Genomic DNA, 57671 nt, shown 5'->3' on the forward strand with positions numbered 1-57671 from the left:
TCGTGGCGAGTCGATCCAGTGTCGTGGGAGTGAAACGCACCCGGCTGACCAGTGCTGCGGCATGCTGCTGGCCGCAGGCGAGCATGAAGCGCCGTGTTGGTGGCATCTTGCGGAAGAACAGGCTGAAGGTGGCCCGCTCGGTCATCTCCTCCTTCCAGTAGGCCTGCAGCATGGTCAACTGGTACAGGTCGGTCAGCAGCGCCAGTTCGCTGTCCTCGACGTGAACGGGGATCGGCTCGCTCATGGGTGGACCTCGACACCGGCTTCCTGCAGTTCGCGCTGGCATTGGCTGCGCGCTTCGGACGCGACGGGCTCGGTGAGAGCGTCGAGCAGAATTACCGTGAAGCCCTCGCGGCGGGCTTCCAGGGCGGTGGCCTTGACGCACACGTCCATGGCCAGGCCGCAGACCACGACGCGCTGGATGCGGCAATCGCGCAGATAGCCGGCCAGGCCGGTGCCATCGAAGGCGGAATAAGCATCGACATCGAAGGCGCTGGCCTTGCTCACGCGTACGGCATCGTCAGGCAGTGCCAACTGCGTATGGTAGGCGGCGCCAGGGGTGTCCTGCACGCAGTGCACCGGCCACTGGCCACCGCGGTGTTCGAAGCTCATGTGGTCGACGGGGTGCCAGTCGCGCGAGGCGACCACCATCGCCCCGCCGCGTCGTGCGGCCTCGATCTCGGCATTGATGCCAGCGACCAGGGCATTGCCACCTTTTACCGCGAGCGCACCGCCTTCGCAAAAATCGTTCTGCATGTCCACGACCAGCAGCGCGGCATCCGGTCCATATTCCAGCTGGGCCATGACGCACCTCCCAAGGTCGGTGAGTGTATCTCCCAGCGTATGTCTTGCGTGGCGCTTGTTGTAGTGCGCGAGGGTAGATTTCCCCAGCTACGGCAACCGGTGACGCGGGTCGGAAGCGCGTAGCGGGCAAAACCGCGATGCCGACCAGGCTGGACGAAAGCCGTATTGGCGAGCCTGGGCACGCCGCTTGCGTTTGCGCTATTGAACCAAGCCGTTCAGTAGCCTGCTTCGGGGTCCACGGTCTCGAGCTCTTCGCCGGCCTCGAAGGCGCGAATCGCCTCGGCTACCTGGTCGACGGCATCACACAGTGGTGTGGGGCCGGCCATGTGGGGTGTCACCCAGATGCGCGGGTGTGACCACAGTGGGCTGTCCTTGGGCAGCGGCTCGTCGGGGAAGGCATCGAGCAGCGCGCCGCGCAGCCGGCCTTCGTGCTCGCCCTCACCCAGCGCTTCGAGTAGCGCCGCTTCGTCGATCAGGCTGCCACGTCCAGGGTTGATCAGGCTGGCTCCCTCGGGAAGCTTGGCGAGTGCCTCGGCATCGATGATATGGCGGGTCGCGCTGGTGCCCGGCAGCAGCAGCACCAGGGTGCGTACCTGGCCGAGCAGTTCGGCGAAACCTTCATCGCCATGGTGGCAGGTGATGCCTTCGAGCGTCTTCGGCGAGCGGCTCCAGCCATGCACGGGGAAGCCATCAGCGGCGATCATGGACGCCACCTTGGCGCCGATAGCGCCGAGACCCAGTACGCCCACCGGCCAGTCGCGCTTGTCCGCTACGGTGTGCTCGCGCCAATCGTGGCGAGCCTGCTGGCGCCGATAGCGGTCGAAGTCGCGCTGGAAGTGCAGCACCCCGTAGCGTACGTAGTCGCCGATCAGCTCACTCATGCCGGCATCACGCAGCTTGACGATGGGTACTCCCTCGGGGCGACCGGGGTTGCTCAGAAGGGCGTCGACGCCGGCCCCCAGGTTGACGATGCCGCGAGCGCGGGTCTGCTCGCGCAGCAATGCTTCCGATGGCTTCCACACTGCCAGGTAGTCGGCGTCGCGGCGCCGTTCGGCGGGGTCGGCGGCGGTGACGATCTCCGCTTCCGGCAAGCGTTCGACCAGGGCGTCGCGCCAAGCCTCGATATCGTCGATGTGCAGCAATATACGCATAACGGTTCCTTTCTCTCAGTAGACGATCTGCATCATGGGCGGCGGTGCCTCGTCGAGCAGCACGCCCAGGCGCTTGAGCCCCTCCTCGAGGCGGGCGATGTCCTGTTCGGCCCCAAGGCTCACGCGGACTCGCCGCGGAGGCGGGGTCTGTTCCACCATGAACGGCACCGCGGTGGTGATGGCCAAGCCTTCCTGCTCGGCCTGCTGCTGCAGCTCCTCGGCGCGCCAGGCGTCGGGCAGCGATATCCATACGTGCAGGCTGGTGGGGCGCGACTCCAGGGCATGATGCCCCAGTAGCCGATGGGTAAGCTGCTGGCGTTCACCGAGCAAGGTGCGCTGCTCGGCGGCCATCGCCTCGACGGTGCCGTCTGCCAGCCAGCGGTCGGCGATCTCGAACACCAGCGAAGTGGCCATCCATGTCGTGGCGCGCATGCGCGGCAGCACATGGTGCAACTGGCCGCGTGGCACGGTGAGATAGCCGGCGCGCAGGCCCGGTACGGTCACCTTGGTCAGGCTGGTGACGTGGAAGCTCAGCTGCGGGATACGCGCCGCCACCGGCGTGAAGCCCGGCGCTTCCAGCAGGGCGTGCACGTCATCCTCGATCAGCCACACCCGATGGCGTGCCAGCACCTCGGCCACCGCGTCGCGACGTGCCTCGCTCATCGTCGCCCCGGTAGGGTTGAGCTGGGTTGGTGTCAGATAGAGTGCGCGCGGCTTGAAGCGATGGCAGGCCAGTTCCAGGGCCTCGGGCACGATGCCTTCGTGGTCGATGGCAATGCCGCGCAGCTGAAAGCCCAGCGTGCGCGACAGGGCGATCAGGCCGTGATCGGTCAGTGCCTCGGTCAACACCAGGTCGCCATGCTGCACCACGCTCGAGATCGCCAGCATCAGGCCATGCGCGGCGCCATTGCAGAGGATTCGGTCGTCCATCTCGCCGGGCACGTGTAGACGGGACTGCAGCCAGGCGCTGGCGCGCTCGCGCTGATGGGCGAGCCCGGCAATGGGCCGGCAGGCGGTGATCACCTCGGGGCTGGCGTGCTCGGCAAGCTCCGCCAAGGCCTGGCGAAAGCGCAGGTGATGGCCCGGCGGACACACCGGATGGGCGATCGACAGGTCGATGAGCGGATTTTCCTGGCGTGCCTCGTGGCCGCGCAGGTAGGCCGACTCACGGGCATCGTCCAGGGCGTTGATCCAGGTGCCGCTGCCGACTCGAGCCTGTACCAGCCCCATCTTCTCGGCCTGGGCATAGGCGCGCGACACGGTCTGCACGCTGACCCCCAGGCTCTCGGCAAGCTGCCGGTGAGGTGGCAGCCGCGTGCCGGGCGCAAGCTCGCCCTGGCGAACCGCTTCCGAGAGGGCGCGAGCAATGGCCAGGTACTTGGGACCCGTATCCGTCAGGTACGGGGTCAGATCAATTGTCATGATTCAATAAAGCCTTTGACCGCCTGCCAAGGGGGAGTGCTACTATCAGCTTAGCGGCATTGGCTTGGAATTGTCATGCTTTTGAGTTGCCATGATCATGACAATTTCTGTCAACGGTTCCCCTTCCTGACCGACGGCCGACTACCCTTTGGCCCGGCCCTCTCCCTGTGAAGGTGGCTGGCTCTTGGTGATGCAATGGCGAGTGCCCAATGACTCAGGTAACCCTGTCCTTCACTCGTGTGGAATACGCAAGCCGGCTATGGAAAGTGCGTGCCGAAATGGCCAGCCGTGGGATCGACGTGCTGGTGATCAGCGATCCCTCCAACATGGCCTGGCTGACCGGCTACGATGGCTGGTCCTTCTATGTGCACCAGTGCGTACTGGTGGGGCTGGAAGGGGAACCGGTCTGGTATGGGCGGCGCATGGATGCCAATGGAGCACTGCGCACCTGCTGGATCGATCCCGATAACATTACCTACTACCCCGACTACTACGTCCAGAACCCGGACATGCATCCCATGGACTACCTGGCCCAGTCGATCATGCCCGACCGCGGCTGGCACGAAGGGGTGGTGGGGTTGGAAATGGACAATTATTACTTCTCGGCCAAGGCTTACCAGAGCCTGCTGCGGGAGCTGCCCCATGCGCGCTTCATGGACGCCAACTCGCTGGTCAACTGGTGCCGTGCGATCAAGTCGCCCCAGGAGATCGCCTACATGCGCGTGGCCGGCAAGATCGTCGAGGGCATGCACTCGCGTATCCTCGAAGTGATCGAACCCGGTCTGCCCAAGAGCAAGCTGGTCTCGGAGATCTATCGGGTAGGCATCGAGGGCTGGGTCGACGAGCACGGCAAGGTCCATGGCGGCGACTATCCCGCCATCGTGCCCATGCTGCCCACCGGTAAGGATGCTGCCGCACCGCACCTGACCTGGGACGACACCCCGTTTCGCGAGGGCGAGGGCACCTTCTTCGAGATCGCCGGTGTCTACAAGCGCTACCATGCGCCCATGTCGCGCACGGTGTTCCTGGGCCGACCGCCGCAGGATTTCGTGCGCGCCGAATCGGCGCTGCTCGAAGGTATCGAGAACGGCCTGGCGGTGGCCAAGCCCGGCAACCGTACCGCCGATATCGCCATGGCGCTGGGCGCGGCGATGGACAAGTACGGCTTCGACCGCGGCGGTGCCCGCTGCGGCTACCCCATCGGCATCAGTTACCCGCCGGACTGGGGCGAGCGCACCATGAGCCTGCGCCCCTCCGACGAGACCATTCTCGAACCCGGGATGACCTTCCACTTCATGCCGGGCATGTGGCAGGACGAGTGGGGACTCGAGATCACCGAGAGCATCCTGATCACCGAAACCGGCTGCGAATCGCTGGCCAGCTTCCCGCGCCAACTGTTCGTGCGCTGAACTTGCATGCCGTCAACGAAGGGCGCTGGGGCAAGCCGAAGAGGAGGTCTTTTGCCATGGAAGGCAAAAGTAGCGTACAGGGAGGTATTCACAGCGCCTCCTCGCTGGCTTGCCGCCAGAATAGCCCGAGCAGTCGCCTGCTGCCACTGAACAAGGAGTTCCGAAAATGACCAAGCGACCCAGCCCGATCAGCGCCACCGTGGACTTCGACGCCGACGGCGTCCAGCACGGCTTCCTCAAGCTGCCGATCTCCACCGACGAATCGGCCTGGGGGGCGGTAATGATTCCGGTCACCGTGATCCGGAACGGCGAGGGGCCCACGGCGCTGCTGACCGGCGGCAACCACGGCGACGAGTACGAGGGCATCACCGCACTGCTGAAGCTTGCCAGTGAGCTGCGCACCGAGGACGTACGGGGACGGGTGATCATCGTGCCGATGATGAACATGCCGGCCGCCATGGCCGGCAAGCGTACCTCACCGATGGATGGCGGCAACCTCAACCGCAGCTTTCCCGGCGACCCCGACGGCACGGTGACCGAGAAGATCGCCGACTATTTCACCCGGGTGATGGTGCCGATGTGCGACGTGGTGCTCGACCTGCACTCCGGCGGGCGTACCCTGGACATCATCCCCTTCGGCGCCTCCCACGTACTCGACAACCCCGAGCAGCAGCGGCAGGCGCTCGAGGGTGCCAAGGCGTTCGGTGCGCCCTACGCCATGATGATGTTCGAACTCGATGCCGCGGCGCTGTTCGACACCGTGGTGGAAAGCCAGGGCAAGGTCTTCGTTGCCACCGAGCTTGGCGGCGGCGGCACCTCGACGCCCGAGAGCCTGGCCCTTACCGAACGCGGCGTGCGCAACTTCCTGGTCCATTTCGGTCTGATCGAGGGCGAGGTGGAGATGCCCGCCGAGCCGCAGGTCTACCTCGACATGCCCGATGCCAGCTGCTACGTGCAGAGCGAGCATACCGGCCTGCTCGAGCTGACCCTCGCTTTGGGCGCCAAGGTCGAGAAGGGGCAGGTCCTCGCCCGGGTCTACGACATCACCCGCAGCGGCACCGCACCGGTGGAGTACCGCGCGGGCCGCGACGGCATCCTGGCGGCGCGGCGGTTCCCGGCACTGGTCAACATGGGCGACACCATTGCGGTAATCGCCGAGGTGGTGGATTCGCTGGGCTGAAGGCGATCTTCCGGCTGCGCCCGACTGAAGAAAGAGAAAACGATGAAGCTTGATCGCTATGACCTGAAGATTCTCGAGATCCTGTCCCGCGACGGACGCATTACCAAGTCGAAGCTGGCCGAGGCGATCAACCTCTCGGTCAGCCCCTGCTGGGAGCGGGTGCGGCGGCTGGAGAAAGCCGGCATCATCGAAGGCTACAGTGCCCGTATCAATTCCCAGGCGCTGGTCAAGCGTACCCCGGTGTGGGTTCAGATCGAACTCAAGCAGCACAATGCCGAGAGCTTCGCCTGCTTCGAGGCGCTGGTCCGCGATACCCGCGAGGTCACCGAGTGCGTGGCCGTGGGGGGCGGAGTGGACTATCTGATGAAAGTCGAGGCCGACTCCGTGGACGCCTACCAGCGTTTGATCGACGAGTGGCTGACCTCCGATGTCGGCATCGAGCGTTACTTCACCTATATCGTGACCAAGACGGTCAAGCGCCCCGCCCCAGGCCTGGGGCAGAGTGATTTTTCTCAGTTGCTTTAAGTTGGGGCCGCTGGTAATGCGGCATCCAACGAGGACTCAACGTTGATACTCTGACAGCATCCATGGCATAAGCTAAAGGCGAGGGTGAACAGGAGTTCACCCGGCCGGGCGATCTTCCGGCATGACGCAGCGGTGCCGGATGAGATGGTTAGCGCCCTGAGACGAGATCGCCTGACGCAGAGAGATGCCCATGTCCTACTTCACCATTGCCGGGGTGCAGATGCAGGCCCTGCATCACGGTGACAATACCGAGGCCATGCGCCACCGGGTCGATGTGCTGATGAGCCGCTTCCCCCAGGTGCAGATGGTCCTGTTCAGCGAGCTGATGCCGTTGGGTGCCTCACCACAGCATGCCCACCCGCTGCCGAGCCATGTCGAGCAATTCTTCTGCCAGCTGGCCGAGCAGTACCGCATCTGGCTGATCCCCGGCTCGATGTTCGAGCAGACTGAGCACGGCATCTACAACACCCTGTCGGTGATCGACCCCCACGGCCAGGTAGTGGCGCGCTACCGCAAGATGTTTCCCTTCAGGCCCTACGAGGCGGGAGTGGAGAGCGGCAGCGAATTCGTGCTCTTCGATGTCCCCAATGTCGGCCGCTTCGGCGTGTCGATCTGCTATGACATGTGGTTTCCCGAGACCACCCGGACCCTTGCCGCCATGGGTGCCGAGGTGATCCTCCACCCGACCATGACCGATACCATCGACCGCGACATCGAACTCTCCATTGCGCGTACCAACGCCGCGGTCAACCAGTGCTACTTCTTCGACATCAACGGTGCGGGCGCCATCGGCAATGGCCGCTCCATCGTGGTGGGGCCCTCGGGTGACGTCATTCACCAGGCCGGATCCGGCGAAGAGATCATGCCCATCGAGGTGGATTTCAGCCGCGTGCGGCGTGAGCGCGAGACTGGCCTGCGCGGCCTGGGGCAACCGCTCAAGAGCTTCCGTGACCGTCAGGTGGATTTCTCCATCTACCGCTTCGAGCACGGCCCCTCGCCGTTCCTTGCAAGCCTGGGGCCGCTGGCCAAGCCACAGCGTACGGATATCGAGGAGTACTGACCACCAAGGAGGTCATCATGCGGGAGTTCCTGATTCGCCTGATGCAACGATTCTTCCGGCCCCGGGGCTCCCTCCCGGCAGCGGCCCGCCCAAGACGCGCCGCTGCCGCCCCTTCCGCCATCGATGGAGCGAAAAAAATGAACAAGATCACTAGCATTGCCGATGTGCGTCGTCATTTCCGCAACAACAAGGAGCCCGTCTACTTCATCTCCGCCACCAACTTCAACCTGCTCGGCATCGGCGACTGGGTGGGTAATTTTCGCCACATCAACTACATCGACTGCTTCGACGGTCAGCAGCGCAACGTCTTCGTCCCCAAGGAAAAGTTTCCTCGCGACTTCGAGAGCATCGAGGACATCAACAACTATCTGCTCGAACACAAGGAGGTGATTGACTTCCTCCAGTCCAGAGCCTCCGGCGACAGCGCCGGGGTAGCGGCGTTCCTGATGTTCGACGAGCACACCGAAGAGATTTGCCAGCAGCTCGGGCTGCGGGTCGCCTTCCCGCCAGCGGCACTGCGCAGCCGGATGGACAACAAGATCGAGACGGTACGTATCGGCAACAAGGCCGGGGTGCCCAGCGTGCCCAACGTGCTGGCCAAGGTCGGCAGCTATCAGGAACTGCTCGAGGTGAGCCGCGAGCTGGGCGACGATCTGGTGGTACAGACCGCCTTCGGCGACTCTGGCCATACCACCTTCTTCATCGCCAGCGAAGACGACTACTACAAGCATGCCGAGGAGATCGAGGCCGAACCCGAAGTCAAGATCATGAAGCGCATCAACTGCCGCGGCTCGGCGATCGAGGCCTGTGCCACCCGCTGTGGCACCGTGGTGGGTCCGCTGATGACCGAGCTGGTGGGCTTCAAGTCGCTGACGCCGTACAAGGGCGGCTGGTGCGGCAACGAAATGTTCGCTGGCGCCTTCAGCCAGGAGATTCGTGACAAGGCCCGCGAGTACACCTTCAAGTTCGGCGAGGCGTTGCGTGAGGAGGGCTATCGCGGCTACTTCGAACTCGACTTCCTGATCGACATGGACAACGGTGAGGTCTACCTGGGCGAACTCAATCCGCGCGTCACCGGCGCCAGCTCGCTGACCAACGTGGCGGCCTTCGCCCACTCCGACATTCCGCTGTTTCTCTTCCACCTGCTGGAGTTCTCCGACGTCGACTTCGAATTGGATATCGAGGAGATCAACGAGCGCTGGTCGCATCCGGACAGCGTCGACAGCTGGAGCCAACTGGTGATCAAGCACACCGACGAAAGCGTCGACCTGCTGACCCAGGCGCCGCGCACCGGGGTCTGGACCATGGCCGAGGGCGGCAAGGTCAGCTACGACCACTACAGCTACCACCCTCATGCCGCCGAGAGCGAGCGTGAGGCCTTCTTCCTGCGCATCAGCGGGGCGGGGGATTTCCGCTACGAGGGCGCGGATCTGGGTATTCTGATCACCCGCGGACGCCTGATGGACGATGACTTCCAGCTCACCGAACGGGCCCGCGCCTGGATCGAGGGCATTCGCGGCGAATATGCCGGCCAGCCGCTGCAGGATCCCGCAGTGGAGGAAGTTGCCGTGAGTCACGCCATCGGCGGCGGCAATTTCAAGATCCTGTGAAAGTCGAGGTCGAAAGGCATCACGAGGCGCAGCAGGTGGAAATGGAGAAATCGCTGGTGTTCCGTACCCTGCACGAGGAGGCGCCGGGGCCCAAATGGCAGTCGCTGTTCGACTACCACTGGCCGGCCTACGAGGCCTGGTACCTGGCAGAGGGTGAGCGGGAGCGGCCAGCCTACCTGAGCTGCTACAACGCCTTGCGCCAGCATATGCCGGAGCTGCTGGAGACCTATCGTGCGCTCTGCGAGCTGGCCGGCGGCGGCGACCTGGCAGCGCGCTTCCTCAGTCTCTACCAGCCGCCTCCCTACATCACCGGCTGCTCCCAGGCGGTATTGGCACGGCACGGTTCTACCCTGCTGGCGCGCAACTACGACTATCCGCCGGAACTGTGCGAGGGCACCGTCCTGCATACCCGCTGGAACGGACGTGGCGTGATTGCCATGACCGACTGCCTGTGGGGCGTGCTCGATGGCATGAACGACCGCGGGCTTGCCGTTTCGCTGGCCTTCGGCGGGCGCAAGGCCGTGGGTGAGGGCTTCGGCGCCCCCATCATCCTGCGCTACCTGCTGGAGTTCTGCGACAGCGTCCCCGAGGCGGCCGAGGTGCTGGCGCGGGTACCCACCCACATGGCCTACAACATCACCCTGACCGATGCCGCCGGGCGCTACGTCACGGCGATGATCGGCCCCGATCGTCGCGCTAGCATCCGCCGGGTGCCGGTGGCCACCAACCACCAGAAGAAGATCGAGTGGTATGCCCATGCGCTGGCTTCGGAGACCCTGATCCGCGAGCGCCAGCTATCGATTCTGGTTGACGACCCGGCCACCACCGAGGGGCGCCTGCTCGAGGCCTTTGCCGCGCCGCCGCTGTTCCGGCGTGACTATGGGCGTGGGCTTGGCACCATCTACACCGCGGCCTATTGGCCCGCGACGGGGCGGGTGAGCTACCGCTGGCCGGGCGAGATCCTCGACCTGACTTTCGACCGCTTCCCCGAGAGAGAGCTGCGGGTCCGTTACGGCCCCAGGTAGCCGGCACGGGCGGCCGTGTGCCGTCACCGGCAGAAAGATAATGAACAACGATGGAAGGGTGTTGCCATGCAAGAGAGCAGCCAAACCGAAACGCCCTACACGGCGCTGGGCTTCTACCACAAGATCTCCCAGCTGCGTGCCGATACCTGGAACGCACTCAAGCGCGATCTTGGTCAACTGGTGCGGCTCGGTGACGAGAGCCGGGCGCGCAACCTGATCAAGGCGATCGACGTCAAGCTGACGCGGCTCGAGATCATCGAGGACTACCACGCTTTCCCTTCAAAGGAGGACTTCCGCCATCTGTGGACGCTGTTCGACCGCGAGGAGTACATGCTGCTCGAGAAGGTGGTCAAGCGGCTGGTGCGGGCGCTGATCAGCGAGTCCTATCGGCGTCGGCACGTGGATCTCTCCGAGACCGATGCCGATGCCGAGGATCTCGAGACCCTCGACGCCCTGGCCCAGCTCCGGCGCGGGCATCCCGCCTCGAACAGTTCGGCACAGCCCTACTTCGAACTGCTTATCGTCGACAACCTCTCGCCCCAGGAGGAGGAGGTCGTCCGCGAGGCCTTCCGCAACATGCGCCGCCCCGAGGATCGCTTCGTCTACGACGTGGTCACGGTACGCAGCTTCGAGGACGCGCTGATTGCGGTGCTGGTCAACCCCAACATCCAGGCCTGCCTGATCCGCTACGAATTTCCCTACAAGTCGAAGTACAACCTGAGTGCCCTGCGCAACTACCTCGAGGGGCTGTCGGAGAAGGATCTCGAACACCAGACCGAGGCCGAGCGCAGCATCCTGCTGAGCACGATGATCCACGAGCTGCGCCCCGAGATCGATCAGTTCCTGGTCACCAGCGGCGACGTGGAGGCCACGGCGAGCCGCGACATTCGCTACTTCAACCGCATCTTCTATCGCGAAACCGACTACATCGAGCAGCACCACACCATCCTGCGTGCCATCGACAGCCGCTATCGCACGCCGTTCTTCGACGCCCTGCGCGAGTACAGCAAGAAGCCCACCGGGGTCTTCCACGCCATGCCCATCTCGCGCGGCAAGTCGGTGACCCGCTCGCACTGGGCGGGGCACATGATCGACTTCTATGGCATCAACATCTTCCTTGCCGAGACCTCGGCCACCTCCGGCGGGCTCGACTCCCTGCTGCAGCCCTACGGGCCGATCAAGAAGGCCCAGGAGTACGCGGCACGGGCCTTCGGCGCGCGCCAGAGCTTCTTCGTCACCAACGGCACCTCGACCGCCAACAAGATCGTGGTGCAGGCGCTGGTCAAACCGCGCGACATCGTGTTGATCGACCGCGATTGCCACAAGTCGCACCATTACGGCATGGTGTTGGCCGGTGCCCATGTCAGCTATCTGGACTCCTACCCGCTCAACGACTACTCGATGTACGGCGCGGTGCCGTTGCACGAGATCAAGAAGACCCTGCTCGAGTACAAGCGTGCCGGCCAGCTCGACCGGGTCAAGATGCTGCTGCTGACCAACTGTACCTTCGACGGCGTGGTCTACAACGTGCGCCGGGTGATGGAGGAGTGCCTGGCGATCAAGCCCGACCTGGTGTTCCTGTGGGACGAGGCGTGGTTCGCCTTCGCCTCCTTCAACCCCACCTACCGGCCGCGCACGGCCATGCATGCGGCACGCACCTTGAGAGAGCGCTACCGCAGCGACAAGTACCGGGAGGAGTACGATGCGTGGAAGGCCGAGTTCGACAAGCTCGACCCCGACGACGACGCCACCTGGCTGGAGCGTCGGCTGATGCCCGATCCCGAGGCGGTGCGTATCCGCGCCTACGCCACCCACTCCACCCACAAGACCCTGACCTCGCTGCGCCAGGGCTCGATGATCCACGTCTTCGACCAGGACTTCCGCCAGCGCGTGGAGGCCCCGTTCCACGAGGCCTACATGACCCACACCTCCACCTCACCCAACTACCAGATCCTCGCCTCGCTCGACGTGGGTCGCATGCAGGCCGAGATGGAGGGCTTCGAGCTGGTCCACGCCCAGGTGGAGACGGCGCTGTCGCTACGCGAGCAGCTCTACACCCATCCGCTGCTGCAGAAATACTTCCGCGTGCTCAAGAACAGCGACATGGTGCCCGCCGAGTATCGCGAATCGGGGGTCGAGTCCTACTACGACCCGGTCACCGGCTGGAACCAGATGGAGGAGGCCTGGGCGCGGGACGAGTTCGTGGTCGACCCCACCCGGGTGACCATTGCCATCGGCAATACCGGGGTGGACGGCGATGCCTTCAAGAATGAGTACCTGATGAACAAGTACGGTATTCAGATCAACAAGACCTCGCGCAACACGGTGCTGTTCATGACCAATATCGGCACGACTCGCGGCTCCATCGCCTACCTGCTCGACGTGCTGATCAAGCTGGCCAAGGAGTTCGAGTACCGCTGGGAGGAGAGCAGCCGTCCCGAGCGCAAGATCATCGAGCGCCGGGTACACTCGCTGACTCAGGAGCTGCCGCCGCTGCCCGATTTCAGCCGCTTCCACGACGCCTTCCGCCAGTGCCCCGAGACTCCCGAGGGCGACATCCGCCGTGCCTATTTCCTGAGCTATGACGAGGAGAATACCGAGTACCTGCGCTTCGACAACGGCGAACTCCAGGCCGAGATGCGCGCTGGCCGCGACGTGGTCTCGGCCAGCTTCGTGATTCCCTACCCACCGGGCTTTCCGGTGCTGGTGCCGGGGCAGGTCATCAGCGAGGAGATCCTTCACTTCCTGCAGGCGCTCGACGTCAAGGAGATTCACGGTTACCGGCCGGAGCTGGGCCTGCTGGTGTTCACCGAGGCGGCCTTGGCGGCCCCGCCGGAGACCTGAGCGCCGCGCGCAGAAAAAAACGCAACTTAGCCATGGAGGACAAAAAAAAGCGCACTTGCCCTGCTGGTTAACGAAAAGTCCCGCCCCGGGTTTGCCCTTACCCTGTACCCATCGAGCAGCCGCCGGCTGCTCTGTCGTTTTTGCAACAGTCGGCCCTTCAAGCGAGCCGATGTCAGGGGAGGTGCCCATGAAACTGTCCAAGACGCTGACCGCACGGCTCGACGATCCGCGCCTGTTCCGCGAACATGCCTACGTGAACGGCAAGTGGACCCACGGCGAAGGCGGCCGTGAGGAGACGGTGATCGACCCTGCCACCGGCGAGGCCATCGGCTACATTCCCTGGCTCGAGGCGCACCAGATCCGTGAAGCCGTGGACGCCGCCGACGCGGCTTTCGCCCACTGGCGTGCGCTGCGCGCCGACGAGCGCTGCGAGCGCTTGTTGGCCTGGCACGACCTGCTGCAGGCGAACCGCGAGGACCTGGCCATTATCATGACCCTGGAGCAGGGCAAGCCGCTGCCCGATGCCCGCGGCGAGGTGGAGTACGGTGCCAGCTTCGTGCGCTGGTTCGCCGAGGAGGGCAAGCGCACCTTCGGCGAGACCATCCCCAGCCACATCCCCAACGCCGCGCTGGGCACGCTCAAGGAGCCGGTGGGTATCGCCGCGCTGATCACGCCGTGGAACTTCCCGCTGGCGATGATCACCCGCAAGGCTGCCGCCGCCATGGCCGCCGGTTGCCCGGTGATCGTCAAGCCGGCCGGCGAGACGCCGTTCTCGGCGCTGGCGCTGGCCGAACTGGCCGAGCGTGCCGGCATTCCGGCGGGTGTGTTCAACGTGGTGCTGGGCGAGCCGGCGGAAGTGTCGAAAATTCTATGTGCCGAGGAACGCGTCAAGGCGCTATCCTTCACCGGTTCCACTCGCGTCGGCCGGCTGCTGCTGGAGCAGAGCGCCCAGACGGTCAAGCGCGTGTCGCTGGAGCTGGGCGGCAATGCGCCCTTTATCGTCGGCCCCGACATGGACCCCAAGGAGGCGGCTTTTGCGGCGGTGGCGGCCAAGTTCCAGACCGCCGGCCAGGACTGCTTGGCGGCCAATCGCATCCTGGTGCACGAGTCGATCCACGACGAGTTCGTCGAGCACTTCGCCGAGCGCATGGCGGCACTGACCGTGGGCAACGGCATGGAGAGTGAGGTCGACCTGGGGCCGCTGATTCACCGCCAGGCGGTGGACAAGGCCGCCGCCATCGTCGATGACGCCATCTCGCGTGGCGCCACGCTGGTGGCCGGCGACCAGACCCAGGCGCCGGGCGAGAACTTCTTCATGCCCGTGCTGCTCACCGGGGTGACGCCGCAGATGAAGGTGTGGCGCGAGGAGAACTTCGCCCCGGTGGCCGGCGTGACCGCCTACCGCGACGACGACGAGGTCATCGCCATGGCCAACGACACCGAGTACGGTTTGGCGGCGTACGTGTACACCCACGACATCCGCCGCATCTGGAAGCTGCTGCGGGCGCTGGAGTACGGCATGGTCAGCGTCAACTCGGTGAAGATGACCGGCCCGCCCGTGCCCTTCGGCGGCGTCAAGCAGTCCGGCCTGGGCCGCGAGGGCGGTATCACCGGCATCGACGAGTATCTGGAAACCAAGTATTACTGCCTGGGGGCCTTGGGCTCCGTTTCAGGCAGCTGAAGCGACAGGAAACGCCAGTGCATCCCGTCTCGCGATGCCCAAGGGCGAAACCCTGACGCTGCGTTTGCGGCTTGCGCGTCGGACCGGAACAAGGTCCCTCTTGCCGGTCCTCGATCGACATCCCTGTCGATCGCCGCGCGCCGCTGCACTTGCGCCAGCGCCCTTGGGTAGATATCGCTCGATGGTCTGCCCTGGCGCCAGGCCATCGGCGTCATAACGAATTGAACATCTCCCCGCCGAGGCGGGGACCTGAAGAGAAGAGAGAACACAATGAGCCAGCAGCACCGCGATCTGATCGAGCGCGACCGCAAGGTCACCTTCCACGCCTCCACCCACTTGCGCGACTTCGCCCATGGCGATGCGCCGGGCCGCGTGATCACTGGCGGCAAGGGCATCCATATCGTCGACAAGGATGGCCGCGAGTTCATCGACGGCTTCGCCGGCCTGTACTGCGTCAACATCGGCTACGGCCGCACCGAGGTGGCCGAGGCGATCTACCAGCAGGCGCTGGAGCTCTCCTACTACCACACCTACGTGGGCCACTCCAACGAGCCGCAGATCGCGCTCTCCGAGAAGATCATCGAACTCGCTGGCCCCGGCATGTCCAAGGTCTACTACGGCCTCGGCGGCAGCGACGCCAACGAGACCCAGCTCAAGATCGTGCGCTACTACAACAACGTGCTCGGTCGCCCGCAGAAGAAGAAGGTGATCTCGCGCCAGCGCGGCTACCACGGCTCCGGCCTGGCCACCGGCTCGCTGACCGGCCTCAAGGCGTTCCACGACCAGTTCGACCTGCCGCTGGCCGGTATCCTGCACACCGAGGCGCCTTACTATTACCACCGTGCCGCCGAGCAGGAAGGCATGAGCGAGCGCGAGTTCTCCCAGTTCTGCGCACGCAAGCTCGAGGAGATGATCCTGGCCGAAGGTCCCGACACCGTAGCCGCCTTCATCGGCGAGCCGGTGCTCGGCACCGGCGGCATCGTGCCGCCGCCGGAGGGCTACTGGGAGGCGATCCAGGCGGTGCTGGCCAAGTACGACGTGCTGCTGATCGCCGACGAAGTGGTGTGCGGCTTCGGCCGTATCGGCGCCGACTTCGGCAGCCATTACTACGGCATCAAGCCCGACCTGATCACTGTCGCCAAGGGCCTGACCAGCGCCTACCAGCCGCTCTCCGGCGTGATCGTCGGCGACCGCGTGTGGAGCGTGCTGGAGCAAGGCACCGCCGAGTACGGCCCCATCGGCCACGGCTGGACCTACTCCGGCCACGCCTTGGGCTGCGCCGCGGCGCTGGCCAACCTGGCGATCATCGAGCGCGAGGGACTAACCCAGAACGCCGCCGAGACCGGCACCTACCTGCAGCAGCAGATGCTGGCCGCCTTCGGTGACCATCCCATCGTCGGCAACGTGCGCGGCGTGGGCATGCTGGCGGCGCTGGAGTTCTCCGTCGATCCGGCCAAGCGCCAGCACTTCGATGCCGCGCACAAGGTCGGCCCGCGCATCGCCGCGGCGGCGCTCGACGAGAACCTGATCGCCCGCGCCATGCCCCAGGGCGACATCCTCGGCTTCGCGCCGCCGCTGGTGGCCACCCGCGCCGAGGTCGACGAGATCGTCGCCCGCGCCGAGCGCGCGGTGAACAAGGTCACCGACCAGCTGGTTCGCGAAGGTATCGTCAAGGCCACCATGTCACTAAGCTAAGCCGATCCGCCGCGGGGGAAGGCTCCTCCGCGGCGTGATTTTATCTGCTCCGGTCGGTCGTCTAGGCTGAAGGCACTCGGTTACGACCGGCGTCCTTGGCCACGTGAGAATCCGCGATGACCCAGTCCGAGCACGGCGTTTCCCTCTCCTCCCTCTACCAGGCCCGCCGCCGTATTGCCGGCCAGGCGGTACGTACCCCGCTGGTCCGCTGCCATGCGCTCTCCGAGCGTTTCGATGCCGAGATCCTGCTCAAGCTGGAAACCCTGCAGCCGACCGGCGCCTTCAAGCTGCGCGGCGCCACCAACATGATTGCCGCACTGATCGAACGCCACGGCCGCGACGCCCTGGCCGCCGGGGTCGTCACCGCCTCCACCGGCAACCATGGGCGCGCGGTGGCGTATGCCGCGGCCCGTCTCGGCGTGCCGGCGGTGGTTTGCCTGTCGCGGCTGGTGCCGGCCAACAAGGTGGCCGCCATCGAGGCGTTGGGCGCCGAGGTTTGCAGCGTGGGCGAGAGCCAGGACGAGGCCTTCGGCGAGGTCGAGCGGCTGGTGGCCGAGCGCGGCATGACATTGATTCCACCCTTCGACGATGCCCTGATCGCGGCCGGGCAGGGCACCATCGGGCTGGAACTGATGGAGGACGCGCCGGACCTCGACCGGGTCATCGTCGGGCTTTCCGGCGGTGGGCTACTGGGCGGCATCGGCGTGGCAGTAAAGGCCATTCGCCCCGAAGCACGCGTGACCGGGGTGAGTCTCTCCCACGGTGCGGCCATGTGGGAGAGCCTTCAGGCGGGGCGACCCGTGGCGGTGGAGGAGGTCGCGAGCCTGGCCGACTCGCTGGGCGGTGGCATCGGCCTCGACAATCGCTGCACCCTGGCCCTGGTGCGCGAGGTGATGGATGACCATTTCCAGGTCTCGGAGAAAGCCATCGCTCACGCCATGATCGATATCCTCGAAGGCGAGAAGCTGCTGGTGGAGGGCGCCGCCGCGGTGGGGCTGGCCGCGCTCGCCGAGCATGGCATCGACGTGAGCGGCCAGCGGGTGGCGTTGATTCTCTCCGGCAACGGCGTGGCGCTGGAGACGCTGGATCGGGCGCGCCAGCTTGCCGGTCGTTGAGTCCCTGATTCGTTTCCAAGGAGGAGAGATGAAGCTCTATCAGCGTGACGAGATCGAAGCAGTGGTCGGTATCGACGAAGAGGCCCTGCGTCAGGTCGAGGCGGGCTTCGCCGCCTTGGGCCGTGGCGAGGTGGTGCAACCGCCGATCCTGTCGATGTCGATGGAGGAGTTCAATAGCGAGGTCGACGTCAAGACGGCCCATATCAAGGGCTGGGAGTGCTTCGCCATCAAAGTCAGTACCGGCTCCTTCGACAACCCCAAGCGCGGCCTGCCGAGCCTCAGCGGCTTGATGATGCTGTTCTCCGCCGAAACCGGACGGGTCGAGGCGGTGCTGTTCGACGAGGGCTACCTGACCATGGTGCGCACCGCGGTGGCCGGGGCGATTGCGGCCAAGCACCTGTCGCGCGAGGACAGTCGACGGGTGGCAGTGATCGGCGCTGGCGAGCAGGCCCAACGCCAAGTCGAGGCGCTGCGCCTGGTGCGCAACATCGACACTCTCGACGTCTGGGCGCGTCGCCCCGAAGGCGCCGAGGAATACGCCGACCGCATGCGCAGCCGGGGGTTCACCGTCAGCATGCACGACAGCGTGCATGCCGCCTGTGACCAGGCCGACATCATCGTGACGGCGACGCCGTCGCGGGAGCCGCTGTTGCAGGCCAGCGATCTGCCCGAGGGGGTCCACGTCACGGCCATGGGCTCGGATAGCCCCGACAAGCGTGAACTCGATGAGTCGGTGTTGACCCGTGCCGATGTCTTCGTTTGCGACAGCCGGGCCCAGAGCGAACATAACGGTGAACTCAAGGTTTTCGCCAATGCGGGGCGAGAGCCGCCGTTCAAGGTACACGAGCTGGGGCGCGTGATCTCGCGGGGCGAGCGACTGAGGGTCTCACCGGCGGCCATCACGGTATGCGACCTGACCGGTACCGGGGTACAGGATACCGCCATTGCCAGCCTCGCCCTGTCACGGTTAGTCGCTGGGTGACGTTCGTGCCCGCCACACCTGGCTTGAGCCCGGGCCTGGCAGCCCCCATGCTGTGCACTGACGACAACGCAACGAGGAACAGCAGATGGCAACGGTACTGGCCTTCGATGTCTACGGCACCTTGATCGATACCCACGGCGTGGTCACCGAGCTGGAAGAGCGGCTCGGCAAAACCGGCAAGGGGGAAATGGCCGCCGAGTTCTCACGGCGCTGGCGCGACAAGAAGCTGGAATACAGCTTCCGCCGCGGCCTGATGGGGGCCTACGTGCCGTTCGGGCAGTGCACTCGCGAAGCGCTGGATTTCACCGATCGTGCCTTGCAGACGCAGCTGTCGGACGTCGACAAGGACCACCTGATGACGGTCTATGCCCGCCTGCCGGCCTTTGCCGAGACCACAGGTGCCCTCGAGAGGCTGGCTGCTACCGGTATGCGCTGCGTGGCCTTTTCCAATGGCACTCGGGAGGCGGTCGAGGGCCTGCTCGAACAGGCCGGTATTCGCGAGCGCTTCGAAGACGTGATCAGCGTCGATGAGATCAAGCGCTTCAAGCCCGATCCCGCCGTCTACGCGCATCTGCGCAACCGTCTGGAGGTGCCCCCCGGCGATACCTGGCTGATTTCGAGCAACCCCTTCGACGTGATCGGGGCCCGCCACGCCGGGCTTCACGCCGCCTGGGTGCGGCGCAGTCTCGACGCTCCCTTCGACCCCTGGGGCATCGAGCCGGACCTGACCGTTACCGATCTGGACGCACTGTCGGACCGGCTGGGCTAAGCAAGGGCCCTATTCCCGCTGCCGGTACGCCTCGACCAGCCGGTTACGCTCGTGCTCTTCGTAGAAGCTGGGATCGTCGTACAGGTCGGGCCGGCTCAGTCTGGCTCGGCAGGTTGCAACATCACTACCGCCAGCGGCGGTAGCGTCATCGATAGGCTGGCGGTTTGGCCGTGAAGTGGCGTGTCCTCGGCTTGCAATTGACCCATGTTGCCCAGGTTCGAGCCGCCGTAACACTCGGCATCGCTGTTGAGAATCTCCTGCCAGCATCCGGGCCGAGGCACGCCCAGGCGATAGCGTTCTCGAGGAATCGGCGTCATGTTGGCGACGATCAGCAGCGGTTTCCCCGTAGCGCTCCAACGCAGCCAGGCGAAGACGCTATTGGTGTCGTCGTTGCTTACCACCCAGGTGAAACCGTGAGGGTCGAAGTCGCATTCGTGCAGTGCAGGATGCGCAACGTAGAGATGGTTGAGGTCGATGAGCAGTTGGCGAACACCGCTATGGCGTGGTTCTCCGAGCAGGAACCAGTCGAGTTCGCGGTCATGGCTCCATTCGCGCCACTGGCCGAACTCGCAGCCCATGAACAGCAGCTTCTTGCCGGGCTGTGTCCACATGGTGGCGAGGTAGGCGCGCAGGTTGGCGAACTGCTGCCACTCGTCGCCGGGCATCTTGCCGATCAGCGACCCCTTGCCATGCACCACCTCGTCGTGGGAGATCGGCAGCACGTAGCGCTCCGAGAAGGCATAGACCATGGGAAAGGTCATGTTGTGATGATGATAGCGGCGATGGATGGGGTCCTCGCCGATGTAGCTCAGGGTGTCGTGCATCCAGCCCATGTTCCACTTGTAGGCGAAGCCAAGCCCACCCTCGGCGGTCGGCTGGGTGACGCCGGGCCAGGCCGTGGACTCCTCGGCAATCACCAGCGCGCCGGGGGCTTCCTCGCTGACGACATCGTTGAGATGGCGCAGGAAGTCGATCGCCTCCAGGTTCTCGTGGCCGCCGTGCTTGTTGGGGATCCACTCGCCCTCGTTGCGCGAGTAGTTGCGGTAGAGCATCGAGGCGACGGCATCGACGCGCAGCGCATCGATGTGAAAGTGACGCAGCCAGTGCAGCGCCGAGGCCAGCAGGAAGCCATGTACCTCACGCCTGCCCCAGTTGTAGATGAAGGTGTCCCAATCCTGGTGGAAGCCCTCGAAGGGGTGCTCGTACTCGTAGAGGGCGGTGCCGTCGAAGCGTGCCAGGCCGTGGGGGTCGGTGGGAAAGTGGGCCGGCACCCAGTCGAGCACCACGCCGAGTCCCGCCCGATGGCACTCGTCGACGAAGTAGGCGAAGTCGGCGGGCGTGCCGAAGCGCCCACTGGGCGCGAACTGGCTCAGCGGCTGATAGCCCCAGGATCCGCCGAACGGATGTTCCATGATGGGCAGCAGTTCGACGTGGGTGAAGCCCATTTCCTGCACATAGGGAATCAGGTGCTCGGCCAGCTCGCGCCAGCCGTAGAGCTCGCCGTTGTCGCCACCATGCTTGCGCCACGAGGCGGCGTGTACCTCGTAGATGCTGATCGGCCGGTTCGGTGCATGCCTTTCGCCCCGATGGGCGAGCCATTCGTCGTCGTGCCAGGTGAAAGACCGGGTGTCGGCCACCACTGAGGCGGTATTCGGTGGGGTCTCGGTGGAAAGCGCCACGGGATCGGCGCGCAGGCCGAGGGCGCCCTGCGCATCGAGAATCTCGTACTTGTACGATTCTCCGGGCCCGATACGCGGCACGAACAGCTCCCACACGCCCGCAGGATGGCGCAGGCGCATCACATGGCGGCGCCCGTCCCAACTGTTGAAATTGCCCACTACCGAGACCCGTCGGGCATTGGGCGCCCAGACGGCGAAGCGCACACCCTCCACGCCATCCACTTCCATGGGCTGGGCTCCGAGACACTGGCCCAGGCAGCGGTGAGTTCCCTCGCCGATCAGGTAGAGGTCCATTTCGCCGAGCAGCAGGCCGAAGCCGTAGGGGTCCTCGGTCAGTTGCTCACCGGAGGGCCAACGGATACGCAAGGTGTAGGGAGCCGCATACGGCAGCCGGCCGGCAAACAGGCCGGGAACCTGCATGCCCGTCAGGCAGCAGCGAAAGCTACCGTCCTGGCGGTCGAGCACGTCGACGCCCAGTGCGCCGGGCAGGAAAACCCTCAGCAAGGGGCCATCCTCGCGCTCATGGACGCCGAGTACCGAAAACGGATCGCCATGGGTGCCGCGCGCCAGGGCCTCCGCTTCTTCCTCGGGCAGCCACAGGCTCGGGTCTGGCACAAGCCTGGCGGTGAGATCAGACATCGGGTTCTCCTTCATCCAACTGTTCGACCAGCGCCGCCAGGCCACGCAGCGGCACGCTCAGCCAGGCAGGACGATTGGATATTTCGTAGGCGATTTCGTAGGCGGTCTTCTCGAGGACGAACAGATCGACCGCGGCGGCCGGGCCGGCCGGATGCTTCCATTCGTGCGGCAATGCTTGCGTGGCCTGCCAATAGGCGTTGAGGAAGGCCTGACGAGCGCGAAGCAGGCAACGTTCCGCCACTTCGTGGCCGTGATCGTCCTGCAACTCCTCACCCTCGCCCCCCGGGCGTACCTCCTCCACCCTGGCGAAGGCATAGTCGAAGGAGCGCAACATCCCCGACACGTCCCGCAGCGGGCTGTCCTTGACGCGACGCTCCTCCAGTGGACGGTCGGGCTCGCCCTCGAAATCGATGATGTAGGCGTCGTGGTGTGCTACCAGCACCTGGCCCAGATGCAGGTCACCGTGGATTCGCGTCAGCAGGCTGCCCTTGGCCAACCCGGCGATGGAATCGATGGCGGCCGGAAGCGAGTCGCGGCTTGCCATGATCTGGCCGATCAAATGTCGCTCGGCTTCGTCGCAGTGCTTCGCATGGTGCTCGAGCAGCGCCAGGGCTTCTTCGATGCGCTCCCTCACCCGGCGCGTCCATTGTTCGACATGGGCGTCTGAAGCGATTTGCGGGCGGAAGGCCGGGTCATCGCTGGGAGAGGCCAGCACGACATGCATCTCGCCCAGGCGTTTGCCCAGCGTGGTGGCGAAAGTCTCCAGCTCCTCGCAGGCGCCGTAACCCGTCTCTTCGAGGACTCCTTCATGCCCCTGGTCCTGATCGACCATGGCCTCGCGAACCGCACGTCCCAACGTGGCACGGAACCATGCCCAGGCATCGCCCTGGTTGTCGATGAAGCGCTGCAGGACCATCAGCGTCTGGGGCGTTCCCTGTGCATCGAAGCGTGCCGCCTCGCCGTGCAGCGCCGCGATATGGGTGAAGCCGCGCTCGGTGAGATAACGACCGATCTCTGCCTCCGGGTGAATCCCCGGCTCCACCCTGCGAAATAGCTTGAGTACCAGCTGGCGGCCAATGATGACCGAGCTGTTGGACTGCTCCGCGCTCTGCTGCTCCATTTCGAGGGTTTCGGGTAGTTCCAGATCGGTGAATACGGACGTGGGCAGGAAGCGGATCTCACCGCTGCCGCAGGGCAACTTGGCGCCTTGTCGCATGGCATCGAGAACCGCCAGGGCAAAGGCATCCAGCGTCAGCGCATCGGTCAGTAGCCCCACTTCGTGGAAGCGGCGAACGCGGGCCATGGCGAGCTGCTGGGGCAGGGCGCTGGTCTGCTCCTCCTCGCCGAGAAACGCCAGCGGCAACTGGTAGCGCTCGATGCCCCCGGTGTGGTGGACCTCGAGCTCGGAAATCAGCATGACGTGCTGGCTGTGCTCGAGTCGGGCCACGTAGAGCATGCGCACCTGGTCGATATGGGCCTGCTTGGCGGCGAACCAGCGTCGCTTGGGCAGGTAGCTGGGCAGGGTTTCACGCTCGAGCAGCTGCCGCGCCGGGGCCTGGAAGATCTCCTCGAGACGTTTCTTGATGATCAGTGTGACGTATTCCGGCATGGGCTCGGGCGCCGGCACGTGCCACTCCGGCATGGCGGATTCGGGCGCCAATAGGAACCAGAAGAAGCCATAGGGCGGCAGCGTCAGCAGGTACGGCGTCCGCCCGATCGGCGGAAAGGCACTGCCGCCGACCATCTCCACCGGCACCTGGCCGGCGAAGGTGGAGAGGTCGAGTTCCACCGCCTGGGCGGTGCGTGCCATGTTGGCCACGCACAGCAGCGTCTCCGTGTCGCCATCGTCGAGCGTCATTTCGCGAAGGTAGGCGAGAATGTGTCGATTGGCCGGGTAGAGTGGCCGCATGGTGCCGCGGCTGAAGGCCCGGTGCTGGGCGCGCACCGCGAGCAGGCGGCGCATGGTGTTCAACAGCGAGTGCGGGTCGCGCAGCTGGGCTTCGACGTTGACGGCCTGGTAGCCGTAGAGCGGGTCCATGATCGCCGGCAGCACGAGGCTTGCCGGGTCGGCACGGGAGAAGCCGCCGTTGCGGTCCACCGACCATTGCATCGGTGTGCGCACGCCGTCGCGGTCGCCGAGGTAGATGTTGTCGCCCATGCCGATCTCGTCGCCGTAGTAGAGCACCGGTGTGCCCGGCATCGACAGCAGCAGGCTATTGAGCAGTTCGACACGCCTGCGGTCGCGCTCGAGCAGCGGTGCCAGGCGCCGGCGTATCCCCAGGTTGATGCGTGCCCGGCGATCGGCGGCGTAGTGGTTCCAGAGGTAGTCGCGCTCCTTGTCGGTGACCATCTCCAGCGTCAGCTCGTCATGATTGCGCAGGAAGATCGCCCACTGGCAGATCGCCGGTATCTCGGGTGTCTGCCGCAGGATATCGGTGATCGGGAAGCGATCCTCCTGGGCCAGCGCCATGTACATGCGTGGCATCAACGGGAAATGGAAGGCCATGTGGCACTCGTCGCCATCGCCGAAATAGGGTCGGGTGTCCTCCGGCCACTGGTTGGCCTCGGCGAGCAGCATGCGGTCCGGGTAGCGCTCGTCGATCACCGCGCGGATCTTCTTGAGTACCTCGTGGGTCTCGGGCAGGTTCTCGTTGTTGGTGCCCTCGCGCTCGACGAGATAAGGAATGGCATCCAGGCGCAGGCCGTCGACGCCCATATCGAGCCAGTACTCCATCACCTTCAGCACTTCGCCGAGCACCTGGGGGTTGTCGAAGTTGAGGTCCGGCTGGTGGGAGTAGAAACGGTGCCAGTAATAGGCGCCCGCCACCGGGTCCCAGCTCCAGTTCGACGACTCGGTATCGAGAAAGATGATGCGCGTGCCTGGATATTTCTGGTCGCTGTCAGACCAGACGTAGAAGTCGCGTTCCGGCGATCCCGGCGGCGCCCGTCGTGCGCGCTGGAACCATTCATGCTGATCGGAGGTGTGGTTGATGACCAGCTCGGTGAGCACACGCAGGCCGCGCCCGTGTGCCTCGTCGATGAAGCGCTGGGCATCCGCCAGGGTGCCGTAATCGGGGCTGACGCTGGTGTATTCGGCGATGTCATAGCCATCGTCGCGGCGTGGCGAGGGATAGAACGGCAGTACCCAGATCGTGTTCACCCCCAGGCTGACGATATAGTCCAGTTTCTCAATCAGCCCTTCGAAGTCGCCGATGCCGTCGTCATTGGCGTCGAAGAACGACTTCACGTGGACCTGATAGACCACGGCATCCTTGTACCAGAGGGGGTCGTCGAGGAAATCGAGGGTATTGACGGCGTGCGATTCGCTGCTGGCATCCATCATGGCCTTGCCCTCTTTGTGTAGGTACGAATCACAGTGGCTAGTGAACCGGGCGGATGCGCCAGATGGCGAATGGCAGATGCCACGGTTCGAGTCGTAGCGATTGCCACTTGCCGTGCCAGGTCCAGCGATATCCACTCATCAGGTCCTCTCCCTGCAAGGCGGCGTCGTCGGGCAGGCCGAACTCCCACAGCGGTAACTCGAACACCCCTTCCTGAGCCTCGAACGGGTCAAGGTTGATGGCGGCGAGAATGAAGTTGTCGCGCGCTTCGGTACGCTTGCCGAAGAGCAGGATCTTTTCGTTGTGCACCGTGTAGAAGGCCAGGCCCAAGTGGGTCTGGAGCGCCGGGTTTTCCCGGCGGATGCGGTTGAGCTGGGCGATCTCGTAGGTGATGTTGCCGGGCGCGGTATAGTCGCGTGGCCGAATTTCGTACTTCTCCGAATCGAGATACTCCTCCTTGCCCGGCACCGGTTCGCCCTCGCACAGCTCGAAGCCGGAATACATTCCCCAGGAGCCCGCCCCCAGGGCAGCGAGAGCGGCTCGCAGCAGGAAACCGGGCCGTCCCGAAGACTGCAGGAAGTAGGGATTGATGTCCGGTGTATTGACGAAGAAATTGGGCCGGTAGCCCTCGCGCAGCGGCGATTCGTTGAGCTGGGTTAAGTACTCGGTCAGTTCCTGCTTGGTATGGCGCCAGGTGAAGTAGGTGTAGCTCTGGTTGAAACCCAGCTTGCCGAGTCGCAGCATCATCGCTGGCCGTGTGAAGGCCTCGGCCAGAAAGATCACCGATGGGTCGCGGCGGCGAATGTCGCCAATCAGCCATTCCCAGAAGGGCAGTGGCTTGGTATGGGGGTTGTCGACGCGGAATATCTTCACGCCTTCGTCGATCCAGCCCTGTACGATGTCGCGCAGCTCGATCCAGAGCGAAGGGATTGCCTCCTCGGCATAGAAATCGACGTTGACGATGTCCTGATATTTCTTGGGCGGGTTCTCCGCGTAGCGGATAGACCCATCGGGACGCCATGAGAACCAGCCGGGGTGTTCCTCGAGCCAGGGATGGTCGGGCGAGCACTGGATGGCGAAGTCCAGCGCGACTTCCAGGCCATGATCGGCTGCAGCGCGGACCAGATCACGGAAATCGTCTCGCGTGCCAAGTTCCGGATGTATCGATTCATGACCTCCCTCCTTGCTACCGATGGCGTAGGGGCTGCCGGGATCGTCCGGCCCTGCTTCAAGTGAGTTGTTGGGTCCCTTCCTGTGCGTGCGCCCGACGGGGTGGATGGGCGGAAAATAGAGGACGTCGAAGCCCATGTCGCGAATCATGGGGAGGCGTGCGTGTACGTCACGAAAGGTACCGTGACGGTGTGGGCTGTCGGTTTCCGAGCGGGGAAACAGCTCGTACCAGCTCGAGTAACGCGCCTCGAGGCGCTCTACCTCCAGGGGGTAGAGGGCATCGCTTTGGGTCAGGTGCGGACGGGCATCCGCTTCGTGCATCAGCTGCGCCGTATCGGCGTCGAGTAGCAGCGCGACCCGCTCGGTGTCGTGTTCGAGCTGCTGGAAGCGCTCATGCAGGGTATCGAGCGCCTCCCTGAGCACACCTTCGCTGCGCTCCATGGCCTTGATGACCAACCGCCGGCCCTCCTCGAGTTCGAGTCCGACCGGCACTCCCGCCTGGTATTTCTTGGAAAGCTCGTTGTGGTAGGTACCGTAGGTATCCCACCAGGCCTCGATGTAGAAACCGTGTCTTCCCACCCTGCGAGGCGTGAAGCAACCCTGATAGAGGTCGCGCCCGCGTGGCTGCACCGCATGCATGGGCTTCCTCTGCTGCCGTCCTTCGTCGTCGTACCAGCAAACGGCGGCGGCCAGTACGTCATGCCCATCGGCAAAGATGGTGGCGGTGACGACGACGGGTTCATCGACGATGGCCTTGGCGGCGAATCGACCAAGATCGAGCGATGGCTGCACGGCCTCGATGGCGATGCGAGGGGTGTGGATGGCGGCCATGACATCGCTCAGGAACTGCTCCTGTGACTGGCCGGACCCTGGAACCGTATACGCAGGTGAACTCATCACGGGCTCCTTGTCTGTCGTTCTTCCTGCCACCGCTCGGGGACGAGGCGGATTCAAGCTGGAATATCGGCGTCCCCTGGGCTGCTCTGCTTCAGCTCGAACAGCATCAGCGAATGGCTCTCCACCGTTTGGGCATCTTCGAAATGACGCAGGACGGGCTCGATTTCCCGGGGCCGGCTGGTATCGAGGTGGCAGATCCAGCCCTTGCCCCGGGGCACCTCGGGCAGGCGAAAGGTGATCGGCTCGGGGTGGCCATTGAACAGCATCAGCAATGAACGGTCGTCGCCGGCACGGCGGATTCCCGATGGCCGGGCGCGGCCATCCAGCAGCAGGCCGAGGCTGCGCGCTTCGGGGTTTTCCCATCGCTGCACGTCCATTTCGCTGCCGTCGGGGGCGAGCCAGGTGACTTCCTTGAGCCCCATTTCCTCGTTGTACTCACCGGAGAGGAAACGACCGCGACGCAGGATGGGATAGCGCAGGCGCAGCTCGATGAGCCGTCGCAGGTACTCGATCGTGTCATGGGCATCGCCATCGAGGTTCCAGTCGAGCCAGCTGACCTCGTTGTCCTGACAGTAGGCATTGTTGTTGCCCTGCTGGGTGCGCAGCATCTCGTCGCCGGCGAGCAGCATCGGGGTGCCCTGCGAGAGCAACAGGGTGGCGAGAAAGTTGCGGATCTGGCGCAGGCGCAGCGATTGGATGGCGCTATCATCGGTTGGACCTTCCTCGCCGTGGTTCCACGACAGATTGTGGTCGTGGCCGTCCTGGTTGTCCTCGCCGTTGGCCTCGTTGTGCTTGTCGTCGTAGGCCACCAGGTCGTACAGCGTGAAGCCGTCGTGGGCGGTAACGAAGTTGACCGAGGCGAAGGGACGCCGCCCGCGCCGATCGAACAGGTCCGCCGAGCCCATCAACCGCGAGGCGAGCTCGGCCAGTTGGCCTTCGTCGCCGCGCCAGAAAGCCCGAACGGTATCGCGGAAACGGTCGTTCCACTCCGCCCAGCCCGGCGGAAAGCCGCCTACCTGATAGCCGCCGGGGCCGCAGTCCCACGGCTCGGCGATCAGCTTGACCTGGCTGAGCACCGGGTCCTGGCGGCAGGAGTCGAGGAAGCCCCCGCCCTCGTCGAAGCCATGGGGCTCGCGGCCGAGTATCGTCGCCAGGTCGAAGCGGAAACCGTCGACGCGCATCTCGGTGGCCCAGTAGCGCAGCGAGTCGGTAACCATCTGCAGCACCCTGGAATGGCTCAGGTTCAGCGTATTGCCGGTGCCGGTATCGTCGATGTAGTAGCGCGGTTCGTCCGGCAGCAGTCGGTAGTAGGAGGCGTTGTCGATGCCCTTGAGCGACAGGGTCGGGCCGAGTTCGTTGCCTTCTGCGGTGTGGTTGTAGACCACATCGAGGATCACCTCGAGGTCGGCGGCGTGGTAACAGGCCACCATCTGCTTGAACTCGTTGATGTTCACGCCCGACAGGTAGCGCGAATGAGGGGCGAAGAAGCCCAGGGTGTTGTAGCCCCAGTAGTTGCGCAGACCGCGCTCGAGCAGTTGCTGGTCGTCGACGAAGGCGTGAATCGGCAGCAGTTCCACCGATGACACGCCGAGCGAGCGGATGTAGTCCACCACTTCGTTGACCATCAGTCCCGAAAAGGTACCGCGCAGCGCCTCGGGTACCGCAGGATGACGCATGGTGTAGCCGCGCACGTGGGTCTCGTAGATCACGGTACGGTCCCACGGCTGCTGAATGTCACGGGAACGCCCCCAGGTGAAGGCAGGGTCGATCACCCGGCAGCGCGGCATGAAGGGGGCGCTGTCGCGCTCGTCGAAGCTCAGGTCGCCATCGGGATGCCCTACGGTGTAGCCAAACAGGGCGCCGTCCCAGGTCAGCTCGCCGACGAGCTGCTTGGCGTAGGGGTCGAGCAGCAACTTGGTGGGGTTGAAGCGATGCCCCGCCTCGGGGGCATAGGGGCCATGCACCCGATAGCCATAGAGCTGTCCCGGGCGCGCATCGGGCAGGTAGCCGTGCCACACCTCGTCGGTGTACTCGGGCAGTTCGATGCGCTCGAGCTCCTGGATCCCGTTGTCATCGAACAGGCACAACTCTACCCGGGTGGCGTTGGCCGAGAACAGGGCGAAATTCACGCCCAGCCCGTCCCAGGTCGCGCCCAGTGGGAACGGCCAGCCCTCGCGCACGCGCGAGCGTCGGATCACGCCGGGGGGCTCGTCGACCGCGGCGGCGGGTTCGTTCTCTTGCGGCTCTTGCCTCGTGCTCATCGTCTATCGTCCTTGATTACCTTGGGCGTCATGCCCTGCCCACTTGCTTCTGACTTCGGGCTATCGCGTTCAGGTCTTCGTGCGTCCGCCTCGGCCCGTCCCCTTGCCGCTTTTGGAAATGCCCGCGGAGGCTTTCGACTTCGTCGTGCTGCCTGCCTTGGCCATACGCTTGCCTCCGCTCCCGGCCGTCTTTCCCGGTACCTGGGAAGTATCGGTGGCATCGGGCTGGGTCAGGCCATCGGCGGCGCGCCGCGGCTTGCGGGTGCGCTTGGCAGTCGCGGACTCCGGCGGCAGCGGCTCCATCGGTCCCGGGCTGGCGCGATCCTGCACCGGCTCGTCCCGGGCCACGTCGCGGTAGGGCAGTTCGTCGAAGTCGGGCTCGCCGTTGGGGGAATCCAGCGGCAGGCGATTCTCCTGGATGCCGGTCTCGTCATCCTCCAGCGGCAGGTCGTCCTCGAGGAGGGGCGGTTCCTCCACCGGTTCGCCGACCTCGTCGAGATCGACGTCGATGCCTTCTTCTTCCTCGGCAACGACGATCCTCAGTGCCATGTCCCAATGGCGTTGCTGCTGTCCTTCGGGGCGCCCTTCCGATTCCCAGATCTTGTAGGCCAGGTTCCGTACGCGTTCTTCATTAGCCATCCTAGCTCTCCCTTTGCCTGTGCATATCGCGTATATGGATACCGACGGGGAAGTCGCTCAGCAGTTCCTCGACGGCAAAGCTCTTACCGGTCTCTTTCAGGGTGGTCCCGGTTAGCGTATTTTGCCAAGCGGCACCTGTCTCGCTAGGGATCAGCACCCGGGTATTGCCCCAGCGCGAGGGGGGCACATGGGGGCGTTCGGCGCCTGTCAGCAGCCCGGCGGCCAGGCGTGGCGCCACCACCAATAGCTGTTGGCCGCCATGTTGGCGCAGGAAGGCGACGAGCCTGTCGCCGTGTTCGCCTTCGACCGGCAAGGCGCGGTAATCGCCATGGGGGAAGAGGTCGCGATGGGCGTGGCGCAGCGTCAGTAGGCGGGCGACCAGGGACTGCTTGACCCTGCCGTCCTGCCAGCTTGCCAACGCTGCGACGGGTTCATGGTCCTGCTCCAGCGCAGCTTGTCGCGCTGCATGGTCGACGGGGCGGCGATTGTCCGGGTCGACCAGGCTGAAGTCCCAGAATTCGCATCCTTGGTAGAGGTCGGGCACGCCGGGCACGGTCAGGCGCAGTGCCGTCTGGACCAGCCCGTTGAGTGCTCCCGGCAGGTCGAGTTCGCGGGCCGCCGTTTCGAGTTCCCGGCACAGCTCGGACGTGGTCAGTAAGCCCTCCAGGTAATCGCGGCAGGCACTCTCGTAGGCCTCGTCGGGCCACAGCCAGTGCGTGCGCAACTTGGCCTCGCGCAGGGCCTTCTGCTGCCACTGGGCCAGGCGTTCGGCAAAGCGCTGCATGGCCTCGGTGTCGTCGCGCGCAAGCGTGGGTGGCCAGGCGCCGAGCAGCATCTGGTAGAGGAACAGTTCGTCGCCGGGCGTGGGGGCGGGCCCTTCGGGGAGTGCTTGACGCAGCGGGGTGGCCATTTCACACCAGCGCTCGACCCGGGTGGCAAAGCCGCTGGCATTCTCGCTGAGCGCGGCCAGGCGGGCACGCACGTCCTCGCCGCGCTTGTGGTCGTGGGTGGCCGTCGCTACCAGGCCGTGGGGGAAGTGGCGAGCCCGCCAGGCGTTGGCATCATGGAATTGACGCGGCGAGTGACTGAAACGCTCGCCGTCGAAGCCCACGTCATTGCGCGAGATCAGCGCCGCGCTGCGATAACCGGCGGTGTCCTCCACGGCCTTGGCTGCCACCGGCGAGGTGAGCTGCTGAAAACGTACGATGGCGCGCTGGCGCAGCCAGCGCTCCTCCAGGTCTTCGGTGTCGGCGGGCGCCTCGCCGCCCAGCCAGCGCTCGAGCGACGCCAGGACTTCCCTGTCGGGTGGGCTAAGCTCCCCCCTGGCCCCGGCCATGGCCTGATCGAAGAAGGGGGCATCGAGTTCCGGGCGGCCTCCGTCGTCGGCGTAGGTCCGGTATACGGGGAAGTGCACGATCAGCGCCGTCAGCGCGCGGCGCACCGCCGCCAGGGTGATGTCGCGGGTCGCCAGCGTGTGGCGGGCCACCGCATGCAGGGCGCGGGCACAGGCCTCGAACTCGCTGGCCAACAGGCTCGCGAGCACCTCACGGCGAGCCTGGCGAACCTCAGCGAGAAAGTCCGTTTCACGGCCGCTGACGTCGCGCCACAGGTCCCATAACGGCGCGGCACCGGCCGGGTCGTGCTGCAGGGCGGAGATCTCATTCATCAACTCGTAGCCGGTGGTGCCGTCGACTCCCCAGTCGCGATGCAAGGTCTCGTCGGCGGCCAGGATCTTCTCGACGAAGATCGCCACGTGGCGCACCACGCCCTGCGGTCGCCGTTTCTGGAGTTCGCCCAGCCGGGAGCGCAATCGGCGACAGTAGCCGCGCGGGTCCGCCAGGCCGTCGATGTGGTCGATACGCAGACCGTCGACCCAGCCCTGTTCCACCAGGCGCAGCGGCAGGGCATGAACCGCCTCGAACACCTCGGGTTGCTCGATGCGCAGTCCGCCGAGCTGGGTGATGTCGAAGAAGCGCCGCCAGTTGATCTCGTCGGCGCCACTGCGCCACCAGGCCAGGCGATAGTGCTGCCGCTCGAGCAGGTCGTGCAGGCGGATGGCCCCCCCTGGGGTACTGCCGTCGAAGCGGGCCAGGGCTTGTGTCAGAGCCTGTTCGGCTGAGGGAGCCGCCAGCGCCTGGTGCAGTTCGTGGCGACACTCGGCGATGTCGGTATAGGCATCTCTACGCTGGCGCAGGGCGTCGAAGCGTGGCGCCAGGTCCCACAGCGCTTCGTGCTCGGCCAGGCGCAGGATGTCGCCGTAGCGGCGCGGATCGACGGGAAAGCGATGCTCGTGGTAGGCGATGTGGAAGCGTATCGCCTTCGGCTCGTGGCATAGGACCAGTTCCCCGCCGTGCAGTGCGTCGGCATAGGGGGTGCCGAGGAAGGGCAGTAGTAGTTTGCCGCTCAACAGCGGGTCGGGGGAGTGCCAGTCGATATCGAAGAAGTCGGCATAGGGGCTTTCCTGGCCCCAGGCCAGCACGTCCTGCCACCAGGGATTCTGTGAACCGCCCACCGCCACGTGGTTGGGCACGATATCGAGTATCAGCCCCATGCCATGGGCGCGCAGTTGGCTCACCAGTCGTTCGAGCGCCGCTTCACCGCCGAGCTCCGGGTCGATGCGGGTGGGGTCGATGCCGTCGTAGCCATGAGGCGAACCGGCCTGCGACATCTGCAACGGCGAGGCGTAGGCATGGCTGATGCCGAGCCTGGCGTAGTAGCCGACCCATTCGGCGGCATCGTCCAGGGTAAAGCCATGGTGGAACTGCAAGCGTACGGTGGCGCGAATCTCACTCATCGTGTCCTCCACCTTGGGCGTCGTGGCGTGCTTCCCGGCGCGCCTCGGCTAACGCGGCCAAGCGTTGGCTCACTTCGGGGGAAGATAGCAGCCGCTCGCTGTCGCCCGGCAGGCGCCGCCGCCAGTTGGGGTGCTCGTCGAGCGTTCCCGGCAGGTTGGCCTGCTCCTCCAGCCCCAGGGCATCCTCCACCGGTAGCAGCGTGAGGGGCGATGGCGTGAGACCGAGCTGCCGGGCACAGGCATCGAGTACCTTCGATGTCTCCAGGTCGGCGGCCTCGAGCGCGCTTGCCGTGGCGTGACTGTCGAGCAGCCCTAGGGTGCGTGCCAGCCGGGCACGGTCCTCACGGCGCGCGGCTTGTTCGCTGCGGGCATCCTGCCCCGCGGCGAGCAGTCCGAAGCGGCTGCGCCATTCGATGTCGCGCCCGGCCCACCAGCCGGCCAGCGTGGGCAGATCGTGGGTCGAGGTGGTGGCGACAGCGTTGGGTGTCCACTGGGAGGGTGGCAGGAATTCGTCTTCGTCATTGCGCTCGAACCACAGCACACGTGTACCCAGGATGCCGCACGCAGCGAGCCGATCGCGCAGCCCGGGGGGTACGGTGCCCAGGTCCTCGCCGATGACGATGGCACGGTGGCGCCAGGACTCCAGCGCCACCAGCCGCAGCAGATCGTCGAGCGGGTAGCGCACGTAGCCTCCCTCGGCAGGCGCGGTGCCATGAGGCACCAGCCACAGACGCATGAGTCCCAGCACATGGTCGATACGAAGCCCCCCGGCGTGGGCGAAACCGGCGCGCAACATATCAATGAAGCTGCGAAAGCCCGAACGCACCAATCCTTGCGGCGAGAAGGGAGCAAGCCCCCAGTCCTGGCCGTGCACATTGAAGGTGTCCGGCGGGGCCCCGATCGACAGGCCCTCGAGCATCTCGGCCTGGCGGCTCCAGGCCTGGCTACCCGCCGCATCGGCGCCGACGGCCAGATCGGCGATCAATCCGACCTGCATTCCGGCCTCGCGGACCGAGGCCTGGGCGCGGGCGAGCCCTTCACTGGCCAGCCATTGCAGGAAGGCGTGAAAGTCGACTTCATGTGCCTGCTCCTCGGCGAAGCGGGCTACCTCGGTGCTGGCGGGGTCGCGCAGCGCCGTCGGCCAGCGGTGCCAGTCGCGCTCGCCAAGATGCTGCATGAGCGCTTCGAAGCGGCAGTGGTTTTCCAGCGTGGCACCGCTTCTCTCGCGAAAATCCGACAGAGCCTGGCGAGCCTGCTGCGCCTGGTCGTCTTCGCGCTGTGTCAGGTCTTCATGGAGTTCACGCAGCCAGGCGAGCTTGGCTCTCGCCGCTCGGGGCCAGTCGAGCAGCTCGTCCGTCTCCAACTGCGCGAGCGTCTCGCTTAGCCCGCTCCGCTCGATGGCCTTCGTGACTGAGGCCTCGCCAAGCAGTGCTTCGGGGGCGGCATGCAGTCCCTGATAGAGCAGGCGGCTCGAGGGGGAGTAGGGGCTGTAGTGCGTCACGTCGGCGCTGAACATGGCGTGCATCGGGCTCACGGCCAGCGCCGCGGCGCCGGCCTCGGCGGCATGCCGGGCAAAGAGATCCAGCGATCGGGTATCGCCGATGCCGCCGTCGCCGGGACGGCGCAGGGCATAAAGCTGCACCGCCATCCCCCAGAGCCGTGGCGCAGTACTGCCGCAGGCGTCGGCCACGGTGAAGCAGCGCGCCGGCGCGACGGCCAGGGTCAGTTCGGCCTCGGCAATCCGCAGGCGATGGTAGCCGGCCACCCCGACCGGGGGGAGGCGACCGCGCTTGTCGAGTCGATCGTGCAGCAGGTCGCCCTGTTCGAGGTGCAGGGTGAGCTCGGTGCCGGGGGGAAGCGGCGACGGCAGGTCGGTGGCGATGCCACGCTCGGCGGTGATCAATGGCGGCCACTGTCTCGGCGAGGTGGGGCCGCGCAGCCGCTCCAGGCTCGCTTCGATCGCCTCGGTGCTATCCGCGGGATAGCCGAGCCGTGTCAGCAGTTCGCGTTGGGTGGCGCTCGAGAGACGCTGCGGGCGCTCCTCACTGTCTTCCCATTCACGGATCAGGCCGGCAGCATCGGCCAGCTTCTGCAGGCGTCCCGCAGTCATGCACTCAGCTCCTCGTCGCCTGGCTCGCTTTTCAACCAGGCCACGGCGCAGCGCGCTGGCAAGTTGCCGCTCTCGGCGGCGACTGCCGCGCCCTCGCGTGTTTCGTACAGGTGCCGTCCGACGCCAAAAGCGCGGGTGGCGGCGGGCTGCTCGCTCAGGTTCACGGCAATGACCAGTCGGGTGTCGTCGTTCATCTGCCAGCGGGCGACGACGGCTCCTTCGTCGAGCGCTTCGGCGCCCAGGGCACGGGCACCCTCGAGGCGCGGCACGATTTCGGCGTGACGGATTGCCAGCAGACGGCGTACGAACGTCAGCCATTCGGCGTGGGGGGAGGTTTCACGGGCCGCGAAGTCGGGCCGCGAGGCTTCGAAAGTGGCAGCGTCATTGGGGTCGGGAATGGCGTCGCGGGATACCGGGTCCTGAAAAGCGCTGAACGCGGCGAACTCCGCCCGGCGGCCTTCACGTACGGCCCCGGCCAGCTCGGCGCGGTGGTCTGTGAAGAACAGGAAAGGGCGCTGGCTGGCCCACTCCTCGCCCATGAACAGCAGCGGCACCATGGGCGAGAGCAGCAGCAGCAGCGTGGCTGCCTCCAGTGCTTGCGGCTCGGCGAGCAGGGTCAGGCGCTCGCCCAGGGCGCGGTTGCCGACCTGGTCGTGGTTCTGCAGGAAAGCGACGAAGGCGGTCGGCGGCAGGTGAGCGCTCGGGCTGCCGCGCGGCGTACCCTGGCGGGTGGCGTCACCCTGATAGACGAAGCCTTCGCCGAGACTGCGCGCCAGTTTGTCGGTAGGGGAGTCGGCGAAGTCGGCATAATAGCCTTCGCGCTCTCCGGTGAGCAGCACGTGCATGACGTTGTGCCAGTCGTCGTTCCACTGGGCGATGAAGTGTCCATCCTCGAGCAGCTCGGCGTCGTTGTGCTCGTTCTCAAGTACCAAGTACATGTAGCGTCGCGGGTCGAGGTGGCTGCGTAGCGTCTCGGCCAGCTCGACCAGGAAGTCGCGCTCGGCGATGGCATGTACCGCATCGAGGCGCAGGCCATCGAAGCGGTACTCGTCGAGCCACATCAGGGCGTTCTCGATGAAGAACCGGCGCACCATGGGCTGGCGGAAGTCGATGGCCGGCCCCCACGGCGTCTGACGGTCGTGGCGAAAGAAGGCCTCGGCATAGCGTGGCAGGTAGTTGCCGTCCGGCCCGAAGTGGTTGTAGACCACGTCGAGAAACACCATCAGCCCCAGGCCGTGGGCGTCGTCGATGAACGCCTTGAGTGCGTCCGGATCGCCGTAGGTGTCGTCCACGGCGTAGGGCAGCACGCCGTCGTAGCCCCAGTTGCGCGTGCCGGGAAACGCCGACACCGGCATCAGTTCGACTGCCGTGATGCCGAGTTCGGCCAGATAGGGCAGATGCTGGCGCGCCTTCGCCAGGCCGCCCAGCGTGCCCAGGTGGAGCTCGTAGAGCACCGTCTCGCGCCAGGGCCGGCCCCGCCAGTCGGCATGGCGCCAAGCATGGCGGTAGGGGTCGATGACCAGGCTCGGCCCCTCGATGCCTCCTGCCTGGGCACGGGAGGCCGGGTCGGAAACCGCGATGCCTTCGGCGGCGCCATCGGTAAAGACACGGTAGCGGTAGCGGGCAGCATGATCGCAAGTCGCCTCACCGACGAAGCGTCCTTCGCCGGCGTGCGTCATGGCGATGACGTCAAGCCCCTCGACCTCGAGGTCGACGCGGCTGGCGCTCGGTGCCCACAGCGAGAAGCGGGTCCAGTCCGGCCCCATGACCTGAGCGCCGAAGCCGTACTCGAAACGCTGAGCTTCGTTCATCTTGCTACCTTCTCTAACCCAGCCTCTTCGCTGATGCGCTGATAGAGCTGCGTATAGGGCGCGATCGATTGGCGCCAGTGGTAGCGCCCCGTCATGGCCGCCCGGCGCATGGCATAGAACAGCTCCGTGGAGTGGTAGACCGAGAAGGCCTGCTGGATTGCCTGCATGAAGCTGGCCAGATTGACGTCGTTGAACAGAAAGCCCGTCACCCCATCCTCGATGGTATCGGCCAATCCCCCAGTGCGGTGGGCAATGGGCAGCGAGCCGAAGCGCTGGGCGTACATCTGGCTGAGGCCGCAGGGCTCGAAGCGCGACGGCATCAGCAGGAAGTCACTGCCCGCGTAGATGCAACGTGCCTCCTCCTCGTCGAAGCCTACGTAGACCCCGACGGCGCCGGGATAACGCCCCGCCAGCCGGCCCAACTGTGTCTCCACATGGCGTTCGCCGTTGCCGATGAAGACCAACTGGCCGCCGGCCTGGACGATGCTCGCGGCAGCCTCGATGACCAGATCGACACCCTTCTGGTGCACCATGCGCGACACCATGGCGAACAGCGGGCCGGAACTGGGTGCCAGACCGAAGCGATGGCGCACGTACTCGGCGTTGGCGCGCTTGCCGCGCCAGTCGTTGGCCGAGAAAGCCTGGACCAGGTGAGCGTCGGTACGCGGATCCCAGGAGTCGTCGATGCCGTTGGGGATGCCGCTGAGCCCGCCCTGCTCCGCCTTGCAGCGCAACAGGCCATCCAGGCCACAGCCGAATTCCGGCGTAGTGATCTCCTGGGCATAGGTCGCGCTGACCGTGGTGACATGGGAGGCGTAGACGATGCCCGCCTTCATGAAGGAGAGCTTGCCGTAGTATTCGATCCCGTCGATATGGAACGCCTCACCGGGAATGCCCAGTGCCGTACAGCGCGAGGCCTCGAACAAGCCCTGGTAGGCCAGGTTGTGGATGGTGAACACGGAGGCTACCTTGTGCCCCTGCCAGCGCAGGTAGGCGGGCGCCAGCCCGCATGCCCAGTCGTTGAGGTGCAGCAACTGAGGTTGCCAGTCGAGCCCGGCGCAGCCAGCGGCGATCTCGGCGGCGGCCAACGACAGCCGGGCGAAGCGGATATCGTTGTCCTCCCAGCCGTCGCTGCCGTAGCCACCGGGACCGGTGCCGTAAGGGCCGCCTGCACGCTCGTAGAGTTCGGGACAGAGCAGTACGTAGATGATCAAGCCATCGGTGCAGGTCAGCTCACCGATCTCGCAGTCCGGCAGGTCGGCATGGGCCGGCAGGCGGCCGACGCGACGTATAGGGAGCGCCGACTCGTGTACCTCCCGGTAGGCCGGGATGAGAATGCGAATGTCATGATGCGCCGCCAGCGCACGGGGAAGTGCCGAGGAGACGTCACCCAGCCCCCCGACCTTGACGAAATCGGCGATCTCGGGAGTTACGAAGAGGACATGTTGCGATGGATGTCTCGACGTGCCGAAACCGGGTGGAGCCTCGACGCCGTTGTCCCGCTTCGTGCCAGGATATGCGCCAAGCGCCAAGTCGTTGCCCGTGACAGTTATCGAGCAGCCTCGACTGTCATTTTTTGTTTCGGAATCGATACCCTTCAGTGCCACATTGCCCATGTTGACAGACCTCCCTGTAGTGGCATGGTCAAGATGCCTTGACTGCTCTTCTGTCAGTGTAACGCGCTCCCTTCTGGCTGCTCCTGGCCTGGAGTGAAGCTGGACAAAAGGTGGTGTTGCATAGGTATAGACGATGAATCCTACTGCGGTGAAATGAAATGCTCACATAACTTAGGTAAAGAAATTTTGAATAGAGAAGGACCTGACTCAGCCAGCTTGCCCAAGCAAAGCATCGTCGTGCTGGTTTTTTCGGGATAGATGATACGTTTAACTCAACGTTGCCGGTAAGGAGGCCTGGCTGTGCCAGATTGGCAATATGTAAAGCTAAATTCTTATGAGAATTTTGAAAAAGTAATACAGGATGTTGAAGGAGAATTATGGAGCATTTTCTAATGCTCTTTTTAAGAAATTATCATGGTTGCTGCAGGATTTTTCTGACGAATGTTGATAAAAAATAAGAAAATAGGCCTGACTGTCTTGCCGATATTCGATTCTGAACTGCCGGCATGCGCGCCAGGTCGGGCACACCCTGCCAGGCGCTAGGAGGAATGCTTTTCCTGACGCTCCGGATCGAAGCGATGGCCGGTACGGTGCAGCAGCTCGAACTGACGATTGCACTGACTGCAGGCTCCGCACATGGCGAGATGAAAACGCAGAGATACTCGCTCAGGCCATGACAGTCGCCGATCGAGGCGTAGCGACATCAGCTCCGTGGCGCGTCGACACATGATCATGGTTTGTCTCCTCCCGATAGCCAGCCCCGTTCGATGCACGCCCGCAGGCGCAGGCGGGCGCGGTGCAGGATGATCCAGCAGTTGTTCTCCTTGATCGCCAGCTCGCGGCAGATCTGCTCAGTCGTGAGCCCCATCAGCTCGCGAAGAGAAAAGACACGGGCCAGGTTGTCCGGCAGCACGATCATGCAGGCATCGAAGACTTGCCAGAAGCGCTCATTCTCGAACACCGCTTCAGGCTCCCCCCAGCTGCTGGGGCGGGCATCCCGCTGCCATCGGCCGCTCTGCTGGAACTGGCGGTCGATGGCGTCGTCATCGCTTTCGTCCTCGAGCGGTTGCCATTGGCCATGGCGCTTCTGAGCGCGCATGAGATCGAGGATCTTGTGCTTGAGAATGCCGAAGACCCAGGTTTCGTAGCCGGAGCGACCGGAGAAGCTGGCATCCTTCTCGATGGCGGCCTCCAGGGCGTCCTGCACGGCGTCTTCCGCAGCGGCGTTATTACGTAGATGCAAGCGGGCGAAGGAGACCAGGCGTGGGCGGACGGCGGCCAGACGCCGCATCCGCTCTTGTGCTTGCTCGTGATGTTGCGAATCGTCCGATACGGGATCAGGAGTCGTCGGCATTGAGTTGCCCATTCGTGCTAGTGGCTTCCACACTCAAGGAACTCATTCTATCAGTTCGCCTACCGTCAGGGTGCCGCGCTCGGCCAGGTGCACGGGGCGGGAGTCGTCGCGGGTCCAGGCGGCCATGGAGCCGTCGTACATCGTGACGTTTTCCAGCCCCCCTATCTCGCTTAGCTGAAACCAGCCGCTGGAGGCCCAGTGCCCGGTATTGCAGAAGGCGACGGTGGGAGCCCCTCGGTCCAGCTCAAGGTCATCGATGGCTGCAGTCAGCCGTTCGGGTTCCAGGTACCAGGCGCCATGGCGCTCCACCAGCGCATCGTCATGGGGCAGGTTCACCGAATCCGGGATGGTGCCGGGCACCCGAGTGGCGGGTGACTGCTCCGTACCGGTGTAGAAGCCTTCGGGGCGGGCATCCACCAGCTGCTCACCGGCCTGGCGGGAAGCTTCCACCTCCTCGGTGGTGGCCAGCAGGTCTTCACGCAGCGATGCCGAGAAGTCGGTCGCCTCGGGCTCGCTTGCCGGGCCGTTGTCGACCTTGAAACCCTGCTGCTCCCAGCCGGCAAAGCCGCCGTTGAGGATTGCCACCTCGTCATGACCCAGCGCCTTGAAGGTCCAGTAGACCCGGGTAGCGCTGGCGAAGTCGGTAGGGCCGGTGCCGGCGGGAACGACGATCACGGTGTCATCGTTGCCGATACCCAGGCCACCGATCAATTCCGCCAGGTCGTCGACGTCCGGCATCAGTCCGGCCACGCCATCGCGCTCCTCGCGCCAGCCATCCTCGGCGTAGTTGCTGTAGCGGCTACCGGGAATGCGGCCGGCCTCGAAGGCGGCACGATCGCCGCCGTCATCGATGGCGGAACGCACGTCCAGCACCACGAGATCGTTGTTGTCCAGGTGGCCATCGAGCCACCCGGCATCGACCAGGGGTGAGGGATGCATCGCCTGGGCGGTGCTGGCGAACGTCAGTGCGCCAACTGCCAAGATCAGAGGGATTCGCATGAGTCTGTCCTCCACGCTGGGGATGGAAGGAGCCTAGGTCGGCTGCAATGAGGTCGCAACGTTTCGTCGAGAACGCTTTCCGTCCGACACATTCCCCAAGGGCATAACGGCTCGGTCAGTAACGACGACAGAGAGCCGCTTGGCTGCTATCGGTTGTAAGGAACGTGCGGTTACGGCGACACAGCCTGAACGATAGATGACTGGTCTAGGGGTGCCTGCCAGACCCTGGCGGTCGCCGGTACCGTCGCGAATCCGCGGCCATGACCCAACAACAAGACACAGGAGATCGCGAGCATGACGGAACAGCAGCCGCCCCCGCGGCGATTCTGGCTGGCAGGCAAGCGAGCCGCCGAGCAGGACAGGTTCTTTCGCGAGGCCCTCGAGGCCCAAGGCTGGGAGGAAGGCGATGAGCGGCATTGGGATGCCGCCTGGGTCACCGGTATGCCCGAGTCCGGTCAGTTCCGCCGGGTCTCGCCAAGATGCCGGATCAATCACTTTCCCGGCAACGCCGCACTGACCGTCAAGAGCCGGCTGTACGAAAGCCTGGCCAGCCTCCGGGCGCGCATGGTCGACGGCTTCGGGGCGGAGCATCCCTTGACGTCGCGGCTGGATTTCTTCCCCCGCGCCTATGTCATGCCGCATGACTACCATGCCTTGCAGCAGGCCGCTCGGGACAACTCCGCGCAGCGCTGGATCCTCAAGCCGACCAATGCCTCCAAGGGCAAGGGCGTTCGAGTGCTGTGCGACGCCGGCGAAGCGCCGCTGGCGCCCGACTGGCTGGTGCAGGAGTATCTCGACCATCCCCATACCATTCGCGGGCACAAGTACGTGCTGCGGCTCTATGTGCTGATCGCCTCGCTCGCACCGCTGCGGGTGTACCTCTATCGCCAGGGCTTTGCCAAGCTCGCCTCCGAGCCCTGGGATCCGGACGATGCCGACAACCCTTACAGCCAGTTGACCAATCCCGACATCAATGCGCTCAACACCCGCGCCGAGGTACCGGTGGAGTTCATCGATCTCGACCGCTACCGCGCCTGGCTGCGCGAGCAGGGGCACGACGACGCGGCGCTGTTTGCGCGTATCGAGGAACTCGTGCGGCTTGCTGCCATTGCCGGTGTCGATGCGATGCGAAGCCGTACCGCCGCCGTGGGCGCCGACCCGAAGGGCTGCTACGAGCTGCTGGGCCTCGACTGCCTGGTCGATGACACCCTCAAACCGTGGATTCTCGAATGCAACCTGAGCCCGTCGCTTGGGACCTGTGCCGCGCCAGAAAGCGGCGGGCTCATCGAGGAGCGGATCAAGGGCGACCTGGTACGCGACCTGGTCGCCCTGACCGGCCTGGCAGACAACGATGCTGCCGACGCCTCCGATCCGCTGGCCGAAGCCGAGGCGGAACTGGCCAGGGCCGGAGGTTTCCGGCGCCTGCTGCCTGCCGCCGACCCCGAGCGCTACCTGGCGTACTTCTCGTTGCCAACGCCTGAGGACCTGGCGCTGGCCGATGGCCTGGCTGGCCAGCGCGTGCCACGCCCCAAGCTGATGCGTCGCCGCGTCAGCGAGTACTACGACGACCACCAATTGGCTCTCTACGATGCCGGGAACGGCCGCCTCTATCGCCCCAACGATTCCGCGGCATTGATCTGGCTGCTAGCCACCGAGGGGCTCGAGCCCGAGGCAATCGTCGAGGCGCTGGGGGCGGCAACCGCCAAGGCGGGCGACGTCCACGATACCAAGGCCCTGAGCGGGGAGGTGTGGTTGACACTCTCGGAGTGGTGCCGCCTGGGCCTGCTGTGCCAGCGTGGCGATGAAGGAACGGTGCTCCCCGAGGTCGGCTCGGCTGCTGTTGAGCCGATGACGAATGAAGAGACACGCCAGACGGTGCTGCTGGAGCACGAGGAGCGGCGCTGGGCGCTGGAGGTGGCCGACGGCGCCGCCTTGAACCGCTTGCAGGCGGGATTTGGGGGCGGGCTCCCGCCGCTCTCCGCCGATGCAGCCAAGGCGCTGCCGAGGCTGGCACTGCTGAAGGCGGCGGCGGGCTATGCCCTGGCCTCCGACGACACGCTGATCACCTCCCGCCTGACTTTGCCGGCCATCGTTCCGGCACTGACGGAGTTCCTGCTGCGCCAGGCCGCGACACCGGGGCAACTGGTAATCGATGCCCATCTCGTGGTGACACCGGTGGGTAACGCCGCGCTCTGTATCGCCAGCGATCCCCAGGCGCGGGAGGCGCTTGCCGCCCTGCCTTCGGCGCTCCGCAGCAGGTTCTCCCGTGGCGTCAGGCTGGCGGTGGAGGGCGAGGAGGTGCGCCTGGAGCCGCTTGGCCTACCTGGGCCGGGAGCCGGCTCGCCCGCAGCGGAAGCTCTTGCGACGCTGCCACGCGCGCTGCCGGTCTGGGTCATCGCCGGCACGGAGTCCGCGCCTGCCACCCCTACACAGCTGTCCCGGCTCGACGCCCTGGCGGTGCTGTTGCCGGCCTGTCGCACGGCCGGCGGCGAGCACCTCTCGGCCGATGCGGTACAGCAGCTGGACCGCTGGCTTGATGGAAGAGGGTGCTGGACGGTCGGCGTCGAGTCCACGCTGGCTCAACTGGACGCTTCCCAGCCAGCGACCCCGGCCGACTCGATGGCGGCGGGGAACTGAGCAGCCGGTGACTCACCCGTGTGGGTCACCTGTCGAAGCGAGCTCGATGAGCCCGTTTCGTTGCCAGGCGGCGTGACGGCCTTTTGCTGCATGCCGCTTTCACTTCAAGTCCCTGAAGGAGAAGACGATATGACAGAGCACGAGGAGAAGCGCCGCACGCTGCTGAGCCGGCTCAGCCGTCGCCTCGGCTATGCGGCTCCCGCCCTGGCGTTGGTTGCCAGCGGCGCCGCGCTGCAGGCCATTGCTGACGAAATCGGCACACAACCGGCCTATACCAGCGGGCAGGAAGCGCCGCTGATGCTGGCCGAGGCGCATGAAGAGAAGAAGCCCGAAGCAGAAGGTGAGGCCGAGGGCGAAGCAGAAGGAGAAGCAGAAGGTGAGGCCGAGGGCGAAGCGGAAGCCGAGGCAGAAGGCACCTAAGGACCCTATTCCGTGCCGGGCGGTATGACCCGGCACGGAGCCGGCATTGCGAGACCCGTCCACTCAAGAAGGGAAAGCGCATGAGCGAACCACAAGATAGTGCCTGTCTCGACTGCCTCATCGAGGAGAATCGGCTGGCCCTGCATCAGTTGCAGGCGTTTCTGGAGCGGCTCACACCTACCCTCTATCGATACGCCTTCGGCCCGACGGGGCGCCAGAGCCTGGGCAAGCACGTGCGTCATATCCTCGACCATTACGATGCCCTGCTGGCGGGCGCGGGTGTTGGCAGCATCGACTACGAGAATCGTCAGCGGGACGAGCGGCTCGAAGCCGAACCGGTAGCGGCCGTGGCGCGGGTTGTCGAGATCAGCGCCGCGCTGCCACGCCTGCACGCGCATCATTCGACCACTCAACAGATGCGATACCCCGTCGACGGCGCCTGTTCCAGCCTGACGCTATCGACCAGCCTGGCACGCGAACTGGCGTTCATGACCAGCCATACCGTGCATCACATGGCGCTGCTGGGCTTCATGGCGGAGCAACTCGGCGTGGCCCTGCCCGACGATTTCGGGGTGCACCCATCGACGCTTCGATTTTGGCGGCGAAGCAGAATCGTGCCTCAGGCAGCCGGCGCCTTCGCCAGGTCGAGCAAACCCAGGCTCGTATCTCAGTGACGGAGTTCAATCACCCGCCCACCGGCATCCTCGGCGTCCTCCCGGTCATGGGTGACGAGCAGGCTGGGCAGGCCCGCCTCGCGCAGCCGGTCGAAGACCAGCCGGCGCATGTCGTGGCGTAGCGGCCTGTCGAGTTTCGAGAAGGGTTCGTCGAGAAGCACGGCGCAGGGTTCGGAGAGCAATAGGCGCATCAGTGCCACGCGAGCCTTCTGGCCTCCCGACAGCGTAGCGGGATCGCGCGATCCGAAACCACTCAGGCCAACCTGTTCCAGCGCTGCCTCGATTCGCCCTGCCTTGTCGGTTGCGGCACGAGGCATGCCGAAGCGCAGGTTGCCGGCTACCGAGAGGTGCGGAAACAGCAGCGGGTCCTGGAACAGCAGGCCGATGCCGCGCCGCTCCGCCGGCAGCCGGCTGATGTCGTGCCCGTCGAGCAGGACCTGGCCGCTGGCCTGAAAGGCCGGTGCGAGGAAGCCCGCCAGGTAGGCCAGCAGGGTCGACTTACCGGAGCCGGACGGCCCCATCACGGTAAGCACTTCGCCAGGGCCGATCTCGGCATCGAGCGACAGCAGGGGCGTTTCCGCCAGGGCGATGCGGACGTCCTTTAGCGCCAGGCGATGATATGTGTTCATGGCGATCCTCGCATGCCGCGGCGGTTGGACCAGAGCAGCCGCGGCAGGCCCACGGCGATGATGAAGCCCACCAGCGGCAGGCTGGCCTGGACCAAAGCCCACACGCCGATCACCCGGCGGTTGCCTCCGGCGGCCAGTGATACCGCCTCGGTGGTCACTGTGGCGATGCGCCCGGCCCCGAGCAGCAGAGTGGGCAAGTATTGGCCGATGCTGACGGCGAGACCCACGGCGCCGGCGGTGAGCAGCGGTGCGAGCAGCATGGGCAGGCGCACTCGCCAGAACACGGCGCGGCGTGAGGTACCAAGGCTAAGGGCGAGCTGCGACCAGCGCGGGTCGAAGCAGCGGTAGGCTTCCGCAAGGGACAGGAACACGTAGGGCAACACGAACAGCAGATGCCCGAAGATCACCAGCCATAGCCGTGGCCGCATACCCAGCGACTCCATCACCACCACCAGGCCGAACAGGAAGGCGATCTGCGGCACGATCAGCGGCAGATAGAGCAGCGTCAGCGCCGAGAGCAGCTTGCCCTGAGCCGGGTGGCGTCCGCTACGCTGCTCATTCTCTAGTGCCGCCAGCGTCAGGACCAGGGCGAGCAGCGTCGCGCCGATGGCGATCAGCGCCGTGGTGGCGACTGGTCCTGCCAGGGTTGGCAGGGCGCGCAGCCAGTGAACGGCAGTAACGGCCTGGGGCAGGGCATCGGGGAAACGCCAGAAGCCCGCGATGGAGCTGAGCGCGAGTCCGGCCAGACCCACGAAAGCGGTGAGGCTGGCGATCAGGATCAGCCCCTTGCCTGCCAGGCGCAGCGGCTGCTCGCCTTGGCCGCGTCCGCCGCGGGCTAGCCATAGTCGCCCCAGCCAGGCGACGAGGCACTCCAGGTACCACCAGGCGATGAGTGCCGTCGCCGTGACGCCGAGCTGCAGCACGGCACCTGCCGAGGCCATGAAGCGCCGGCTCAGGTCGGGATCCTGGTACCAGGTCAGGATCGACACGGCGAGCGTCGGCGGCAGCGTCGGGCCGAGAATCAGGGCGACATCCACCACTGACGTGGCGTAGGCGATCACCGCGTAGATCGGCAGCCGTATCAACGGATAGAGCGCCGGGACCACCACTTTGAGCCAGGCAGTCATTGGGCGATAGCCGAGCGAGCGGGCCATGGCCACGCGTCGCTCGGGATCGAGCTGCGGAAGGGCGGCGAGACTCATCAGCAGCAGGAACGGGATCTCCTTGATCACCAGGCCGGCCATCAGTGCAAAGCCCCAGGGATCGTGGACGATCAACAGGTCCGGTGGACGCTGCCAGCCGGACAGCTCCGGCGAGAGCAGCCGCGCCAGCAGCCCAGAGGGTGCGATCAGAAAGGCCAGACCGAAAGCGGCGGCGGCATGGGGAAGAGACAGCAGTGGCGCCACCATGCGCCGTATCCAGCGATCCAGCCGGCTGCCCGACACGCTGGCCAGAAACAGCAGCACCACGGCGAGCGACACGGCCGTGGTGGCCAGGCCACTGGCGAAACTGACTCCCACCGAGCGCGCCAATCCGGGTTGGACGAACAGTTCGCGCCAGGGGGCCAGGCTCAGGCGTTCGCCGCCCAGTGCCGGCAGATAGCCGAAGGCGGGCAGCAACGCCATGGCCAGGCCGGCCAGTATCGGACCGACCAGCAGCGTGACGATCAACAGCGGGGCGAGGCGCAGCATCAGGACCTGTTACCTTTCGGCAGTTGGAGCCGGGAAACGCTTCTGGCCATCTTCCGAGCTTCCTAGCGACCGATGTAGCGTGTCCGCCAGGCTTCCTGAAGCGCCTTCATCCAGCTTGGGTGCGGTTCTGGCAGGGTCTGGGCCAGCGCTTCCGGTGCCGGCAGGGCGGGGTTGTCGCTCTCCTGTTCGAAGAGTGCGCGGGTCTCGGCGTCGAGGCGTGTCACGTCGAGCACGGTGGGGTCGCCCCATACCGAGAGGTCCTGCTTGCGTGCCTGGGCTTCGGGCGAGAGCAGGAAATTGGCCACGACCATGGCGCCGGCCCGGCGGGGCGAATTGAACGGGATGGCGACGAAATGCACGTTGCCCAGGGTACCGCCGTCGAGCACGTAGCTGCGGGTCGATTCGGGCAGCTCGAAGTTGGCCACGGCGGCGGCCGGTTCCGCCGGGTTGAAGGTGAAGGCCAGCGCCAGTTCGCCGTCACTCATCAGGCGACGCAGCTCGGGGCCATTGGCAGGAAACTGTCGACCGCTGCGCCACAGGTGGGGGTGCAAGGCGTCGAGATAATCCCATAGTGGTGCCGTGACCGCCTCGAAGTCGCTCTGGTCGACTGGCTCGTAGAGCGCCGCGCTGCCGTCGGCCAGCGCGATCAGCGCCTGCTTGAGAAAGGTGCTGCCGAGAAAGTCGGGAATGCGTGGATAGGTGAAGCGCCCCGGGTTGATCTCGGCCCAGGCGAGGAGTTGCGCCATGCTGCGCGGCGGCTCTTCCCCGAGTTCTGCGGCGTCGTAGTAGAAGGTGATTTGCGCCTTGCCCCAGGGCGACTCATAGCCTTCGGTCGGCAGGGTGAAGTCGGTGACTACCTCTGGATTATGCTCGGGATGGGTCAGGGCAAAGTTTGGCAGCTGCTCGGCGAAGGGGCCGTAGAGCAGGTCGTTCTCCTTCATGGCAGCGAAGTTCTCGCCGTTGAGCCAGACCAGGTCGACGCTGCCGTCGTCATGATTGCCCGCGCTGCGCTCGGCCAGTACCCGGGAGACGGCGGAGCCGGTGTCATCGATCTTGACGTGTACCAGTTCGACCTCGTACTCGTCCCTTACCCGGCGCTTTACCCAATCGATGTAGTCGTTGATCCGTGTGTCGCCGGCCCAGGCGTGCCAGTAGACGGCCTGGCCGCGAGCTTCGTCGAGAACGCTCTCCCATTCCTGCGGGGCGGAGGCCGCGTGGAGTGGGTAGGCGAGCAGGGCAGCCAGTGGCAGGACACGCAGTAGACGCTGCGACATCGACGCATTCCTCAATAGGGTGGATTCGAGCATGGCCTAGCAGCCTCGGCCTGTCTCCCCAGGCACGATGACTCTTGCTTCGGATCGTACGTTCATGAGCGTACCCACATGGTCGCGAAGCTACTGCCATCCTTACACATTTTCTCTTATTCCCGCCAAGTCCTGTAAGGCGGGGCCGAGTCGGGCGACAAAGGCCTACCGCTGTGCTTCAGCGGTAACGTCCTAGTGTCATGACATGTCAAACGCGGAGGCAGTCATCATGTCCCATAACAAAGACGACGAGAGACGGCAGCTGCTGAGTCGCCTCAGCCGTCGGCTAGCCTATACGGCGCCGGCATTGGTGCTGGCGGTAGGCGGGGCCGTCGCCCTGCAGACGACTGCCGAAAATAGCATGAGCCAGGCGGGAAAATTGGCCATGGCCGAGCTGAGCGAGAAGACCAGGCTGCTGGCCAGTGCGCACGCCGAGGGGGCGGCAGAGGCCGAAGGGGAGGCAGAAGCGGAAGCCGAGGGTGAAGCGGAAGGTGAGGCCGAAGCGGAGGCAGAGGGTGAAGCCGAGGCAGAGGGTGAAGCCGAGGGAGAGGCAGAGGGCGACGTGAGCGATGTCCAGCGTCCCGAGGGATATTCGCCAGCCTACAGCGAGGACGGCGAGAACGCCCCCGAATTGCTGGCTCAAGGCGAGGCGCTCTATTACGACACCTCGCTGAGCACCAACGGCCTCTCATGCGCCAGTTGCCACGGCAGCGACGGCGACGACCGAGGCTATGCCGCGACCTTCGAGCAGCCCTTCCCGCACCAGGTGGCCATGGCAGAAAACCAGTTCGGCATGGCCCAGGTGCACGCCGACGAGATGGTGCAGATCTGCATGGTGGCACCGATGGCCGCCGAGCCGCTGGAGTGGGGCGGTGGGGAACTGACTTCGCTGGCCGCCTACATGGTCGAGGTGCAGCGGCGCTTTGCCGGCAAGCCACACAATCTTTGAGAGGAACCCGAGTCAGTCGACACGGCGTGGTATGGCGAGGCCTGCTAACCTGATTTCAGTAGAAACTGAAACACCAAGAGTAGGGTCTTAACAAGCATACCCGTATCACGACGCGAGGAAAGTTTGTCATGAGCGTGCGCCGTGTCGTCTGGTTTCACCGTCTTGTGCTGTGGGCGAGCTTCCTGTGTCTGGTCATTGGAGGTGGCCTGTTGGCATGGCAGAGCCAGGCCCAGGAGAACGGTCGCATCGCCTTGGTCATGACGGTGGAGGGGGCCATTGGGCCGGCTACCGGCGACTATTTCGAGCGCGGGCTGCGCCGCGCCGTCGAGCGCGATGCCGAACTCGTGGTCGTGCAGATGGACACCCCGGGTGGGCTCGATGCCACCATGCGCAGCATGATCCGCGCCATGCTGACCTCATCGGTACCCGTTGTCATCTACGTTTCCCCCAGCGGCGCGCGCGCCGCCAGTGCCGGCACCTACCTTCTCTATGGCAGCCACGTGGCCGCCATGGCACCCGCGACCCACCTGGGCTCGGCCACGCCGGTACAGATGGGCGGCGGCTTTCCCGGCATGGACGATCGTGACGACGACGAGGCCAACGGAGAAGAGGCGGATAACGGTGCCAACGGGGAGGAGGCCGCCGAGGACGAACAGGCAAACGACGAACCGGCCGACACTCGCCGGCGTGGCGAGACCGCCATGGAACGCAAGGTACTCGAGGATGCGGTCTACTACATTCGTAGCCTGGCCGAGCGCCACGGCCGCAATGCCGACTGGGCCGAGGAAGCGGTGCGCGAGGCGGTCAACCTGACCTCCCGCGAGGCCCTCGAGATGAACGTGATCGACGTGGTGGCGCGCGACATCGAAGGTCTGCTCGAGCAAATCGATGGCCGCGAAGTGGTCATGGAGCGTGGCGAGCGCACCTTGGAGACGGCCGACCTGACCATCGAACGCTTCGATCCCGACTGGCGCACCGAGCTACTGCAGGTCATTACCAATCCCAACGTGGCCTACTTCCTGATGATCATCGGCTTCTACGGGCTGATCTTCGAACTCTCCAACCCGGGCAGCCTGGTGCCGGGCACCATCGGCGTGATCTCTCTATTACTCGCACTGTTCGCCTTCCAGTTGCTGCCGATCAACTATGCCGGCCTGGCGCTGATCCTGGTCGGGCTCGGCCTGATCGTGGGCGAGGCGCTGATGCCGAGCTTCGGCATTCTCGGCATGGGGGGAATCGTGGCCTTCGTGATCGGCTCGGTGATGCTGATGGATTCCGATCAGATCGCCGTGTCGCTGCCCATGATCGGCGGCATCGCCCTGCTGGCAGCGGGGCTCATGCTGTGGGTGATGGTCCGCTTCACTGGCCTGCGCCGGAGCCCGGCCCGTACCGGCCAGGAGCGCCTCATCGGCAGTCTTGGCATCGTGGCGGAAGATTTTCAGGGCGAGGGGCACGTGCGGCTGAAGGGCGAACGCTGGAACGCGCGCAGTGGCGCTGCCCTCAGGCGTGGCCAGGAGATCCGGGTGGTAGCGGTCGATGGCCTGACGCTCGAGGTCGAGCCCACCGGCCGTGCGCCTGAGTGAACGTGATGGATGCGCGATGAATGCAACCCAGCCTAAGACACATCAAGGAGAGCGCTCATGATGATTCAATACCTCGTGCCGGTAGTACTGCTGTTCATGCTGATCGCCGCATCGATCCGCATCCTACCGGAGTACAAGCGCGGCGTGATCTTCTTCCTCGGCCGCTTCCAGGCGGTGAAGGGGCCGGGGCTGATCATCGTCATTCCCGGGATCCAGCAGATGAGCGTGGTGGACCTGCGCGTGATCACCATGGACGTGCCGGAACAGGACGTCATCTCCCAGGACAACGTCACGGTCAAGGTCAATGCGGTGCTCTACTTCCGCGTGGTCGATCCGGAGAAGGCGATCATCCAGGTAGAGAACTTCACCGTCGCCACCAGCCAGCTGGCCCAGACCACTCTGCGCTCGGTGCTTGGCAAGCACGATCTCGACGAGATGCTGTCCGAGCGTGACAAGCTCAACGACGACATTCAGGAGATCATCGATGCCCAGACCGAAGAGTGGGGCATCAAGGTGGCCAACGTCGAGATCAAGCACGTCGATCTGGACGAGAGCATGATCCGCGCCATTGCCCGTCAGGCCGAGGCCGAGCGCGAGCGGCGTGCCAAGGTGATCCACGCCGAGGGCGAGCTGCAGGCCTCCAGGAAGCTGGTAGAGGCGGCCAACGTCATGGCCGAGAACTCGGCGGCGCTGCAGCTTCGCTACCTGCAGACCATGAGCGACATGAGCAACAAGAACGCCTCGACCATCGTCTTCCCGCTGCCGATGGACATCATGGAGGCTTTCCGGCATCTGAAAGCGTCGCCGGCTGCCCAGGCGCGAGCCGATAGGAATGCCCAAGGCAGTAGTGACGCTACCTGACCGCTCTGCCAAGGAAGGCGTAACATGGCATGCTAGGCGACACACCCGTTAGCGAGGTCGCCTTGATCCACTCCCTATCACACCGCCAGCAGGGGCTATTGCTGACCGGCGGCGGTGCGCTGATCATTTCTCCCGATGCGCTGCTGATCAAGCTGATCGGGCTGCCCGACAGCGAGATCCTGCTGTGGCGCGGGCTGCTCACCGCGCTTGGCTTCGTCATCATCATGCTGGCCCGCCACGGGGCCGGCATTGTGGCTGCCTATCGCCGCTGTGGCGGGACCGGCATCGGTGTGGCACTGCTGTTCAGCTTCTCCACCTTCGGCTTCGTGCTCGGCAACCAGTACACCAAGGGCGGTAACGTGCTGATGATCCTCGCCGGGGCGCCGCTGATCGCCGCGTTGCTCTCGCGGCTGTTCCTCGGCGAGCGGCTGCCGCGGCGCACCTGGCTCGCCATCTGGCTATGCCTGGTCGGTACCTCGCTGATCGTGCTCGACGACGCGGGGGCGGGCTCGTGGGTGGGCAACGGCTTCGCCCTGCTGGCGGCAACGGCGCTGGCCGCCAACTTCACTCTCTGCCGCACCCGGCCCGGCGTCGACATGAGCCCCATGCTCACGCTTTCCGGACTGATCGTCGCGGCGGTAGCGGCGCTGTTCGGCCTGGCCGGCGGCGGCATTGCGCTGCCACCTGTCGACAGCCTGCTGCTGCTGGTGTTGCTGTGCCTGGTGCTGCTGCCGCTGGGCTTCACTCTGATCCAGCGCGGCCCGCTCTACCTGCCGGCTGCCGAAGTAGGGCTGTTGATGCTGCTCGAGGTGGTGGTGGGCACGCTGTGGGTGTGGTGGATTCTCGGCGAAAGGCCGGCGCCGGTGGCGCTGGGCGGGGGTGCCCTGGTACTAGGTACGCTGCTGGCCAAGGGCCTATACGAACGCCGTATCGAGCGGCGCCTGCGGGCCCAGGGTGCAGCGCCGCGTGGTCTCTGATAATATGCGCCGCTCGTGAGGGGCGTGCCAGGTCGAAAACCGAGCCCCGCGAGTTCCCCTGACCAAGGATGCGACGCAACGTGCTGACTCCTCTGACCGGGCTGGCCACGCCGCCCTAGCGACTCCTCTCCCCGGGTGATGCCGTCATCGGCTCACCACCGCTCGACATCAACCGATGTCACGGGCATCTCGCCCGTACCCGCTTTTTCATTGAGTCCTATTTGATCAGCCCCAGGGCGGTGTCTTCGACGCCAAGCCAAGGGACGCTTGCGACTCGGCCCCTAGTACTTTCCGGCGCTGGCGCCGGCTGGTATGTAACCCATCGACTGGACCGAAGAATGTTCCGATCCATCAAGCAAGACTGGTTCTCCAACATCAAGGGCGACACCCTCGCCGGTATCGTGGTCGCACTGGCCCTGATTCCCGAGGCCATCGCCTTCTCCATCATCGCTGGCGTCGACCCCAAGGTCGGTCTCTACGCCTCCTTCTGTATCGCGGTGATCATCGCCTTTACCGGCGGCCGGCCGGGAATGATCTCGGCGGCCACCGGCGCCATGGCCTTGCTGATGGTCACCCTGGTACGCGACCACGGCCTCGAGTACCTGCTCGCTGCCACCCTGCTCACCGGGGTGCTGCAGATTGCCGCCGGGTACCTGAAATTGGCCGAACTGATGCGCTTCGTCTCACGCTCGGTGGTCACCGGCTTCGTCAATGCCCTGGCCATTCTGATCTTCATGGCACAGCTGCCCGAACTCACGGGGGTGACCTGGCATGTCTACGCCATGACCGTGGCCGGGCTTGGCATCATCTATCTCTTTCCCTACCTGCCCAGGATCGGCAAGACGATCCCCTCGCCGCTGGTGTGCATCGTGGTGTTGACCGCCGTTTACCTGCTCTCCGGCATGGAGATTCGTACCGTTGGCGACATGGGGGAGCTGCCCGATACCCTGCCGGTGTTCCTGTGGCCCGACGTACCGCTGACCCTCGAGACGCTGTGGATCATCCTGCCTTACTCGGTGATGCTCGCCGTGGTAGGCCTGCTGGAGTCGATGATGACCGCTACCATCGTCGATGAGCTGACCGATACCCCGAGCGACAAGAACCGCGAGTGCAAGGGGCAGGGCATCGCCAACATCGGTTCCGGCCTGCTGGGCGGCATGGCCGGGTGCGCGATGATCGGCCAGTCGGTGATCAACGTGAAGTCGGGCGGCCGCGGGCGTCTCTCCACGCTGGTGGCCGGTGTGCTGCTGCTGATCCTGGTGGTGTTCCTTTCCGACTGGGTGTCGCAGATTCCCATGGCAGCACTGGTGGCGGTGATGATCATGGTCTCCATTGGTACCTTCAGCTGGGCCTCGATTCGCGATCTCAACAAGCATCCGATGAGTACCAACATCGTGATGCTGGCTACCGTGGTGGTGACCGTGGGTACCCACAATCTGGCCATCGGCGTGTTTGTCGGCGTGTTGCTCGCTGCCATGAATTTTGCCAACAAGGTCGGCAACATTCTCTACATCGGTTCCGAAGAGGACGATGCGGGGAGCCACCGTATCTACAACGTGGTGGGGCAGGTGTTCTTCGCCTCCTCCGAGCGTTTCGGTAATGCCTTCGATTTCAAGGAAACCGTGCAGAAGGTCACCATCGATCTCTCGCGTGCGCATTTCTGGGACATTACCGCGGTGCAGACGCTGGATCGGGTGGTGATCAAGTTCCGCCGCGAGGGTACCGAGGTGGAGCTGGTCGGGCTCAACGAGGCCAGCGCCACCATCGTCGACCGCTATGCCATTCATGACGACCCGGCAGCCGTCGAAAAGTTGATGGGTGGACACTGAGCGGATCGAGGAGCATGAAATGACAGACCAAGTAATGGCCGCCATTGACGGCTCGCAGTTCTCTACCGGGGTGTGCGACTACGCCACCTGGGCCAGCCTGGCGCTCGGCGCGCCGCGGAACCTTCCTGCACGTGGTGGGCACCCCCCCCAGATCGCCGAGGCGGACCTCTCCGGCAACATCGGGCTGGGCTCCCGCGAGCACCTGCTCGAGGAACTCTCGCAGCTCGACGAGCAGCGCGCCAAGGTGGCCCAGGAGCAGGGCCGGCTGATGCTCCAGGCGGCCAGGGAGCGAGCCATCGAGGATGGCGTGGCTGAGCCTGCCAGCCGCCAGCGCAACGGCACCCTGGTCGAGACCCTCGACGAGCTGCAGAACGAGATTCGCCTGCTGGTGGGCAGTACCACCACCGCCATGTTGCGTAAAAGCCGGGTGCCGATCCTGCTGTTGCGCTGACGTTTACCCCGAGCCGGCCCTTCCTGCGGGAAGTGCGCCGGCGTTTTATGATGAACCCGAAAGTCCGTGCCCACGGAGTCGGGACACAGAGCTAATACGAACAAGCAGGAGCAAGGGTCATGTCCAGCAAGATCTACTGCATCGCCAACTTCAAGCCCAAGCCTGGCAGGGAGGATGCCTTGTTCAAGGCGCTTCAGGCACTGGAGCCCAATGCCCACCGCGAGGATGGTTGCCTGCAGTATACGGTAACGCGGCATATCGACCACCCGAACGCCCAGGGGGCTAGCTACCCGATCGTTTTCCACGAGATCTGGGCCAGCCGCGAGGCCTTCGAGGCCCACTGCAATCGCCGCGAGATCAAGGAGTTCTTCGCGACTCATGTCGAATCGCCTGATGGCGATGTGCACCATGCCAACGTCTGTGTCTATACCGACGAACCCAACGACTACGACGCGCCACGGCTCTGAAGTGGCACTTCAGGACTCGCTTGCCAGTCCAGGCGCTATATCGGGTCGCGTGAGATAACGTTGCAGCGAGCTACTCAGTATCGATCAAAGCGTCTATGGTTTTCTTTTGGCCTGGGCGAATTCGCACCTTGTCACTCGACTGAAAGGGGGAGTTGCCAGGCCTTTCGAACCCGCTTCGCTCGTCACTCGTCATAGAGAGAGTCTGAGGTGAACCATCCCGATATCGATGTCGAGAAGATTACCCGGCAACTGGAAGATGCCAGGGCGATGTTGATCGACCAGAGTTTCGAGAGCAAGGAAAGCCGAGCAACGGTCACGCTCGACCAGACAGCGGTGGGCCGCCTGTCGCGCATGGATGCCCTGCAGGGCCAGGCCATGGCCAAGGCCGAGGAGGACCGCCGCCAGTTGGCGATCCGCCGGATCGATGCTGCGCTGGCACGCCTGGATCGTGAGGAGTTCGGAGAATGCCTGGAGTGCGGTGAATGGATTGCGGCCAAGCGGCTGGAATGGGATCCGACCGTGTTGAAATGCATCGATTGCGCAGATTAGTCTTTTCACGTTGACCTGGCGCCTGGCCAAGGCCCTGGCCGATGGGGTAGAAACGAAAGGGCAGATAATGACATACGCCAGCCAGGAAACGACACGATGACCGAACAGGTGATGGCCGCCATTGACGGCTCGCAGTTCTCCACCGGGGTGTGCGACTACGCCGCCTGGGCCAGCCTGGCGCTCGGCGCGCCGCTGACCTTCCTGCACGTGGTGGACAACCACCCCCAGACCGCCGAGGCGGACCTCTCCGGCAACATCGGTCTGGGTTCCCGCGAGCACCTGCTCGAGGAACTCTCGCAGCTCGACGAGCAGCGCGCCAAGGTGGCCCAGGAGCAGGGCCGGCTGATGCTCCAGGCGGCCAGGGAGCGAGCCATCGAGGATGGCGTGGCTGAGCCTGCCAGCCGCCAGCGCAACGGCACCCTGGTCGAGACCCTCGACGAGCTGCAGAACGAGATTCGCCTGCTGGTGCTGGGCAAGCGCGGCGAGACCGCCCACCAGGCCAGCGAGCACCTGGGCTCCAACCTGGAGCGGGTGGTGCGCACGCTGCATAGGCCGATCCTGATGGTGCCGGAGACCTTCACCCAACCCCGGCGGGTGATGCTTGCCTTCGACGGCAGCAAGACCACCCGCAAGGGCGTCGAGATGCTGGCCAAGAGCCCGCTGTTCAACGGCATTCCGGTGCACGTGGTGATCGTCGGCGCCGAGACTGGCGACAACCGTTCGCAGCTCGACTGGGCGCTGGCCGAGCTGCGCGAGGCCGGCCACGAGGCCGAAGGGGCGATTCGTGCCGGCGAGGTGGAAGAGACCCTGCGCGTCTATCAGGAAGAGAACGACGTCGACCTGCTGGTGATGGGCGCCTACGGCCACTCGCGTATCCGCCACCTGCTGGTGGGCAGCACCACCACGGCCATGTTGCGCCGGGCCAGGGGGCCGGTGCTGCTACTGCGCTAGTTCGCTTTTCTTCATTGCCACGACCTTCATTGCAACGACGCCGGCCTGGAGCTGGCGTCGTCGTTTCACTCGCCGCGTGCTTCGGGGCTGCGGAGTACGCCCTGGGAGAGCCACCAGCCGAAGGCGAGGAAGGCCAGCACCAGAACGAACAGCCACCGCAGCTCGCGTCAGCCGAGTAGCACCAGCCCCAGGCCGAGCAGCCCCAGTCACCACCAGGGTGAGAGGGTCAGCAGCAGCACGCCGGCGGCTAGTGCAGCCATTACCATGAGGGCGAGGCGGCGCGGCGGCATCCAGTCGAGGCTGGGCCCCAGGCGCAGCACGGCGAAACCGGCGACCAGCGTGACCAGCGCGTAGGCGCTGCCGAACTGGCCGGGAGTGAACCCGAGTCGCTCGCTGATCGGTGCCTGGAACAGGCCGATGAAGAAGCTCTAGCCGAGGCTCGAGGTGAACATGGCCAGGAAGCAAATGCTCAACAATCCCCGGTGATCCCGCAACAGCTTGCGATAGCCCATGACGCCCTCCCTGAGCGATGGCAAGATGATTGGCAGAATCGAAAGCCGGCATGATAGCAGCTTCGCCGTATGGCGTTGACATCGTCTACGCTCATCAATGCGTTAGAATCGGCTGGTATCGGGCTCATGATTGGCCCTTTTTCGGTCGCTAGAGGCTCAAGGAGAGAAGAAATGACCATCGTTCGTCACGACACCAAGGCGCGCATGAGCCGCGCCGTAATCCACAACGATATCGCCTATCTATGCGGCCAGGTGGCCGGTCCCGAGGCACGCCACGGTGACATCACCGAGCAGACCGAGAGCATGCTGGCGCGGGTGGATGCGCTACTCGCCGAGGTGGGTTCCGACCGCGAGCACCTCCTCACAGCGACCGTCTATCTCAAGGATGGCAGCGACTTCGCCGCCATGAACGCGGTGTGGGATGCCTGGGTACCTACCGGTCACGCCCCGGCACGCACCTGCGTCTGTGCGCCCATGCCCGCCGATGAACTCAAGGTCGAGATCACCGTGATGGCCGCCATCGTGGCCGGCCGCGACTATCCCTACTGAGGAAGCCGTCGAGCTTCTTGGCGAGCGAAGATAGGCAGGTTGCCGCCAGCATGGAG

At 65.1% G+C, this 57671-nt stretch carries 44 protein-coding genes (1 of these 44 only partly in view); 25 read left to right on the forward strand and 19 right to left on the reverse strand.

Features of this window, described 5'->3' with window-relative positions; all coding sequences use genetic code 11:
* From ACUY1T_RS13560 to ehuR, 4 genes are all read right to left on the reverse strand, one after another.
* Window positions 1-244: the 5' end (the start) of a nicotinate phosphoribosyltransferase gene (locus ACUY1T_RS13560; protein ID WP_446023631.1), read on the reverse strand. It extends 1106 nt beyond the left edge of the window; only the first 244 of its 1350 coding nucleotides appear in the window; its start codon is at window positions 242-244; the stop codon falls past the left edge of the window.
* Window positions 241-804 carry an isochorismatase family protein gene (locus ACUY1T_RS13565; protein WP_446023633.1) on the reverse strand — a complete coding sequence of 188 codons (564 nt, stop codon included), beginning with the start codon at window positions 802-804 and terminating at the stop codon, window positions 241-243. The genes ACUY1T_RS13560 and ACUY1T_RS13565 overlap by 4 nt, the downstream gene beginning before the upstream one ends.
* A gap of 215 nt (window positions 805-1019) precedes the next feature.
* Window positions 1020-1955 carry a 2-hydroxyacid dehydrogenase gene (locus tag ACUY1T_RS13570; protein WP_446023635.1) on the reverse strand — a complete coding sequence of 312 codons (936 nt, stop codon included), beginning with the start codon at window positions 1953-1955 and terminating at the stop codon, window positions 1020-1022.
* Window positions 1956-1970: 15 nt separating this feature from the next.
* Window positions 1971-3377 (reverse strand): MocR-like ectoine utilization transcription factor EhuR, encoded by a 1407-nt coding sequence (ehuR, locus tag ACUY1T_RS13575; RefSeq protein ID WP_446023636.1) that lies wholly within the window; start codon window positions 3375-3377, stop codon window positions 1971-1973.
* 209 nt (window positions 3378-3586) lie between these two features.
* Between ehuR and doeA the strand changes: the two genes are divergently transcribed.
* The 12 genes from doeA (at window position 3587) to ACUY1T_RS13635 (ending at window position 19272) form a co-directional block, all read left to right on the forward strand.
* Window positions 3587-4786 carry an ectoine hydrolase DoeA gene (doeA, locus tag ACUY1T_RS13580; protein WP_446023638.1) on the forward strand — a complete coding sequence of 400 codons (1200 nt, stop codon included), beginning with the start codon at window positions 3587-3589 and terminating at the stop codon, window positions 4784-4786.
* A 166-nt stretch (window positions 4787-4952) separates the two neighbouring features.
* The gene (doeB, locus tag ACUY1T_RS13585) at window positions 4953-5966 is read left to right on the forward strand and encodes a N(2)-acetyl-L-2,4-diaminobutanoate deacetylase DoeB (protein WP_446023640.1); all 1014 of its coding nucleotides are present in this window, start codon (window positions 4953-4955) and stop codon (window positions 5964-5966) included.
* A gap of 42 nt (window positions 5967-6008) precedes the next feature.
* Window positions 6009-6491 carry an Lrp/AsnC family transcriptional regulator gene (locus tag ACUY1T_RS13590; protein ID WP_446023641.1) on the forward strand — a complete coding sequence of 161 codons (483 nt, stop codon included), beginning with the start codon at window positions 6009-6011 and terminating at the stop codon, window positions 6489-6491.
* A gap of 190 nt (window positions 6492-6681) precedes the next feature.
* A complete protein-coding gene (locus ACUY1T_RS13595; protein ID WP_446023643.1) occupies window positions 6682-7551 on the forward strand; it encodes a carbon-nitrogen hydrolase family protein in 870 nt (289 codons plus the stop codon).
* A 137-nt stretch (window positions 7552-7688) separates the two neighbouring features.
* On the forward strand, window positions 7689-9161 hold the full coding sequence (locus ACUY1T_RS13600; protein ID WP_446023645.1) for a biotin carboxylase: 1473 nt from the start codon (window positions 7689-7691) through the stop codon (window positions 9159-9161).
* Window positions 9158-10186, forward strand: a complete 1029-nt coding sequence (locus ACUY1T_RS13605) for a C45 family autoproteolytic acyltransferase/hydolase (RefSeq protein ID WP_446023646.1) — start codon at window positions 9158-9160, stop codon at window positions 10184-10186. Before ACUY1T_RS13600 ends, ACUY1T_RS13605 begins: the two co-directional genes overlap by 4 nt.
* Window positions 10187-10252: 66 nt before the next feature.
* Window positions 10253-13030, forward strand: coding sequence for an aminotransferase class I/II-fold pyridoxal phosphate-dependent enzyme (locus tag ACUY1T_RS13610; protein ID WP_446023648.1), 2778 nt, complete (start codon window positions 10253-10255; stop codon window positions 13028-13030).
* A gap of 187 nt (window positions 13031-13217) precedes the next feature.
* Window positions 13218-14711: an NAD-dependent succinate-semialdehyde dehydrogenase gene (locus ACUY1T_RS13615; RefSeq protein ID WP_446023650.1), complete on the forward strand. Its 1494-nt coding sequence runs from the start codon at window positions 13218-13220 to the stop codon at window positions 14709-14711.
* 270 nt (window positions 14712-14981) lie between these two features.
* On the forward strand, window positions 14982-16406 hold the full coding sequence (locus ACUY1T_RS13620) for an aminotransferase (protein ID WP_446023651.1): 1425 nt from the start codon (window positions 14982-14984) through the stop codon (window positions 16404-16406).
* Between the two features lie 116 nt (window positions 16407-16522).
* The gene (eutB, locus tag ACUY1T_RS13625) at window positions 16523-17521 is read left to right on the forward strand and encodes a hydroxyectoine utilization dehydratase EutB (protein WP_446023653.1); all 999 of its coding nucleotides are present in this window, start codon (window positions 16523-16525) and stop codon (window positions 17519-17521) included.
* A 28-nt stretch (window positions 17522-17549) separates the two neighbouring features.
* Window positions 17550-18503, forward strand: a complete 954-nt coding sequence (locus tag ACUY1T_RS13630) for a cyclodeaminase (RefSeq protein ID WP_446023655.1) — start codon at window positions 17550-17552, stop codon at window positions 18501-18503.
* Window positions 18504-18588: 85 nt separating this feature from the next.
* On the forward strand, window positions 18589-19272 hold the full coding sequence (locus ACUY1T_RS13635) for a haloacid dehalogenase type II (protein WP_446023657.1): 684 nt from the start codon (window positions 18589-18591) through the stop codon (window positions 19270-19272).
* A 95-nt stretch (window positions 19273-19367) separates the two neighbouring features.
* Here the strand turns inward: ACUY1T_RS13635 and glgB are convergent, their stop codons facing one another.
* The 12 genes from glgB to ACUY1T_RS13695 all read right to left on the reverse strand — a co-directional run bounded on the left by glgB (window position 19368) and on the right by ACUY1T_RS13695 (window position 40582).
* Window positions 19368-21590: a 1,4-alpha-glucan branching protein GlgB gene (gene glgB / locus ACUY1T_RS13640; RefSeq protein ID WP_446023659.1), complete on the reverse strand. Its 2223-nt coding sequence runs from the start codon at window positions 21588-21590 to the stop codon at window positions 19368-19370.
* A complete protein-coding gene (gene treS, locus ACUY1T_RS13645; RefSeq protein WP_446023661.1) occupies window positions 21583-24933 on the reverse strand; it encodes a maltose alpha-D-glucosyltransferase in 3351 nt (1116 codons plus the stop codon). The genes glgB and treS overlap by 8 nt, the downstream gene beginning before the upstream one ends.
* A 37-nt stretch (window positions 24934-24970) precedes the next feature.
* Window positions 24971-26998, reverse strand: coding sequence for an alpha-1,4-glucan--maltose-1-phosphate maltosyltransferase (locus tag ACUY1T_RS13650; RefSeq protein ID WP_446023662.1), 2028 nt, complete (start codon window positions 26996-26998; stop codon window positions 24971-24973).
* A gap of 53 nt (window positions 26999-27051) precedes the next feature.
* A complete protein-coding gene (glgX, locus tag ACUY1T_RS13655) occupies window positions 27052-29259 on the reverse strand; it encodes a glycogen debranching protein GlgX (RefSeq protein ID WP_446023663.1) in 2208 nt (735 codons plus the stop codon).
* Between the two features lie 69 nt (window positions 29260-29328).
* On the reverse strand, window positions 29329-29898 hold the full coding sequence (locus tag ACUY1T_RS13660) for a DUF2934 domain-containing protein (protein ID WP_446023665.1): 570 nt from the start codon (window positions 29896-29898) through the stop codon (window positions 29329-29331).
* Between the two features lies 1 nt (window position 29899).
* Complete coding sequence (gene treY / locus ACUY1T_RS13665) at window positions 29900-32692, reverse strand: malto-oligosyltrehalose synthase (protein ID WP_446023667.1); 2793 nt, start codon at window positions 32690-32692, stop codon at window positions 29900-29902.
* A complete protein-coding gene (malQ, locus tag ACUY1T_RS13670) occupies window positions 32685-34802 on the reverse strand; it encodes a 4-alpha-glucanotransferase (protein ID WP_446023668.1) in 2118 nt (705 codons plus the stop codon). Before malQ ends, treY begins: the two co-directional genes overlap by 8 nt.
* On the reverse strand, window positions 34799-36613 hold the full coding sequence (treZ, locus tag ACUY1T_RS13675) for a malto-oligosyltrehalose trehalohydrolase (protein WP_446023670.1): 1815 nt from the start codon (window positions 36611-36613) through the stop codon (window positions 34799-34801). The genes malQ and treZ overlap by 4 nt, the downstream gene beginning before the upstream one ends.
* Window positions 36610-38229 (reverse strand): glycogen synthase GlgA, encoded by a 1620-nt coding sequence (gene glgA, locus ACUY1T_RS13680; protein WP_446023672.1) that lies wholly within the window; start codon window positions 38227-38229, stop codon window positions 36610-36612. The genes treZ and glgA overlap by 4 nt, the downstream gene beginning before the upstream one ends.
* Window positions 38230-38768: 539 nt before the next feature.
* Entirely contained in the window at window positions 38769-38963 is a 195-nt protein-coding gene (locus ACUY1T_RS13685; protein WP_446023674.1) for a zf-HC2 domain-containing protein, read from the reverse strand.
* Window positions 38960-39583 (reverse strand): sigma-70 family RNA polymerase sigma factor, encoded by a 624-nt coding sequence (locus ACUY1T_RS13690; RefSeq protein ID WP_446023676.1) that lies wholly within the window; start codon window positions 39581-39583, stop codon window positions 38960-38962. The genes ACUY1T_RS13685 and ACUY1T_RS13690 overlap by 4 nt, the downstream gene beginning before the upstream one ends.
* Window positions 39584-39625: 42 nt before the next feature.
* A complete protein-coding gene (locus ACUY1T_RS13695; RefSeq protein WP_446023678.1) occupies window positions 39626-40582 on the reverse strand; it encodes a sulfurtransferase in 957 nt (318 codons plus the stop codon).
* Window positions 40583-40876: 294 nt separating this feature from the next.
* Here ACUY1T_RS13695 and ACUY1T_RS13700 point away from each other — a divergent pair, with 294 nt between their 5' ends.
* The 3 genes from ACUY1T_RS13700 (at window position 40877) to ACUY1T_RS13710 (ending at window position 44313) form a co-directional block, all read left to right on the forward strand.
* Entirely contained in the window at window positions 40877-43219 is a 2343-nt protein-coding gene (locus tag ACUY1T_RS13700) for a hypothetical protein (protein WP_446023680.1), read from the forward strand.
* 129 nt (window positions 43220-43348) lie between these two features.
* Window positions 43349-43639: a hypothetical protein gene (locus ACUY1T_RS13705; RefSeq protein ID WP_446023682.1), complete on the forward strand. Its 291-nt coding sequence runs from the start codon at window positions 43349-43351 to the stop codon at window positions 43637-43639.
* A gap of 80 nt (window positions 43640-43719) precedes the next feature.
* Entirely contained in the window at window positions 43720-44313 is a 594-nt protein-coding gene (locus tag ACUY1T_RS13710; RefSeq protein WP_446023683.1) for a DinB family protein, read from the forward strand.
* Here ACUY1T_RS13710 and ACUY1T_RS13715 read toward each other — a convergent pair.
* From ACUY1T_RS13715 to ACUY1T_RS13725, 3 genes are all read right to left on the reverse strand, one after another.
* Window positions 44307-44942 carry an ATP-binding cassette domain-containing protein gene (locus ACUY1T_RS13715; RefSeq protein ID WP_446023685.1) on the reverse strand — a complete coding sequence of 212 codons (636 nt, stop codon included), beginning with the start codon at window positions 44940-44942 and terminating at the stop codon, window positions 44307-44309. The genes ACUY1T_RS13710 and ACUY1T_RS13715 overlap by 7 nt on opposite strands.
* Window positions 44939-46633: an ABC transporter permease gene (locus ACUY1T_RS13720; RefSeq protein ID WP_446023687.1), complete on the reverse strand. Its 1695-nt coding sequence runs from the start codon at window positions 46631-46633 to the stop codon at window positions 44939-44941. The genes ACUY1T_RS13715 and ACUY1T_RS13720 overlap by 4 nt, the downstream gene beginning before the upstream one ends.
* Window positions 46634-46695: 62 nt before the next feature.
* Window positions 46696-47907 carry an ABC transporter substrate-binding protein gene (locus ACUY1T_RS13725; RefSeq protein WP_446023689.1) on the reverse strand — a complete coding sequence of 404 codons (1212 nt, stop codon included), beginning with the start codon at window positions 47905-47907 and terminating at the stop codon, window positions 46696-46698.
* A gap of 259 nt (window positions 47908-48166) precedes the next feature.
* Here ACUY1T_RS13725 and ACUY1T_RS13730 point away from each other — a divergent pair, with 259 nt between their 5' ends.
* The 10 genes from ACUY1T_RS13730 (at window position 48167) to ACUY1T_RS13775 (ending at window position 57615) form a co-directional block, all read left to right on the forward strand.
* Complete coding sequence (locus tag ACUY1T_RS13730; RefSeq protein WP_446023691.1) at window positions 48167-48886, forward strand: hypothetical protein; 720 nt, start codon at window positions 48167-48169, stop codon at window positions 48884-48886.
* 128 nt (window positions 48887-49014) lie between these two features.
* Window positions 49015-50469: an NfeD family protein gene (locus ACUY1T_RS13735; protein ID WP_446023693.1), complete on the forward strand. Its 1455-nt coding sequence runs from the start codon at window positions 49015-49017 to the stop codon at window positions 50467-50469.
* Between the two features lie 57 nt (window positions 50470-50526).
* Window positions 50527-51330 (forward strand): slipin family protein, encoded by an 804-nt coding sequence (locus ACUY1T_RS13740; RefSeq protein ID WP_446023695.1) that lies wholly within the window; start codon window positions 50527-50529, stop codon window positions 51328-51330.
* A gap of 62 nt (window positions 51331-51392) precedes the next feature.
* Complete coding sequence (locus ACUY1T_RS13745) at window positions 51393-52307, forward strand: DMT family transporter (RefSeq protein WP_446023697.1); 915 nt, start codon at window positions 51393-51395, stop codon at window positions 52305-52307.
* A gap of 338 nt (window positions 52308-52645) precedes the next feature.
* Window positions 52646-54136 carry a SulP family inorganic anion transporter gene (locus tag ACUY1T_RS13750; protein WP_446023698.1) on the forward strand — a complete coding sequence of 497 codons (1491 nt, stop codon included), beginning with the start codon at window positions 52646-52648 and terminating at the stop codon, window positions 54134-54136.
* Window positions 54137-54155: 19 nt separating this feature from the next.
* Window positions 54156-54587 (forward strand): hypothetical protein, encoded by a 432-nt coding sequence (locus tag ACUY1T_RS13755; RefSeq protein WP_446023700.1) that lies wholly within the window; start codon window positions 54156-54158, stop codon window positions 54585-54587.
* 119 nt (window positions 54588-54706) lie between these two features.
* A complete protein-coding gene (locus tag ACUY1T_RS13760) occupies window positions 54707-55054 on the forward strand; it encodes a putative quinol monooxygenase (RefSeq protein ID WP_446023701.1) in 348 nt (115 codons plus the stop codon).
* Between the two features lie 207 nt (window positions 55055-55261).
* Window positions 55262-55603: a TraR/DksA family transcriptional regulator gene (locus ACUY1T_RS13765; RefSeq protein ID WP_446023703.1), complete on the forward strand. Its 342-nt coding sequence runs from the start codon at window positions 55262-55264 to the stop codon at window positions 55601-55603.
* 96 nt (window positions 55604-55699) lie between these two features.
* The gene (locus ACUY1T_RS13770) at window positions 55700-56554 is read left to right on the forward strand and encodes a universal stress protein (RefSeq protein ID WP_446023705.1); all 855 of its coding nucleotides are present in this window, start codon (window positions 55700-55702) and stop codon (window positions 56552-56554) included.
* Between the two features lie 683 nt (window positions 56555-57237).
* Window positions 57238-57615 carry a RidA family protein gene (locus tag ACUY1T_RS13775; protein ID WP_446023707.1) on the forward strand — a complete coding sequence of 126 codons (378 nt, stop codon included), beginning with the start codon at window positions 57238-57240 and terminating at the stop codon, window positions 57613-57615.
* The last annotated feature ends 56 nt before the right edge of the window (window positions 57616-57671 follow it).

This window comes from Billgrantia sp. Q4P2, assembly GCF_052806135.1.

Coding starts and splice junctions, on each gene's coding strand:
- ACUY1T_RS13650 (WP_446023662.1), bottom strand. CDS start 26,998: ATGAGTTCACCTGCGTATACGGTTCCAGGGTCCGGCCAGTCACAGGAG.
- treZ (WP_446023670.1), bottom strand. CDS start 36,613: ATGAACGAAGCTCAGCGTTTCGAGTACGGCTTCGGCGCTCAGGTCATG.
- ACUY1T_RS13700 (WP_446023680.1), top strand. CDS start 40,877: ATGACGGAACAGCAGCCGCCCCCGCGGCGATTCTGGCTGGCAGGCAAG.
- treY (WP_446023667.1), bottom strand. CDS start 32,692: ATGAGTGAGATTCGCGCCACCGTACGCTTGCAGTTCCACCATGGCTTT.
- ACUY1T_RS13715 (WP_446023685.1), bottom strand. CDS start 44,942: ATGAACACATATCATCGCCTGGCGCTAAAGGACGTCCGCATCGCCCTG.
- ACUY1T_RS13635 (WP_446023657.1), top strand. CDS start 18,589: ATGGCAACGGTACTGGCCTTCGATGTCTACGGCACCTTGATCGATACC.
- ACUY1T_RS13590 (WP_446023641.1), top strand. CDS start 6,009: ATGAAGCTTGATCGCTATGACCTGAAGATTCTCGAGATCCTGTCCCGC.
- ACUY1T_RS13620 (WP_446023651.1), top strand. CDS start 14,982: ATGAGCCAGCAGCACCGCGATCTGATCGAGCGCGACCGCAAGGTCACC.
- ehuR (WP_446023636.1), bottom strand. CDS start 3,377: ATGACAATTGATCTGACCCCGTACCTGACGGATACGGGTCCCAAGTAC.
- ACUY1T_RS13750 (WP_446023698.1), top strand. CDS start 52,646: ATGTTCCGATCCATCAAGCAAGACTGGTTCTCCAACATCAAGGGCGAC.
- ACUY1T_RS13725 (WP_446023689.1), bottom strand. CDS start 47,907: ATGTCGCAGCGTCTACTGCGTGTCCTGCCACTGGCTGCCCTGCTCGCC.
- ACUY1T_RS13615 (WP_446023650.1), top strand. CDS start 13,218: ATGAAACTGTCCAAGACGCTGACCGCACGGCTCGACGATCCGCGCCTG.
- ACUY1T_RS13760 (WP_446023701.1), top strand. CDS start 54,707: ATGTCCAGCAAGATCTACTGCATCGCCAACTTCAAGCCCAAGCCTGGC.
- ACUY1T_RS13630 (WP_446023655.1), top strand. CDS start 17,550: ATGAAGCTCTATCAGCGTGACGAGATCGAAGCAGTGGTCGGTATCGAC.
- ACUY1T_RS13685 (WP_446023674.1), bottom strand. CDS start 38,963: ATGATCATGTGTCGACGCGCCACGGAGCTGATGTCGCTACGCCTCGAT.
- malQ (WP_446023668.1), bottom strand. CDS start 34,802: ATGACTGCGGGACGCCTGCAGAAGCTGGCCGATGCTGCCGGCCTGATC.
- ACUY1T_RS13770 (WP_446023705.1), top strand. CDS start 55,700: ATGACCGAACAGGTGATGGCCGCCATTGACGGCTCGCAGTTCTCCACC.
- ACUY1T_RS13710 (WP_446023683.1), top strand. CDS start 43,720: ATGAGCGAACCACAAGATAGTGCCTGTCTCGACTGCCTCATCGAGGAG.
- ACUY1T_RS13695 (WP_446023678.1), bottom strand. CDS start 40,582: ATGCGAATCCCTCTGATCTTGGCAGTTGGCGCACTGACGTTCGCCAGC.
- ACUY1T_RS13730 (WP_446023691.1), top strand. CDS start 48,167: ATGTCCCATAACAAAGACGACGAGAGACGGCAGCTGCTGAGTCGCCTC.
- ACUY1T_RS13690 (WP_446023676.1), bottom strand. CDS start 39,583: ATGCCGACGACTCCTGATCCCGTATCGGACGATTCGCAACATCACGAG.
- ACUY1T_RS13595 (WP_446023643.1), top strand. CDS start 6,682: ATGTCCTACTTCACCATTGCCGGGGTGCAGATGCAGGCCCTGCATCAC.
- treS (WP_446023661.1), bottom strand. CDS start 24,933: ATGATGGATGCCAGCAGCGAATCGCACGCCGTCAATACCCTCGATTTC.
- ACUY1T_RS13660 (WP_446023665.1), bottom strand. CDS start 29,898: ATGGCTAATGAAGAACGCGTACGGAACCTGGCCTACAAGATCTGGGAA.
- ACUY1T_RS13610 (WP_446023648.1), top strand. CDS start 10,253: ATGCAAGAGAGCAGCCAAACCGAAACGCCCTACACGGCGCTGGGCTTC.
- ACUY1T_RS13755 (WP_446023700.1), top strand. CDS start 54,156: ATGACAGACCAAGTAATGGCCGCCATTGACGGCTCGCAGTTCTCTACC.
- glgX (WP_446023663.1), bottom strand. CDS start 29,259: ATGAGCACGAGGCAAGAGCCGCAAGAGAACGAACCCGCCGCCGCGGTC.
- glgB (WP_446023659.1), bottom strand. CDS start 21,590: ATGTCTGATCTCACCGCCAGGCTTGTGCCAGACCCGAGCCTGTGGCTG.
- ACUY1T_RS13565 (WP_446023633.1), bottom strand. CDS start 804: ATGGCCCAGCTGGAATATGGACCGGATGCCGCGCTGCTGGTCGTGGAC.
- ACUY1T_RS13740 (WP_446023695.1), top strand. CDS start 50,527: ATGATGATTCAATACCTCGTGCCGGTAGTACTGCTGTTCATGCTGATC.
- ACUY1T_RS13705 (WP_446023682.1), top strand. CDS start 43,349: ATGACAGAGCACGAGGAGAAGCGCCGCACGCTGCTGAGCCGGCTCAGC.
- glgA (WP_446023672.1), bottom strand. CDS start 38,229: ATGGGCAATGTGGCACTGAAGGGTATCGATTCCGAAACAAAAAATGAC.
- ACUY1T_RS13735 (WP_446023693.1), top strand. CDS start 49,015: ATGAGCGTGCGCCGTGTCGTCTGGTTTCACCGTCTTGTGCTGTGGGCG.
- doeA (WP_446023638.1), top strand. CDS start 3,587: ATGACTCAGGTAACCCTGTCCTTCACTCGTGTGGAATACGCAAGCCGG.
- ACUY1T_RS13720 (WP_446023687.1), bottom strand. CDS start 46,633: ATGCTGCGCCTCGCCCCGCTGTTGATCGTCACGCTGCTGGTCGGTCCG.
- ACUY1T_RS13600 (WP_446023645.1), top strand. CDS start 7,689: ATGAACAAGATCACTAGCATTGCCGATGTGCGTCGTCATTTCCGCAAC.
- ACUY1T_RS13570 (WP_446023635.1), bottom strand. CDS start 1,955: ATGCGTATATTGCTGCACATCGACGATATCGAGGCTTGGCGCGACGCC.
- doeB (WP_446023640.1), top strand. CDS start 4,953: ATGACCAAGCGACCCAGCCCGATCAGCGCCACCGTGGACTTCGACGCC.
- eutB (WP_446023653.1), top strand. CDS start 16,523: ATGACCCAGTCCGAGCACGGCGTTTCCCTCTCCTCCCTCTACCAGGCC.
- ACUY1T_RS13775 (WP_446023707.1), top strand. CDS start 57,238: ATGACCATCGTTCGTCACGACACCAAGGCGCGCATGAGCCGCGCCGTA.